Raw genomic sequence first — 42,567 nt, 5'->3', positions numbered from 1 at the left:
CCTGCCGAATATCTGTCGCTGATCTCCAACGCCATCCGCATCTCCCTCGTCGCATCTAGTACGAAGGAATCACGGTCGCCGAAGCCACGCAAATCACGCCAGAGTCAGATCATCCGCTCAGCGGTATTATTTCGATATATAGGGTGACAATATGTCTTATCAGGACATAAGGAGGGTGACAATCCCTTCGCGGACGGGGCCGGCAGGGGTGTTTTCGCTTCTGGCGCGGCTGGCGAGGGCCGGGCGCCGGTCCTTTTGGCAGCGCTCCGTTCTGAGGCGCAGTCGTCGGCATCTTCTCGATCTGACCGACGAGCAGCTTCGCGACGTCGGGATCACGCGGCGGCAGGCTTTAGACGAAGGGCGGCGGTCCTTCTATCTCGATTGAACTTTTGTATGGCCGGCATCGGCTCGCCAACGTGTCGGACGATGTCACCACTGACGCCGATCAAATTACGATTGTTCGCTTATCAACCATCTTCGACAGCGAATTGACAGCCAGGATGATGATGCTTGGACCTCGCGTTGTAACGGAGGCCCACGATGCGAATCCGATTGTCCGGTTGGCGCAAGACAGCCGCCCGTCTGTCCCTGGCTGCCGCCATCGCCCTTGGCGGGTATCTGGCTGTCCTGCAGCTCACCGGCAACGTGCACGAGGTGCTGCCGGGCCGGCTCTACCGTTCGGCAACGTTGTCGCCGGAGCGTCTTGCAAGGCTCGTGGATGACAAGGGCATTCGCACGATCGTCAACCTGCGAGGCGAGCATCCGGACAGCGCATGGTTTCAAGAGGAGCAGCGCGTCGCGCGGATGAAGCACGTGCGTTTGGTCAGTCTGTCCTGGTCGGCATCGCGTCCGCTGTCCGATTCCAAGGTTCAACGGTTCTTTCGCGTCGTCGGCGGCCTGGAAGAACCGATCCTGATCCACTGCCGCTCCGGGTCCGATCGAACCGGCCTGGCCTCGGCGCTCTATCTGGCGCGAGCGGCCGGCGCCGACGAAGAAACGGCCGAAAGCCAACTGTCGATCTTTTACGGGCATGTCGGACTGCCGTTCTTTCCGGCCTTTCCGATGGACCAGACGTTCGAGCGTCTCGAACCGGCGCTGGGCTATCCCAACTCCTGACGTCCGGCAGCGGCCAGTCGGCCTTGAAGCGCGATCGGCGGGACCGCACTTCGGACCGCTCTCGATGATGGCCGACCGAACTTGTCCGGCGCTTTGGTCTCAGTGGCCGAGGCCCTTGCCGGCCCACGGGCCGTGCAGCCCGGTGCCAGCCTGGTCCAGCCGTTCGAAGCCGTGCGCGCCGAAGAAGTCACGTTGCGCCTGAATCATGTTCGCCGTCGAGCGCGCCGTGCGCATGATGTCGAAGGCGAACAATCCGGCCGACAAGGCGGGCAGGGGCTGCCCGAAGGTCGCGCCGGCCGCCACCACCTTGCGCAGGCTGGGAAGCCCCTTTTCGATGGAGTCGCTGAAGATCGGCGCCAGCGTCAGGTCGCGCGTCGGGTCCTCGCGCAGCGCCGCCGACATGTCGTTCAGCATGCTGGAGCGGATGATGCATCCGGCTCGCCAGACTTCCGCGATCGCGGGCATCGGCAGGCTCCATTCGAACGCGGTCGAGGCGGCCGACAGCAGCCCGAAGCCCTGCGAGTAGCACAGGATCTTGCCGGCGATCAGCGCCATTTCCAGATCCTCGGTGCTCAGCACGTCGGGAGCCAGACGTTGCGGCGCGGGTCCGAAGGCGCGCTCGGCGGTCCGGCGGGATTCAAGCTTGGCCGACATGTTGCGCGCGGCGACCGCCGCCTCGATCACCGGGATCGGGGCGCCGAGATGCTGCGCCTCGATGACGGTCCAGCGGCCGGTGCCCTTCTGGCCGGCCTTGTCCAGAATCACGTCGAGCATCGGCTTGTCGCTGCCCGGATCGCGGGCGCGCGCCACGGCCGCCGAAATCTCGATCAGATAGGATTGGAGCGGACCTTCGTTCCAGCGTGCAAACACGTCGGCGATCGCGTCGCTATCGAGCCCGAGCCCGTCGCGCATGACGCCGTAGACCTCGGCGATCATTTGCATGTCGGCGTATTCGATGCCGTTGTGGACCGCCTTGACGAAATGGCCGGCGCCGCGTTCGCCCATCAGCGTGGCGCAGGCTTGTCCTTCATATTGAGCCGCGATGACCGTCAGGACAGGCGCGACGCGATCCCAATTCTCCTTGGCGCCGCCGCCCATGATCGACGGTCCGTGCCTCGCTCCTTCCTCGCCGCCCGACACGCCGATGCCGAGAAAATGAGGGATCTCGCCGTCGGCCGCCGCCTTGGCGCGACGTTCCGTGTCGTGGAAATTCGCATTGCCGGCGTCGATGATGAGATCGTCCATGTCGAGAAGCGGGGTCAGCGCCGCGATCTGCTGGTCGACCACGGGGCCGGCCGGCACCATCAGGATGATCGAGCGGGGCCGCTCGATCGCGGCCACGAACGCTTCGAGGGTTTCCGTCGGGACGATGCGGTCGGCGAGCGGCCCGGCCTCGGCGGCAAACGTTCGGGTCACCTCGGTCGTGCGGTTGAACACGGCGATGGGGAAACCCTTCTCGGCGATGTTGAGGGCCAGCGCGGCGCCCATGGTCCCGAGGCCGATCAGGCCGATTTTCGCTTCACTCATGACCATTGTCCTTTGGGTGTGGGTCTGCGCCGTAGATATGTTCGCGATGATGCAATGAACAGTTCTCGCCGCCTTCGCCGATCGGCGCGATCTGATCGGGCGTTCGCCAGCGGCGACGTGGTCGGCCGCGCGGCGATGGCGTGGGCCCGCAGGCCCCGGTCGAGAATTCGGTCTGGTCGGCGAGCCTGGGCTATGGCCGGGGCAGTGCCCGGACCCATTCAGCGATCCGTCGGGCCACCTCGTCGGTCGTACCCGGCGAGAGGATGTCGCCGGCCAGAACGTGGCCGGCGGGGTCGCCGCTGTCGGTGACCTCCGTCATGTCCGTCGGTGCGCCCCAGCGCAGGGCAGCCGCCCGGACCGTCGCGGGGTCGATCACCTGATCGTTCGGCGAGACGACGAACAGCGTCGGAATGCGGATCGAGCCGAGATCGGCCTCGCGCGCGGCCTTCATGAGCGCGGCCATGGGCAGCAAGGCGGCGGTCGGATAATGCGTGGTCCAATGCTTGGCCATCGCCGCGTTTACGGGTTCGAAGCCTGTTTCCGGTCCGCCGATCAAGAGAGCGAGGTCCCTGGCGAACGGATAGGTCAGAAGCGATGCCCGCCAGTCGCGAAGCTCGTAGTTGGGGGACATCAGAACCAGCCCGTCGACGCCCTTCATCAGGCCGGGCCTGGTCGCGCCGAGGGTGGCGAGCGTGGCTCCGGTGGAGTTGGCGACGATCACCACCCGCTCGCCGATTCTGCGTCCGATCTGAATCGCTTCGGCCAGATCGTTCATCCAATCGTTGACGCTTGCCATTTCCATGGCGACGCCGTCGCGGCCATGGCCGGTGAGGCGGGTCAGGAACAGATTGGCGTGCAGCGCCTGCGCCAGCCGGTCGGGGAGAGGGCGGACCTCGGCCTTGTCGGCGGAAAAGCCGTGCACGTAGACGATCGCCAGCGGCGTCTTGGCGCGCGAGTTGGGATAGGCCCAGACGATCTCCTTGGCGGCGTTGCCCCGCAGATTGGGGATATCGGCTTCCTCCCGCGCCAGATAGGCGGCTGGGTCGTCACCGATCGAATCGGGATCGAACGTCACCCGCAAGTCCACCGGCTCGCGCGGACCGAACAGCCAGATGCCCAGTCCGGCAACAACGAGCAGGACCAGAAGACCGAGACCAAGTCGAAGCTTCAATGAAAACACCCCGCGGGAGACGCACTCTGCCCGCGAGGGATAGGGATTTTGGCGGCACGATCAAGGCGAACAGGCCGAACGCGGCGTTTGGTCGTCGTCTTCAACGAGAGCAGCGCCGCCGTCAGACCGGGCGGCGCCGCGCCGGTGCCGGCCCGGACTGCCCGGACGCGGCAGGCTAGATCGTCAGGTGATAGAGCTTGAAGCCGTCCGGGCCGTCGCCGGCCGGCTCGATCTTCACGCCCTTGACCTCGTTGGCATAGTCGACCCCGCCGGGACCGGTCTCGAACACCACCACCGTGCCGTCCGCCGACGCGAAGGTCCAGTTGGCGTCCGCCGACGGATTGATCGTGCCCTGCTCGTGGATGTAGCGCACGATCACATCGCGATTGGCGTCGGGTGCCACGTAGATGATCTTCTCGCCGTTGATGCCCGGGAAGTTGCCGCCGCCGCCGGCGCGATAGTTGTTGGTGGCCACCACGAACTCCTGATCGAGATCGATCGGCTTGCTCTCGAACTGCAGGTTGACGATGCGCTCGGCGCCCTCGTTGGCGATCTCGCCCTTGGCCGTGTATTTCGGCGGCTGGGTGACGTCGATCTGATAGGTAACGCCGTCGATCACGTCGAAATTGTAGGAGGGGAAATCGTCGGCGAGCAGCGGCTGGTCTGGTTTGCCCGCCTCGATCTGGCGGAACATGCCGGCCGACATCTCCAGCCATTCCTTGACGTCCGAGCCCTTGATCTTCACCGCGCGCACGGTGTTCGGGTAGAGGTAGAGATCGGCGACGTTCTTGATCGCCACCGGGCCGGCCTTGACGTCCGTGTAGTACTCGGGACCACCGCGGCCGCCGGCCTTGAACGGCGCCGCCGCCGACAAGAGCGGCAGGTCCTTGTATTCGGTCGCCTTGAGAATGTCCTTCATGTACCAGGTCTGGGCTTGGTTCACGATCTGAACGGATGGATCGTCGGCCACGAGCGCGAAATAGGAATAGAGCGGCGCGGCCGTCTCGCCGACCGGCGTGCGGACATAGGCCAGCGTCGCCTCGTGGTCCGCCTCGACCGGAGCGAGCACCTTGTCGTCGCTCTCCACGGTCGGAACGATCTCCTTTTCGATGCGATCGTAGATGGGACGCAGCTCGACCATATGGTCGGCGATCTTCCACTCGCCGCCGTCATGCTCCAGCATCAGGTCGACGAGACCCATATGCGATCCCCAGAAGCCGGCCATGACCGCCGGCTTGCCATTGAGCGTGCCCTTGTCGTTGTCGGCGCCCGGAATGTCGACGAAGTCCTCGCCGGGGAACTGAAGATGCTGGTGGCCGGTCATCACCACATCGATGCCGTCGACCGAGGCGAGCTGCAGCGAAGCGTTCTCGGCCATCTCGCCGCCCTCGGCCGAAATGCCCGAATGCGACAGCGCGACGATGATGTCGGCGCCGTCCTCCTTCATCTGCGGCACCCAGGCCTTGGCGGTCTCGACGATGTCGCGGGTCGCGGCCTTGCCTTCCAGGTTGGCCGAATCCCAGATCATGATCTGCGGCGGAACGAAGCCGATGACGCCGATCTTGAGCGGCTGCTTGTCGCCGCTGCCGAGCTCGATCTCCTTCTCCAGCATGAGATAGGGCTTCATGAAGAGCTCGTCGTCGCGCGGATTTTCCGCCAGCGTTTCGCCCTTGATGAGGTTGGCGCAGCAATACGGGAAGTTGGCACCGTTCAAGACCTTGAACATGAAGTCCAGGCCGTAGTTGAACTCGTGATTGCCCAGCGTACCGGCGTCGTAGGAGAGCGTGTTCATGCCGGCGATCACCGGATGGACGTCGCCGTCCTTCATGCCCTTTTCGTAGGCGATGTAATCGCCGAGCGGGTTGCCCTGCAGGAAGTCGCCATTGTCGAGCAGCATCGAGTTCTTCGCTTCGGCGCGGATCGCTTCGATGATCGTCGCCGTGCGCGCCAAGCCCACCGTGTCGGACGGCTTGTCGGCATAGTAGTCGTAGGGAAAGACGTGGACGTGGATGTCGGTCGTCTCCATCAGGCGCAGATGCGCCTGATTCGGCGCGGCGCGCAGCGAATAGGGATGCAGCAGGATGAAGCTGCCGGCGGCAGCGGTACCAAGCAGGAAGCGGCGCCGGGATACCGGCAGGACGAGAGCGGAACGCATGGCCATGGAATGCCTCCTGGAGTTCGACGGTTCGATCAGCTTATGAAACGCCGGCGCATGACGCCAGTGTGTCGGTGGCGCTGGGACCCGATGGATCGTCTTCAGTCCTTGAGCGCCGGGGTGAGCACCTCGCGGGTGCCGACCGGTTCGAAGCCGCCTTTGATGTAGAGGGGCAGGGCGGCCGGATGATCGAGATTGTTGGTCTCGAGCGAGAGAACCGTCGGGTTGCTTTCGAACCCGGCCTGCACCGCCTGGGAAAGCAGCGGCGCAGCCAGGCGCCGGCCGCGAAAGTCCGGCAGGATCGCAAAATGGACGATGCGCGTTTCGCGGACCTCGGGGTGGACGTCGAGCTCGAACCAACCGGCCGGCGCGCCATTGCCGTAGAGCACATGGATCCGCACGGGATCGGCGTGGATTTCCCGAGACAACCGGTCGTCCGGCATATGCCGCGACGTCCAATGATGGGGGCGGCCCACGGCGTCGTAGAGATAGCGGTAGTAGTCGAGCGGGATCGCCTCGACGCGGACAAGATCGTACCGGCAGCCATCGTCCGGCCACGGCAACGGCCCGCGAGGCGGCTGCCGCATGATCAGCTGTGTCACGGTGGCTTTGAGCAGCGTCATCGAACTCAAGACGCTAGCTCGGAGAGCCGGACGGTGGACCGGTGACGACCGGCGTGTCGGGCTGCGATCCCCATTCCGTCCAGGAGCCGTCGTAGAGGCGGGTGCCGTTGGCGCCGAGCGCGGCCAGCGCGAGGTTGATCACCGCTGCTGTGACGCCCGAGCCGCAGGAGGTGACGATCGGCCGCTGCGGATCGAGCCCCGCCTCGGCGAAGGCGGCAGCGAGCTGTTCGGGCGGCTTCAGGCGGCCGTCCTCGGCGAGCAGCGAAAAGGGCAGATTGCGGGCGCCCGGCATATGGCCGCCGCGCACGCCCTGCCGGGGCTCCGGCACGGCCCCGGCGAAGCGCTCGGCCGGCCGAGCGTCGGCCACCTGCATCGCGCCGTCGGCCACCAGCCGGCGCATTTCTTCCAGCGACACCGCCGCCTCGGCGTTGAAAACGGCGTGGAACTCTGCCGGTTTGGGCGATGCGGCACCGGCCTCGATCGGCAGCCCGGCGGCCTTCCACGCGGCAAAACCACCGTCGAGAACCCGCACGTCCCGCGCGCCGAAGGTGCGGAACAGCCACCAGGCGCGCGGAGCACTGAACAGGCCCATGCCGTCATAGACAACGATCGTGTCGGTCGCGGACAGACCGAGCGCGCCGGCCGCCTCGGCGAAATTGGAGGCCGGCGGCAGCGTATGCGGCAGCGACGATCTGGGATCAACCACGGCGTCGTGATCGAAGAAGACGGCGCCCGGAATGTGCCCCGCCGCGAATTCTTCGGAGGCGATGCGGCCTTGTGCGGGCAGGTACCAGGAGGCGTCGACGATCGACAGCCCGCGTCCCACCTGGCTCAGATGAGCGGCGAGATCGTCCGGTGTGATGAGAAGGTCTTTTCGGTACATGATGGGATGCTTCTAGGAAGGCAACGCGCCGAAGCGGATGCGGAAGCGCCGGTTGCTGCGGCCCTTCTTTTCGATCTTGCCGATATGGATGCTTCCGACCTCGGCCGTGCTTCTGACGTGGGTGCCGCCGCAGGGCTGCGCGTCGATGCTCGATTCCTCGCCGATGCAGACCAGGCGGATACGACCGGTTCCACGCGGCGGCTTGACGTTTGCCGATTTCACCAGCCCTGGGTTGGCGTCCAGATCCTCGTCGGTGATCCAGCGCGTGAACACCGGATGGTCGGCCTCGACGAGCTGCATCAGCTGCTCCGTCACCGTGAACTTGTTGGCCGATGCCTCGGGACTGTCGAAATCGATGCGGCTTTCGTCCTCGCCGACGGACGCGCCGGTGATCGGGAAGGGATAGACGACGGACAGAAGATGGCAGGCGGTGTGCATGCGCATCAGCTTGTGCCGGCGCTGCCAGTCGATCGCGAGGTTGAAGGTGCCGCCAACGGCCAACGCGGTGACCGGCTCGTCGGCCATCAGGACCACGGCTTTCCGATCGGCGGAACGAACCGTATCGACGATGCGGATCGCCTGTCCGGCAGGGCTCTCGACCGACCCTGTGTCGCCTGGTTGACCGCCGCCGGTGGCGAAGAAGTTGGAACGGTCGAAGATCAGGCCGTTCTCGCCGTCGAAGCCCAACAGCCGGGCCTCGATACGATCGCAATACGCATCGTCCTGGTAGATCGTCTCGGTCTCGAACGCGGTCATTCCACCGCCTCGAACGGCAGGTCGAAACTGGAGCGATGGTCGAGCCAGTCCGGTGTCGGCAAATTTTTCGACCGCAGGAAGTCCGGATTGAAGATCTTGGACTGATAGCGCGCGCCGATATCGCACAGAATCGTCACGATGGTGTGGCCCGGTCCCATCTGCTTGGCCATACGGATGGCGCCGGCGATGTTGATGCCCGACGATCCGCCCAGACAAAGGCCTTCCTCCTTGACCAGATCGAACAGGATCGGCAGGGCCTCGCCATCGGGGATGCGATAGGCGAAGTCGGGCTCGAAGCCTTCCAGGTTGGCGGTGATGCGCCCCTGGCCGATCCCCTCGGTGACCGAGGACCCTTCGGATTTCAGTTCGCCGGAGGTGTAGAAGCTGAAGAGCGCCGCACCCTCGGGATCGGCCAGGCCGGCCTTGATGTGGCCGGAGTGGCGCTTGAGGCCCATGGCGGTGCCGGCCAGCGTTCCGCCGCTGCCCACCGCGCAAATGAAGCCGTCGATCTGACCGCCGGTCTGCGACCAGATCTCCTCCGCGGTGGTGACGACATGGGCCTCGCGATTGGCGACGTTGTCGAACTGGTTGGCCCAGATCGCGCCGGCCGGATGGGTCTCGTTCAGATGCTCCGCCAACCGGCCCGACAACTTCACGTAGTTGTTGGGATTGCGGTAGGGCACGGCCGGAACCTCGACCAACTCGGCGCCGAACAGCCGCAGCGCGGCCTTCTTTTCCTCGCTCTGGGTCTCGGGAATGACGATGACCGTGCGATAGCCGAGGGCATTGGCGACCATGGCAAGGCCGATGCCGGTGTTGCCGGCCGTGCCCTCGACGATGATGCCGCCCGGATGGAGCCGGCCCTCCTTCTCGGCGCCGCGAATGATGGCGAGCGCGGCACGGTCCTTGACCGATTGGCCGGGGTTCATGAACTCGGCCTTGCCGTAGATTTCGCATCCCGTGAGTTCGGACGCCCGTTTCAAGCGGATGAGCGGCGTATTACCGATCGCGTCGATGACGTTGTTATGCCTGGACATGGAATTTGCCGCGCGTGGTCTGGATCATGGCAAACCTATGGCTCAGGGCGCGGCAAGGCAAGCAGCGGCGCCGCCATAAGTCCATCAATCCTTGCACCGGCCAGGTCATGCGAAAAGGGATCGTTCGGCCGCCACACAATCGCGGATGAACTCGGCGACGACGCGGATGCGGCGCAGATGCCGGCCGCTTTCGTGAAAGACCATCCAGTAGCTGCGCCGAACCTCGCGGCCGGGCAGGATGCGTTCCAGCCCGGGGCACGAATTGGCGATGAAGGCGTGCAGGATGCCGATGCCGGCGCCCGCGGTCACCGCCTCGGTCTGGCCGAGCGCGCCGGAGATCTCGAAGCGGGAAGGCCAGTTTCGGACGATCTCCCCGGCATAGTTCAGAACCGGACTGTAGATCAGATCGTCGACATGGCCGATCAGGCCATGCCGAAGAAGCGCCTCTTCGCTGTCCGGCCGGCCATGGCGGTCGAGATAGGACGTGGCGGCATAGAGGCCGAGCGAATAGTCGACCAGCTTCTGCACGACCAAACGGCCCTCGACGGGCCGGTCGATGGTGATGGCGAGGTCCGCTTCGCGGCGCGATATGGAAAAGGCGCGCGGCACCGGTACGAGTTGCAATGTCAGCGCGGGATGGCGCTCTAGGAGGGCACCGAGACGCGGCGCCAGGAACGCCGTGCCGAAGCCGTCGGGCGCGCCGATGCGTACGGTGCCGGACAGGTCCGCATCCATGCTGCCGACGGCCTGGCGCGCCGCCGTCATCTCTTCTTCCATGCGCTCCGCTGCCTGGAAGAAGGCCTCGCCGTCCGGGGTCAATGCGCAGCCCTGGGGATGCCGGTCCAGCAGGCGGGCGCCGAGGTCGGCCTCGAGTGCTGAGACGCGACGGCCGACGGTGGCGTGATTGAGGCCAAGACGCCGCGAGGCGGCGAGGATCTGGCCGGTTCGTGCAACGGCCAGGAAGACGCGCACGTCATCCCAGTCCATGCAGTTGCTCCTGTCCGGACATCCGCATCTTGATTTTCCTTCTGGTTCGTGTCGCCTCGTTCGCCGCTTGGACGGCGGCGGGAAAGCATTCCGGATCATAAGGTTGCGGGATTCTCTTCATGACGATTCGGTTTTGTCCCTGCGGAGAAATCGAAGCCTGTCTCGTGCTATTGCCGGTTCGGGACTTTATTTTTTGCACAACGGTTTGGCGTTTGCACCTCTTGTATGGCTACTCGATCCTGCCATCCTTTAGGCAACGACACCGGAGGATCCGCATGACCGACATTGGACACTTCATCGACGGCGCGCGCGTGCCGGGTTCAGGGCGCACGGCCGACGTCTTCAATCCCGCCACCGGCCAGGTTGCCTGCAAGGTCGCGCTGGCCTCTGCCGACGACCTTCAGCGGGCGGTCGATGCGGCGAAGGCGGCGCAGCCTGCCTGGGCCGCGGTCAATCCGCAGCGTCGGGCGCGCGTTTTCATGCAGTTCGTGCAGCTCTTGAACGACAACATGCAGGAGCTGGCCGAACTTCTCTCGGCCGAACACGGCAAAACCGTCGAGGATTCCAAGGGCGACCTGCAGCGGGGGCTTGAGGTCTGCGAATTCGTGCTCGGTATTCCCCATTTGCAGAAGGGCGAGTTCTCCGAAGGGGCGGGCCCCGGCATCGACATGTATTCGCTGCGCCAGCCGGTCGGCATCGGCGCCGGCATCACGCCGTTCAACTTTCCGGCGATGATCCCGATGTGGATGTTCGCGCCGGCCATCGCCACCGGCAACGCCTTCATTCTGAAGCCGTCGGAGCGCGACCCGTCGGTGCCGATGCGGCTCGCCGAGCTGATGATGGAAGCCGGCCTGCCCAAGGGCATCCTGCAGGTCGTCAACGGCGACAAGGAGACGGTGGACGCCATCCTGCAGCATCCCGAGATCGGCGCCGTCAGCTTCGTCGGCTCGACCCCGATCGCGGCTCATGTCTATGCCGAGGCCGCGCGCCACGGCAAGCGCGCCCAGTGCTTCGGCGGCGCCAAGAACCATATGATCATCATGCCCGACGCCGACATGGAGCAGGCGGCCAACGCCTTGATCGGCGCCGGATACGGCTCGGCCGGCGAACGCTGCATGGCGATCTCCGTTGCGGTGCCGGTGGGCGAGGCGACGGCCGATGCGCTGATCGCCAAGCTGGCGCCGAAGATCGAGGGATTGAGGATCGGGCCCTCCACCGACCCGAATGCCGATTTCGGCCCGCTGATCACCCGGCAGGCGCAGGAGAAGGTGCTCGGCCTGATCGACAAGGGCATCGAGGAGGGCGCAAAGCTCGTCGTCGACGGACGCGGCTTCAAGATGCAGGGCTACGAGGACGGCTTCTTCGTCGGCGGCTGCCTGTTCGACCAGGTGACGCCGGAGATGGCGATCTATCGCCAGGAAATCTTCGGGCCGGTGCTCTCGGTGGTGCGGGCCAAGGACTACGAAAGCGCGCTGGATCTGCCGATGAAGCACGAATACGGCAACGGCGTCGCCATCTACACCCGCGACGGAGACGCCGCTCGCGATTTCGCGACCCGCGTCAATGTCGGCATGGTCGGCGTCAACGTGCCGATCCCGGTGCCGCTCGCTTACCACTCCTTCGGCGGTTGGAAGCGCTCGGCCTTCGGCGACCTCAACCAACACGGACCGGATTCGATCAAGTTCTGGACCCGCACCAAGACCGTGACCTCGCGCTGGCCCTCGGGCATCAAGGACGGCGCCGAGTTCGTCATGCCGGTGATGAAGTAGCCGCCCGCCGATCAAGGCGATCGACAATTGAAAAGGCCGGATCTGCGCTCGCGGGTCCGGCCTTTTCGCTTCAGACAGGGCGGTCAGCGTCGCTCCTATTTTCGGGCGAGCTTGATCCCGTGTTCGGCGAGCAGCGCGTCGACATGGACCGTTTCGCCGGTCGCCATCGAGGCGTTGGCGGCGATGCCGGTCAGGATCGACCAGGCGCCGTCGACATGGGTGGAGGACCGCGCATAGCGGTCGGGCTCCGCCGTCGACGGGCTGAACAGGTAGCCCAGCATCACCGGGTCGGCGCCGCCGTGGTCGCCTTCGCCCTGCCAGACCTCGACCTGTTCCGGCCGCTGGCCGGCGACGTGCAGCGTGGTCGTCATCGCCTCCAAGCCGGCCGCCTTGTCGCGCTTGCCGCCGAAGACGCCATGGACCTCGACATGGCGGTGCGAAAGATCGCCCTTGGTGCCGTGGAACTTTACCTCCAGCCCCTCCCACGGGCTGTAGGCGCAAAGCGTGTAGTTGAGCATGGCGCCGCTCTGGTAGGCGGCGTGCACCTGCATGGTGTCCTCGATGGTGATGTCGTCGGCGAACACGCAGCGGTCGCGGTAATAGCCGTCGATGTCCTCGGCTTCGAGGTAGAGCTCGCGCAGCGCCTCGTCGGTCTCGAGATCCATGCGGAAGTCGCAGCGCTCGGCGACGGGGCAGGTGTGGCAGCGTTCGCCGTGGTCGGCCAGGCCGAGCGCGGCCGCCATCTCCGGCGTATAGAAGGCACGCCGTCCATGCGCGGTGATGGAGACCGGAGAAGAATCCAGCCACCAGTTGACGAGGTCGAAGTGGTGCGTCGACTTGTGCACGAGCAGCCCGCCGGACTTGTCCTTGTAGCGGTGCCAGCGGCGGAAATAGTCGGCGCCGTGCACGCGGTCGAGATACCAGCAGAAGTCGACGGCGACGATCTCGCCGATCGCGCCCGAGAGCAGGATATCCTTCAACTGGGTGCGGGCGGGCGTGTAGCGGTAGTTGAAGGTGACGGCGATGGAGCGGCCGGTCTCGGCCTGCACGTCGAGAATCGCCCTGAGCTTGTCCAGATCGATGGTCATCGGCTTTTCGGTCATCACGTTGCAGCCGGCGCGCATGGCGGCGGCAATGTACTCGTGATGCAGGTAGTCGGGCACGGTGACGACGACGGTGTCGGGCTTCTGCTCGGCCAGCATCTGGGGGAAGTGCTCGGCCTTGTAGGTGGCGATCCCGTTGCCGCTCTGGACCGGTACGGAGGCGGCCGACAGCGCCAGTCGCTTGTCGTTGACGTCGCACAGACCGACCAGATCGTTCTCGATCCCGTAGGTCTCGGTGATCGCGCGCCGGAACATCTGGTGCCGCGCTCCAGTGCCAACGATCGCATACTTCATGGTTTCATCTCCATCGAACAGAAGCGGGCGAAGGGTCTCCGCCCGCCGACAATCGGCTTCCGCCCACGCCGGCGAGTGGCGGCACGGACAATAGCTCGCTCGTGAACTGACACATTCGCTCGCTTCGCCTCGAATGCGTGGCGAGGCGAATGAAGGCCTCGAAAGCGCATCGGCAATGTTTTGATTCCAATGCCGCTTTCGGAACCGCTGCCAGATTGACCGTCTGCCGAGGCGGGAATCGAGTGGCGGCGTTCCTCAACACTAGCGTCGGATCGCGCACCGATCGGTGCGACTTAGTGCGTCAGGGCCGCCCCCTCGGCATCGAAGACATGGCAGACGGCCGGATCGACGCGCAGCGGTACGACCGCGCCGCTTTGCACGGTCAGCTGGCCGGGCGTCGTGACCGTCAAATTGGCGCCGTCCGGCGTGCTGGCATAGAGCACCGTCGTTCCGCCCAGATGTTCGACAAGGTGCACGCGCGCGTTGCCAAGAGATTCTCCGGCCTCGCCGCCGATGACGATGTGCTCGGGCCGGACGCCGAAGGTCAGGGCTTGTCCGTTGCCGACCGGAGCCCCCACCTGCACGGTCTGCCCGGCGACGGTGACGGCGTTGCCGGAGGTTGCCGCCTGGGCTTGCAGGAAATTCATTTTGGGCGACCCGATGAAGCCGGCCACGAACAGATTGTTCGGCGAATTGTAAAGATCGAGCGGCGAGCCGACCTGCATGACGCGGCCGTCGCGCAGCACCACGATCTTGTCGGCCATGGTCATCGCCTCGACCTGGTCGTGGGTGACGTAGATCATCGTGTTGCCGAGATCCTGATGGAGCTTCGAGATCTCCACCCGCATCTGGACGCGCAGCTCGGCGTCGAGGTTGGACAAGGGCTCGTCGAACAGGAAGATCTTCGGCTCGCGCACGATCGAGCGGCCAATCGCCACGCGCTGGCGCTGGCCGCCCGATAGCGCCTTGGGCCGGCGCTGCAGATAGTCATCGATCTTCAGGATGCCGGCCACGTGGCGAACGCGGCGGTCAATCTCGGCCTTCTTGTAGCCGGCCGTCTCCAGCCCGAAGGCAAGGTTCTTGTAGACCGTCATGTGGGGGTAGAGCGCATAGGACTGGAACACCATGGCGATGCCGCGCTTGGCGGCCGCCACGTCGTTCATGCGCTGTCCGTCGATCAGCAGCTCGCCGCCTGAGATCGTTTCGAGCCCGGCGATCATGCGCAGCAGAGTGGACTTGCCGCAGCCGGACGGGCCGACGAAGACGGTGAACTCGCCGGGATCGATGAAGAGGTCGATGCCGCGGATAACCTCCACCGAGCCAAAGCGCTTCACCACACCGTTCAACTGGATACTCGTTGCCATTCCTGCCTCGTTACTCGGGTCTCGCCTGCGGACGGTGCTGCCGGCCGGCGTCGTTGTCGCGTGGTGCGTTCATGGGGGCGGTCTCCTCAGCGCTTCATGCCCGTCGTGGCGATGCCCTCGATGAGCAGTCGCTGGAAGAACAGGAACACCAGGAAGATCGGGATCAGAGAGAGGATCGACATGGCGAACAGCTCCGTCCAGTTCGACACGCCGCTGGAGTCGATGAAGCTGCGCAGCCCGAGCTGGACCGTGTAGAGGTCCATGTCGTTCAGGTAGATGAGGGGGCCGAAGAAGTCCTCCCACGTCCAGATGAACGAGAAGATCGCAGCCGTGGCGAGCACCGGCAGCGACAGCGGGATCATGATCTTCCAATAGATCCGCCATGCACTGCAGCCGTCCATCATCGCCGCCTCGTCCAGCTCGCGCGGGATGCCCCGGAAGAACTGCACCATCAGGAAGATGAAGAAGGCGTCGACCGCGAAATACTTCGGCAGGATCAGCGGCAGCCAGGTGTTGACCCAGCCGAGGTTGAGAAAGAGCACGTATTGCGGGATCAGAGTCACGTGATAAGGCAGCATCAGGGTGCCGAGCATCAGCGCGAACCAGATGCCCTTGCCGACGAAGCGCAGCCGGGCGAAGGCGTAGGCCGCCAGCGAGGCGGCGATGACGTTGCCGGCGGTCGCCAGCGTCGAGATCAGCAGCGAGTTGAGGAAGAACTTGCCGAAGCTCACCTGCAGGCCGAACCAGCCGTCCTCATAGGCCCTGAACGTGACCTGGGACGGAATGAGCGAGGCCTGTCCGCCGAACAGGTCGTCGGCCGGCCGGAGCGAGCCGGCCAGCATCCACAGCAGCGGGTAGAGCATGACGAAGGAGGCGGCAATCAGCAGCGAATGCAGCAGCGCCTGCCGCAGATAGGGGTGATCGCCGCCGCGGCCGGGAATGTCGCGCGCCGTGTCAGTCATCGTAGTGCACCCAGTAGCGGGTCGACAGGAACGAGAAGGCGGTGAAGATCGCGATGATGACGACGAGCACCCAGGCCAGCGCCGAGGCGTAGCCCATGCGGAAATACCCGAAGGCCTCCTGGTAGAGGTAGAGCGTGTAGAAGAGGGTGGAGTTGATCGGCCCGCCCGTACCGCCCGAGATGATGAAGGCCGGAGTGAACGCCTTGAAGGCCTCGATGGTCTGGATCACCAGATTGAAGAAGACCACCGGCGAGAGCAGCGGCACGGTGATCTTGAAGAACTGCCGCAGCTTGGACGCGCCGTCGAGGCTGGCGGCCTCGTACATGTCGGTGGGGATCTGCCGGAGACCCGCCAGGAAGATGATCATCGGCGAGCCGAACTGCCACACCGACAGGACCACCAGCGTGTAGAGCGAATATTTCGGGTTGGAGATCCAGCTCGGGCCGTCGACCCCGAAGACCGAGAGCAGGGCGTTGACCAGGCCGTCGGCGGCGAACAACTGGCGCCACAGAACCGAGATGGCGACCGATGCACCGAGCAGCGAGGGCAGATAGAACAGGGCGCGATAGACCGTCAGTCCGCGCACGCCGCGGTTGAGCGCCATGGCGACGGCCAGCGCGAAGGCGAGCTTGAGCGGCACCGACAGGATCACATAGGTGAACGTCACCCGCATGGCGGCCGAAAACTTGGCGTCGGCGGTGACCATCCGCACATAGTTCGAGGCCCCGACGAAGTTCGGGCTCTGCAACAGGTCGTAGTCGGTGAACGACAGATAGAGGGAGACGAGGGCAGGACCGATCGTCAGGCACAGGAACCCGATCAGCCAGGGCGCCAGGAACATGTAGCCGGCTGCGCTGTCGCGCATGGCGCCCCAGAATGGGCTGGAAGGCGCAAGGCGCCCTCCAGCCGCAACCACGGCATCGGCGTGGTCGGTGGTGGCCATCGACGATCAGCCCCGCGCGATGATGTCGTTGGCCTGGGCGACGAAGCTGTCCGCCGCGTCTTCCGGCGAAGACGACTCGAAGGAGACCTCCTGGCTCACCTGCTTGAGCAGCACGCTGAGTTCGCCGGCGCCCGGGGGCGGAGCGGGCGGCAGCGGCCCGGCATAGGGCTCGAGCTTGGAGATGAACTCCACGGCGACCTGGCTGACCTCATCCAATTCCGGCGTGAGCAGGTCGCGGATCTTGGCCGAGGCGGGCACGCCGCGCTCGACACCGAGGATCTTCGTGCCTTCCGGTTCGGCCACCAGGAAGTTGGCGAGTTTCAGCGCCGTTTCCGTGTCGCCGGCCGTCGAGATGATCGACAGCATCTGCGAGGGCTTCAGGTAGTGCCCGGGCTCGCCACCCTCCAGCACCGGATAGGCCGTCATTCCCAGCTTCTGCTTGGCGAGTTGCTGGAAGGCGACGAACTGGTTGGAGTGGGCGACGTCGACGGCGGCATAGCCGAGGGTCACCGGCGAGGTCTCGATGGTGTCCTTGTAGAGCGCCTGGATGTCGGGCGGCACGGCGGCGCCGGCAGCGCGGATCTCGCCCCAGAACTTGAACCAGTCGGCGAGATCGGCCGGCTCGTATCCCAGCCCTCCGTCCTCGGTGTAGAGCGACTTGCCATGCTGGCGAAGCCACAATTCGAAGCCCGGCTCGGAGCCGCTCGCATCGGCAGTTGCGTAGAACTTGGAGCGCTTGTTGCCTTTCATGAAGGCATCCGCCTTGTCCGCGAACTCCTCCCAGGTCGTGCCGTAGGTCGGCGGCTCGACGCCGGTTTCCTGCCATGCGTCGAGATCGAGAATCACGCAGGACGAGTTGACGCCGAGATTGATGCCGTAGAGCTTGCCGTCGACGCGGCAGGAGGCGAGGTTGGCCTGGCCGAAATCCTCGATCTGGAGCAGGCCGCCGAGATATTCGTCGAGCGGCTTGATGGCGCCACGCCGCGCGTACTCGAACATGTAGCGGTAGTCCATCTGGATCAGGTCCGGCGCGTTGCGGCCGGCGACCTGAGTAGCCAAACGGGTCCAGTAGTCGTCCCAGCCGGTGAACTCGGTTTCGACCTGAACGCCCGAATTGGCGGCCTCGAACGCGTCGACGGCTTCGTTGGTGCGCCGAGCCCGTTCCTCCGAGCCCCACCAGAACATGCGGATCTTGCCGTCGGCCGCCAGCGCCGGGGCGAAACCCAAGAAAGACGACACCGCAAGCCCGGCGCTGCCGCCGAGAAACAGTCGCCGGTTCACTGCAAGCTGACCCATGTGTTTCCTCCCAGGATCGATGTGGTTCGGGTTATGCGTCTGCCGCCGCGCTCGGCCCGGCCTGAAACGGCTCGCGTCGAGGCGGCTGATGATGTCGTGAGGGCGAAAGGTCGGATCGACCGGAGTATACAGACCCTGGCTGTAGGGGCTGGCTAACCACCAACGGCTTGACCGGCGCGATTTTGCGTCCGAGGTTCATCGTTGCTATAGTGAAAGTCGGCGAAACAGGCGGGCGGGCGGCCAGGAGCGGCGCGACCACGCGATGATCGAACCGCGTCGCTGCGATCGGATCGGAATTCGTCGACGAGCCTGTGGCCATTCCCCCTATGCTCCTCCCAAAGCCTTGCCGAAGATCATACGCTAATATACTAATGTGTAAAGAGCGACCAAATGCCGTATCGGACGAGCCGGGGGGATGAAGAAGTCAAACAATGCAGCGACGGCGACTACAATGAGCCGCGTCGATTCTGGTATCCCGCAAATTCCCGTTCGTCGTGTAACTACGGCGACTGCAATCTACGAGCAGTTGCATCAAGCGATTGTCGGTATGGCCTTGCGGCCCGGCGAATCACTTCATGAAAAAACTTTGACGCAACGCTTCGGCGTCAGTCGAACGCCAGTGCGTGAAGCGTTGCTGACGCTTGCCAAGGACGGCCTGGTCGACCTGATCCCGCAGTCTGGCACCTTCGTCGCGCGGATTCCCGTCGGTGCGCTGGCCGAGGCCTCGGTCATCCGCGTCTCGCTGGAGCGCACCACGGTCGAGCGAACCGCCGCCGTCGCCGTGCCGGACGACATCGCCCGCATCGACGGCATCCTGGGGCGCCAGCGGCTGGCTGCCGACCACGGCGAGACCAGCGGCTTTCACAAGGCGGACGAGGCGTTTCACGAGGCGATCGCGCTGATCGCAGGCTATCCCAACATCTGGCGGCTGCTGCGCCAGGTGAAGGTGCAGATCGACCGGGCGCGGCTTCTGACCTTGCCGGTCGAGGGCCGCATGCATCAGGTGATCGAGGAGCACGAGCGGATCCGCGAAGCCATCGCCCGCAACGACATCGACGGGTCGCGCACCGCCATGGAAAGCCATCTGAACGCGCTGGCGCCGAACGTCGATCGTCTTCGCACCCAGTATCCGGACTATTTTATCTAGGCTCAGCCGATCTGGCGTCATGCAGGATTGCGAAGTCCGGATGCGGGGTGCGTGCACCTGTCCGGGCGAGGGCCGCGCTTGCGGCGATTTGGTCGATCCTATCCCGACAGGCCGATTGGCCCGTTTTTGCTCCCAAGCATCCTCGCGCACGCCATCGGCCGTCGGATGGCCACGAGTTGGAATTCCAATATATTTCATCGGGTTGAAGGGGAAGCTTGTGGTGGGCGGTGAGAGACTCGAACTCCCGACATCCTCGGTGTAAACGAGGCGCTCTACCAACTGAGCTAACCGCCCGCCCGCGTCGTCGATTAGTCGTTTCCGGCCTTCGGCGCAACCATTCGTCGCCATTGTGGGGCGCGCGTCCGCAAACGCCTGTGAGGCGCTGGCTTTTTTCGGTTTTCTATCGCTTGACACCGTCCGGGCGCTTCCGTAAATGACCGCCACACACCGCTTCGGCGGTGGGAAGCGCGGGTGTAGCTCAGTTGGTTAGAGTGCCGGCCTGTCACGCCGGAGGTCGCGGGTTCGAGCCCCGTCACTCGCGCCACCGCTTTTCAGCGGTGGCTGTCTGATCGGAGGAATGATCCGGTCTTTGATGTCCTTACATCTCGATGGATCGGATTTCGAGCGGACCAGGGTTCGTCGTCGACGGTTTGTCTTATGCCGCCCGCGGACTTCGGATCGCTCGATCCTGTACCGGCTGGGCGCGGGACCCGATTCGCGAATGGGCTTGCCAAGGCGGACCTGGCGCGCATTGGATCGACCCGCGGCGAATCCGACCCATCTTGGCCGGTGTCAGTCCTTCCACGTGCGACAGAGTAGCGGATGATCATTCTCGAGCGTTATGTGTTCCGGCGTGTCCTCGGCTTCAGCTTCGGAGCGTTTCTGTCGCTGATTCTGATCATCTGGATCACCCAGGCGCTGCAGCGCATCAACATCGTCACCACAACGGTGGCCGCTGCCGGCAACCTGATCTGGCTGGCGATGCTGTTGATTCCCAACCTGGTGTCGGGGGTGCTGCCCTTCGCGCTGCTGATCGGCGTGATCCAGGCGCTGAACAGTCTCAACTCCGATTCGGAACGCGCGGCGATCGCCGCCTCCGGCGCCTCGATCTCGGTATTGGCGCGGCCGATCCTGGCGCTGGCGGCGATCGTCTCGGTGATCATGATGATCAACGCCCACGTCGTGGCCCCGGCGGCCTATCGCGGCTTCCACAACGGCATGCGCTCGCTCAACGCCGACATCATCACGCTGTTTCTGAAGGAGGGCCGATTCGAGGAGGTGCAGGACAATCTGTTCCTGAGCGTCAGTTCCGTGCGCGGCTCGGTCGTTCGGGGGCTTTTTCTGTCGGATCGTCGCGATCCGTCGATGGAACTGACCTATCTGGCGGAGGAGGGGCGTATCGAGGACAAGGGCGATTCGGCCTTTCTGCTGCTCTACAACGGGCAGCTGCACCGCCGCAAAGCCGGCGAGGCCGGCGTTTCCATCGTCCAGTTCGAAACCTACGCCTTCGACCTGTCCGACCTGCGGCCCGACAATTCCGGCGACTGGGTCCGAAGCTCCGAACGTTCGACGGCGGAGCTGCTGTTTCCGGATCCGAACTGGCCGGAATATCAGCGCGATCCCAATTCGTTCACCCAGGAGCTGAACGGACGGCTATCCGAATGGCTCTATGCGATTGCCTTCGCCTTGTGGGCGCTGGTTGTGGCGGGGCGTCCGCGCACCAACCGGCAGCAGACCGGCCAGGCCGTCGTCCTGGGTCTCGGCGGTGCCATCGGACTGCGAGCCATGGGATTCATCGCGTCCTCGTTCGTCGATCACGACGCCAATTTCAAATATCTGCTCTATGCCGTGCCCCTGGCCTCGATCCTGTCGAGCGCATGGATGATCAGGGCGCGCACGGATGTCAGCGAATTGACGGTCGTTCGCTCGACCCAGGACGGCGTGGAGAAGCTGGCTCACCTCGTGGGGCGTCTGCCGCGGATCGGCTTGCGGTCGCGCCGCGGGCGAACCGCCTCCAAACGATGACCGCCGAAGCGGCCGATGACGACCGGACGAAGCCTTGCGCGGTGCCGCACGAGGGGGTAGTTGTCGCCGACGATCGACCGCTTGCCGCCGCTCGGCGCCGCAAGCTGCGCCAGACAGCGGGCGGCCGGAGACCGATGTCGAATGCTCGGCTCGGGAGCGCCGTTTTTTCCGACGCCCGGGCCGCTACCAAACGGGAAAACGCCTGATGGCTGAACTCCTTGCGTCCTATCTCCCCATCGTCCTCTTCATTGCCGTCGCTCTTGTCGTCGGTCTTGGACTGATGGTCGCGCCGTTCATGGTGGCCTTCAAGGCGCCGGACGACGAGAAGCTGTCGGCTTACGAATGCGGCTTCAACGCCTTCGACGATTCGCGGATGAAGTTCGACGTCCGCTTCTATCTCGTTTCCATCCTCTTCATCATTTTCGATCTCGAGGTGGCGTTTCTCTTTCCATGGGCGGCGAGCTTCGGCACGCTGGGCTGGTTTGGCTTCTGGTCGATGGTGGTCTTCCTGGGCGTCCTGACGGTCGGCTTCGTCTACGAATGGAAGAAAGGCGCCCTCGAATGGCAGTGAGCCCGAATATGAGCACCACGATCGAGGCCCGTCCGGGCACCCCGCCTGCCAAGCAGGATCCCTTCGTCACCGAAATCAACAACGAGCTGGCCGACAAAGGCTTTCTGGTCACCGCCTCGTCGGAGCTGATCCACTGGGCGCGCACCGGCTCGCTGATGTGGATGCAGTTCGGCCTGGCATGCTGCGCCATCGAGATGATCCACATGTCGATGCCGCGCTACGACTGCGAGCGCTTCGGCTTCGCGCCGCGCGCCAGCCCGCGCCAGTCCGATGTGATGATCGTGGCCGGCACGCTCACCAACAAGATGGCGCCGGCGCTGCGCAAGGTCTACGACCAGATGCCGGAGCCGCGTTACGTCATCTCCATGGGCTCGTGCGCCAATGGCGGCGGCTATTATCACTATTCCTATTCGGTCGTCCGCGGCTGCGACCGCGTCGTACCCGTGGACATCTACGTGCCGGGCTGTCCGCCGACCGCCGAGGCGCTGCTTTATGGCGTGCTGCTGTTGCAGAAAAAAATCCGCCGCACCGGCACCATCGAGCGCTAGGACGGGGAGGGCGATCCGATGGAAGAGCTGGCCGAATATCTGAAGGGCGCGCTGGGCGACAAGATCGAAGAGACGGTTGTCGCCAATGGCGAACTGACCATCCACGTCGGCGCCTCGGACATCGTGTCCGTGGTGACCCTGCTGCGCGACGATCCGCAGACGCAGTTCATCAGTTTCGTCGATCTGTGCGGCGTCGACTATCCGGAGCGCGAAGAGCGCTTCGACGTCGTCTACCATCTGCTGTCGCCGCGGCAGAACCAGCGCATCCGCATCAAGGTGCGGACCAACGAGGACGATCCGGTTCCCTCGATCACCGACGTCTTTCCGGGCGCCAACTGGTTCGAGCGTGAAGCCTACGACATGTACGGCATCCTGTTCTCGGGGCACCCGGACCTCCGGCGCATCCTCACCGATTACGGCTTCGAGGGATATCCGCTGCGCAAGGACTTCCCGCTGACCGGCTATGTCGAAGTCCGCTACGACGAAGAGTTGAAGCGGGTGGTCTACGAGCCGGTGGCACTGCGCCAGGAATTCCGCAATTTCGATTTCCTGTCGCCTTGGGAGGGGCCCGAATACGTTCTTCCCGGAGACGAGAAGGCCAAGCAGTGAAGGGGGGCGGTGCATGACGGCAAGGCATCTGAGTGCCAAGTGCCTCTGCGGCGCGGTGCGGCTGGAGGGCGATGTCGACCAATGCGAGGTCGGCGCCTGCCATTGCGACATCTGCCGGCGATGGACCGGCGGGCCTTTCATCGGCGTCGGCGGGATCAAGGACACGGTGCTGTCGGGCATCGATTCGCTCAGCGTCTATCAGTCGTCGGCCTGGGGCGAGCGCGGGTTCTGCAAGGCGTGCGGCAGCGCGCTGTTCTGGCGCACGCGCGATGAGCGCGATTACGTCTTTGCGGTCGGCGCGATCGAGGATCTCGGCGACGTGACCTTCACCAGCGAGATCTTCATCGATTCGAAGCCGTCCTGGTACGAATTCGCGAACGATACGAAGAAGATGACCGGCGCCGAGGTCTTCGCCGCGTTCGGGGCCGAGCAAGGAAAGCCCAATGGCTGAAGTCAACGTCCGCAATTTCAACATCAATTTCGGGCCGCAGCATCCCTCGGCCCACGGCGTTCTGCGGCTGGTTCTCGAACTCGACGGCGAGATCGTCGAGCGCGTCGATCCGCATATCGGCCTGCTGCATCGCGGCACCGAGAAGCTGATCGAGCACAAGACCTATCTGCAGGGCATGCCGTATTTCGATCGGCTGGATTATTGCGCGCCGATGAGCCAGGAGCATCCGTTCTGCCTGGCGATCGAGCGTCTCGCCGGCATCGAGGTGCCGAAGCGCGGCCAGTTGATCCGGGTTCTGTATTCGGAACTCACCCGCATCGCCTCGCATCTTCTCAACGTCACCACGCAGGTCATGGACGTCGGCGCGCTGACGCCGCCGCTGTGGGGCTTCGAGGAGCGCGAGAAGCTGATGGTCTTCTACGAGCGGGCTTCGGGCGCGCGCATGCATGCGGCCTATTTCCGGCCGGGCGGCGTGCATCAGGACCTGCCGCCGCAGCTGATCGACGATATCGGCGAATTCTGCGATCCGTTTCTCGCGCGGCTCGACGATCTCGACGCGCTGGTGACGGGCAACCGCATCTACAAGCAGCGCAACGTCGACATCGGCATCCTGACGGCCGACGAGGGCTGGGCGCGGGGCATGAGCGGACCGATGATCCGCAGCGCCGGCGTGCCGTGGGATCTGCGCAAGGCGCAGCCTTACGACGGATACGAGGAGTTCGACTTCGATATCCCGATCGGCAAGAACGGCGACTGCTACGATCGCTACCTGATCCGCATGGAGGAGATGCGGCAGTCGACCTACATCATGAAGCAGTGCGTGGAGAAGCTGAAGAGCGCTCAATACGGCGGACCGGTGCTGTCCACCGACGGCAAGTTCGCGCCGCCGCGCCGTGCCGAGATGAAGCGCTCGATGGAAGCGCTGATTCACCACTTCAAGCTCTATACCGAAGGCTTCCACGTGCCGGAGGGCGAGATCTATGCGGCCGTCGAGGCGCCGAAGGGCGAATTCGGCGTCTATCTCGTCTCGGACGGCAGCAACAAGCCTTATCGCGTGAAGATCCGTCCGCCGGGCTATGTGCACCTGCAGGGAATGGACCATCTTGGCCGCAAGCACATGCTGGCGGACATGGCCGCGCTCGTCGGCTCGATCGACGTGGTGTTCGGCGAGGTGGATCGGTAATGCGCGGGAACGGCGAACCGGCGTCCTCCGCCTTCGCCGGCCCCTTGCGTTCTCATTCAGGCCTCGGTTTTCAGATCCGATCGGGTGCGACCACAAGCCCGGCCCGATCGCGGGCCGGCACCTTCTTCCGTCATGCTCATGGCGGCCCCGTCATGCAAGCCCGATCGCCTCTCTCTCCACCCTCGAAACGGCTCGCCGCAACGGCAAGCTCAGTGGTGGCAAGGTGCTGGCGTTTTCCGACTCGTGTGATAGAACGCGCCGCGACGCAGCTATTTAAAATAATTCCAGCCAGTCGAGTCGAGGTCCGATGTCTGTAAGACGTCTTGCCGAAGACCGGGTCCAGCCCGACCACTTCGCTTTTTCCGAAGATAACGCCCGCTGGGCTGAGCAGACCATTCGCAGATATCCGGAAGGCCGCCAGCACTCTGCGGTGATCCCGCTGCTGATGCGGGCGCAGGAGCAGGAGGGCTGGGTCACCAAGGCGGCCATCGAGTCGGTCGCCGACATGCTGCACATGCCGTTGATTCGGGTGCTCGAGGTCGCGACCTTCTATACCCAGTTCCAGCTCAAGCCGGTGGGCACGCGCGCGCATATCCAGGTGTGCGGCACGACGCCTTGCATGCTGCGCGGGGCAGACGAGCTGAAGGCGGTCTGCCGCAAGAAGATCCACGAGGAACAGTTCCACCTCAGCGAGGACGGTACGCTCTCCTGGGAAGAGGTCGAATGCCTGGGGGCGTGCGTTAACGCGCCGATGGTGATGATCTTCAAGGATACCTACGAGGATCTGACGCCGGAACGGCTCGAGGAGATCATCGATCTGTTCGAGAAGGGCGAGGGGGGCAGCGTCCCCGTCGGCCCGCAGATCGACCGGCATCTTTCGGCGCCGGTGGGAGGCGCGACGACGCTGACGTCGCTCGACGGCAAGGCGCCGCGCGACGGTGGACCGGCCGGCAGGTCGGCGCCGCCGCAAGGCGCCGGTGCCGGCGAATCAGGGGCCCCGTCGAAGGCAGCCCGCCCGGACACCCATGCGGTCGAGACCGATCCGTCGGTCAAGGGCCCCGACGGCAAGGCCGCCGCCCCCGAAGCGGACCAGCAGCGTGTCGACGATAAGGCGAGCGTGGATCCCGCGGCCGGTGCCGAAAAGGTGACTTCCGGTCAGAGTAGCGGAAGCCGGCAGGGCGAAACCGATGCCGATGCCAAGGAAACCGACGAGGAAAAGGCGGCACTCGGCCACCAAAGCCCGTCGAGCACCGGGCGTGGGCTGAAGGAACTCGCCGCAGAAGATGCGACGGTTCCGCCGGTCAGCCAAGTGAGTGCTCCGAAGGCCCCGGACGCCGGATCGACCGTCGAGCGCGCCGATTTGAGCGGCACGGATCAGAGCGGTGTCCACGTTGTGGAAGGGCAGCGCGCGGATACTTCCGATACCCGTTCAGGGCCGCCGCCTGCGGCGGGCGATACGTTCGAAACCGCAAGCGACGACCGGGCGGATGGTGTCTCCGAGGACAGTGGGCTGGAGCGCACGGCGCCCGGACCGATTGGCGAGCGGCCGAGCACGCTGCTCGATGCGCCTCGCGGTGAGAAGGACGACCTCCAGCAGATCAAGGGCGTCGGCAAGGTTCTCGAAGACCGGCTGAACGAGCTGGGCGTGTTCCATTTCTGGCAGATCGCTGGATGGAGCGACGAGGAGCTGGTCTGGATCGACGATCACCTGAATTTCCGGGGGCGGGCCATCCGCGACCGTTGGATCGACCAGGCCAAGGAGCTTTCCGGCTCCAGCGGCGGTGCGGCGTAGGGTGCGGGCTAGGAGACGCTAGATGCTTCAGGACAAAGACCGCATCTTCACCAACATCTACGGCCTCACTGACAAGAGCCTGAAAGGCGCGCAGAAGCGCGGCCTGTGGGACGGTACGGCCGACATCATCACCAAGGGGCGCGACTGGATCATCAACGAGATGAAGGCCTCGGGCCTGCGCGGACGAGGCGGGGCAGGCTTCCCGACCGGCCTCAAGTGGTCCTTTATGCCGAAGGAATCCGACGGCCGTCCGCATTATCTGGTGGTCAACGCCGACGAATCCGAGCCCGGCACCTGCAAGGATCGCGACATTCTGCGCAATGATCCGCACACTCTCATCGAGGGCTGCGTGATCGCCGGTTTTGCGATGGGCGCGCACACCGCCTACATCTATGTGCGCGGCGAGTTCATTCGCGAGCGCGAGGCGCTGCAGCGCGCTATCGACGAATGCTATGACGCCGGGCTGCTCGGACGCGACAACAAGTGCGGCTGGGACTTCGACGTCATCGTCCATCACGGCGCCGGTGCGTATATCTGCGGTGAGGAAACGGCACTCCTCGAAAGCCTGGAAGGCCGCAAGGGTCAGCCGCGTCTGAAGCCGCCGTTTCCGGCCAATGTCGGCCTCTACGGTTGCCCGACCACGGTCAACAACGTCGAATCGATTGCCGTCGCGCCGACCATTCTGCGCCGCGGCGGGGCATGGTTCGCGGGCATCGGCCGTCAGAACAACACCGGCACCAAGCTGTTCATGATTTCCGGCCATGTCGAGCGTCCCTGCACGGTCGAAGAGGCGATGGGCATCACCTTTCGCGAACTGATCGAGCGTCATGCCGGCGGCATTCGCGGCGGATGGGACAACCTTCTGGCGGTGATCCCCGGCGGCGCGTCCTGTCCGGTCGTTCCGGGCGAGGACATCAAGGACTGTATCATGGACTTCGACGGGCTGAGGGAGATCAAGTCGTCCTTCGGCACCGGCGGCGCCATCGTCATGGACAAGTCGACCGACATCGTCCGGGCGATCGCGCGCATCTCTTATTTCTTCAAGCACGAAAGCTGCGGCCAGTGCACGCCGTGCCGCGAAGGCACCGGCTGGATGTGGCGCGTGCTGGAGCGCATGGCAGTGGGCAACGCGCAGAAGCGCGAGATCGACATGCTGCTCGACGTCACCAAGCAGGTCGAGGGCCACACGATCTGCGCGCTGGGCGATGCGGCGGCCTGGCCGGTGCAGGGCCTGATCCGGCATTTCCGCGCGGAGATCGAGCGCCGCATCGACGACTATTCGCGCAACGCCGACAACGACCGTCCCGCTCTCGTGGCGGCGGAGTAAGACATTTTCTGCCTCGTCCATCGGGGCTGCGACTGAGATGAAGCTATGGCGAAACTGAAAGTCGACGGCAAAGAGGTTGAGGTTCCCGACCACTACACGCTGCTGCAGGCGGCGGAGGAGGCGGGTGCCGAGATTCCGCGCTTCTGCTTCCACGAGCGGCTGTCGATCGCCGGCAATTGCCGCATGTGCCTGGTCGAGGTGAAGGGCGGACCGCCGAAGCCGGCGGCCTCCTGCGCCATGGGCGTGCGCGATCTGCGTCCGGGCCCGGAAGGCCAGCCGCCGGAGATCTTCACCAACACGCCGATGGTGAAGAAAGCGCGCGAAGGGGTGATGGAGTTCCTGCTCATCAATCACCCGCTCGATTGCCCGATCTGCGATCAGGGCGGCGAGTGCGACCTGCAGGACCAGGCGATGGCCTTCGGCGTCGATTCCTCGCGCTATCGCGAGAACAAGCGCGCCGTCGAAGACAAGTATATCGGCCCGCTGGTGAAGACCATCATGACGCGCTGCATCCATTGCACGCGCTGTGTGCGCTTCACCACCGAGGTGGCCGGCATTTCCGAGTTGGGCCTGATCGGCCGCGGCGAGGACGCCGAGATCACCACCTATCTCGAACAGGCGATGACCTCGGAGCTTCAGGGCAACGTCATCGACCTTTGCCCGGTCGGCGCGCTGACCTCGCGCCCCTACGCCTTCCAGGCGCGGCCGTGGGAACTGACCAAGACCGAAAGCTTCGACGTCATGGATGCCGTCGGTTCGGCGATCCGCGTCGACACGCGCGGCCGTGAGGTCATGCGCATCCTGCCGCGCACCAACGAGGCGGTGAACGAGGAGTGGATCTCCGACAAGACCCGATTCGTCTGGGACGGCCTGCGCACGCAGCGCCTCGACCGGCCTTACGTGCGCCGCGATGGTCGCCTGGTGCCGGCGAGCTGGCAGGAAGCTTTTGCCGCGATTGCCAACAAGGTCGGCACGACGCCCGCCAACAAGATCGGGGCCCTGGCCGGCGATCTCGCCGCCGTCGAGGACATGTGGGCGCTGAAGCGCCTGATGGAGGCGCTGGGGTCGACCCATCTCGATTGCCGGCAGGACGGCGCCTTGCTCGACCCCGCCGACGGGCGAGCGGCCTACCTCTTCAATTCCACCATCGCCGGCATCGAGGATGCCGACGCGCTGCTGATCATCGGCGCCAATCCACGCTTCGAGGCGCCGGTGCTGAATTCGCGTATCCGCAAGCGTTGGCGGATGGGCGGCTTCCCGATCGGCGTCATCGGCGAAAACGCCGATCTGCGATACGACTATACGTATCTCGGCGCCGGGCCGGAGACGCTCGCCGACGTCAAGCGGGCGAGCGAGGGCTTCTTCGATGCCCTGAAGACGGCCGAGCGGCCCATGGTCATCGTCGGCGGTGCGGCGCTGACGGGCGAAGGCGCCGCCGCGGTGCTGGCATCGGCCGCCGCGCTGGCGCGCGAGATCGGCGCGATCGCCGAGGGCTGGAACGGCTTCAACGTGCTGCATACGGCGGCTTCGCGCGTCGGCGGCCTCGATATCGGCTTCGTGCCGGGCGAGGGCGGTCTGACGGTTGCCGAGATGGCGACGGGCGGTGTCGACGTGCTGTTCAACCTCGGAGGCGACGAGATCGACGTCGCGGCTGGGCCGTTCGTCGTCTATATCGGCACCCATGGCGATCGCGGCGCGCACCGCGCCGACGTGATTTTGCCGGCCGCTGCCTATACCGAAAAGAGCGGCACCTGGGTCAATCTCGAAGGCCGGGCGCAGACCGGCAGTCGCGCCGCCTTCCCGCCGGGAGAGGCGCGCGAGGATTGGGCGATCTTCCGGGCCTTGTCGGCGGTGCTCGGCAAGACCTTGCCGTTCGATTCGCTGGCCCAGTTGCGGGCCGAGATCTACGCGGCCCATCCGTTCATGGCGTCTGGCGCCATGGTCGCGGCCGACGCCTCGGCGATCGGCGCTCTGGCCGGCCGTGTGACGGATCTCAAGGGAGCGTCCTTCGGAGCGGGGATCGGCGACTTCTATCTCACCAATCCGATCGCCAGGGCTTCCAAGGTGATGGCCGAATGCTCGCGCCTCGCCCAGGGCCTGCATCTGGAAGCGGCGGAATAGGGACGAGCGATCATGATCGATTTCTTCTGGACCTATCTCTGGCCGGCCATCATCATCCTCGCGGAGAGCCTGCTCTTCCTCGTCCTGTTGATGGTGCTGATCGCCTACATCCTGCTCGCCGATCGCAAGATCTGGGCGGCCGTGCAGATCCGTCGCGGCCCCAACGTCGTCGGTCCCTGGGGACTGTTCCAGTCCTTCGCCGACCTGTTGAAGTTCGTCTTCAAGGAGCCGGTGATCCCGGCCAGCGCCGACAAGGTGGTGTTCCTGCTGGCGCCGCTGCTGTCGGTGACCCTGGCGCTGTCCACCTTCGCGGTCATTCCGGTCGCGGCGGGCTGGGTGGTCGCCGACATCAACATCGGCGTTCTCTACATCTTCGCGATCTCCTCGCTGGAGGTCTATGGCGTCCTGATGGGCGGCTGGGCGTCCAATTCCAAATACGCCTTCCTGGGGTCGCTGCGTTCGGCCGCGCAGATGGTGTCCTACGAGGTGTCGATCGGCTTCGTCATCGTCACGGTGCTTCTGTGCGTCGGTTCGCTCAACATGACCGATATCGTGGTGGCGCAGACGACGGGTCTCGGCACCATGCTCGGCCTACCGAACACCTTCCTCGACTGGCACTGGCTGCCGCTGTTCCCGATGTTCATCGTGTTCTTCATCTCCGGTCTCGCCGAGACGAACCGGCCGCCCTTCGATCTTCCGGAGGCGGAGTCGGAGCTGGTCGCCGGCTACATGGTCGAATACGGCTCGACCCCGTACATGATGTTCATGCTGGGCGAGTACGCGGCGATCTCGCTGATGTGCTCGCTGACCACGATCCTGTTCCTGGGCGGCTGGCTGCCCCCGTTCAATTTCGTGCCGTTCACCTGGATTCCCGGCGTCATCTGGTTCCTGATCAAGGCGCTTCTGGTGTTCTTCATGTTCGGGCTGGTGAAGGCCTTCGTGCCTCGCTACCGCTACGACCAGTTGATGCAGCTCGGTTGGAAGGTGTTCCTGCCGTTGTCGCTGGCGATGGTGATCATCGTGGCGTTCGTCCTGCAGCTCACCGGATGGAGCGACATGCTATGAGCCCGCGAGCGATCACGACCGTCGTCCCAGCCAAGCCGCACGGGTTTTTTCCATGAGCCTATCTCAGACCGTTCAGCAGCTGTTTCTGAAGGAGTTCTTCCAGGCCGTCGGCCTGACGATGCGCTACTTCTTCAAACCTAAGAACACCATCAACTATCCCTTTGAAAAAGGGCCGATTTCGCCTCGCTTCCGTGGCGAGCACGCGCTGCGCCGTTATCCCAACGGCGAGGAGCGGTGCATCGCCTGCAAGCTGTGCGAGGCGATCTGCCCGGCGCAGGCCATCACCATCGAGGCGGGGCCGCGACGCAACGACGGCACCCGCCGCACGGTGCGCTACGACATCGACATGGTGAAGTGCATCTACTGCGGCTTCTGCCAGGAAGCCTGCCCGGTCGACGCCATCGTCGAGGGGCCGAATTTCGAGTTCTCGACGGAAACCCGCGAGGAACTCTACTACGACAAGGAAAAGCTGTTGGCGAACGGCGACCGCTGGGAGCGGGAGATCGCTGCCAGCATTGCGCTCGACGCGCCCTACCGTTAATCGAGGCCGGGCGGCGTTTCTCGCTGACGTCGCCGCCCGCCGCCCCGGACCGAATGCCAGCCCGAAAGGCCGTCAGGCTCGGGCGGGTCGAACAAGGAGCCAGGTATGCTGGGCCTGCAGGCACTGTTCTTCTACATCTTCGCCTTCGTGACGATCGGCGCGGCGCTCATGGTGGTGTTCTCGCGCAATCCCGTCCACTCGGTTCTCTTTCTCATCCTCGCCTTCGTCAGCGGCGCGGGGCTCTTTCTGCTGGCGGGGGCCGAGTTCCTGGCTCTGATCCTGATCGTGGTCTATGTCGGCGCGGTGGCGATCCTGTTCCTGTTCGTGGTGATGATGCTGGACATCGACTTCGTCCAGATCCGCCAGAGGGTGCTCGACTATGCGCCGATCGGGGCGCTGGTCGGGCTGGTGCTGCTCGCCGAGATCATCATTGCGGTGACCGGCAGCTACTACGATCCGGTGACGGCCACCGCCACGTCGCAGCCGATACCGCCGCTCGATCAGGTCTCCAACATCGAGGCGCTCGGCGCGGTGCTCTACACCCGCTACATCTTCTTCTTCCAGGTGGCCGGGCTCATTCTGTTCGTCGCGATGATCGGTGCCATCGTGCTGACGCTGCGCCACCGCGAGGGGATCAAGCGGCAATCGATCGCGGCGCAGGTCGCGCGCTCGCCGGCGACCGCGATGGAAATTCGCAAGGTCGAGAGCGGCAAAGGTATCTGAGGGGACGGAAACCATGGAAATCGGCCTCGGCCACTATCTCACCGTGGGCGCCATCCTGTTCGTGATCGGCGTCTTCGGCATCTTCCTCAACCGGAAGAACATCATCATCATCCTGATGTCGGTCGAGCTCATCCTGCTCGCCGTCAACGTCAACTTCGTCGCCTTCTCGGCCTTCCTGAACGATCTGATCGGGCAGGTGTTCGCGCTGTTCGTGCTCACCGTCGCGGCCGCCGAGGCTGCAATCGGTCTGGCGATCCTGGTGGTCTTCTTCCGCAATCGCGGCTCCATCGCCGTCGATGACGTCAACGCGATGAAAGGCTGAGACCGGCGATGTATACCGCGATCGTCCTGCTTCCCCTGCTCGGCTTCCTGATCGCCGGCCTGTTCGGCCGGTCGATCGGCGTGAAGGCGTCGGAATACGTCACCACCAGCTTTTTGCTCATTGCGATGGTCCTATCGTGGATCGCCTTCTTCAGCTTCGACGGTGAAACCACGCGCGTGACCCTGCTGCACTGGATGCAGTCGGGTGGCATCGACGTCGAGTGGTCGCTTCGGATCGACCGGCTGACGCTGGTCATGCTGGTGGTGGTCAACACCGTCTCGGCGCTCGTGCATGTCTACTCGATCGGCTACATGCACCACGATCCGCATCGGCCGCGCTTCTTCGCCTATCTGTCGTTCTTCACCTTCGCCATGCTGATGCTGGTGACGGCGAACAATCTGGTTCAGATGTTCTTCGGCTGGGAGGGCGTCGGTCTGGCCTCCTACCTGCTGATTGGCTTCTGGTACACGCGGCCGTCGGCCTGTGCGGCGGCGATGAAGGCATTCATCGTCAACCGCGTCGGCGACTTCGGCTTCATCCTCGGCATCTTCGGGGTGTTCGTCCTCTTCGGTTCGATCAACTTCGATACGATCTTCGCCGGTGCCGCCGGCATGGCGGCCGAACTCGGCGGCGAGGCGGGGGAGGCGGCGAACGCGGCCGAGCCGATCTTCACCTTTGCCGGATACGCCTTCACCACAGCCGGCGCGCTGACCGTCATCTGCCTGCTGCTCTTCATGGGCGCCATGGGCAAGTCGGCCCAGATCGGCCTGCACACCTGGTTGCCGGACGCGATGGAAGGCCCGACCCCGGTCTCCGCTCTCATCCATGCCGCGACCATGGTGACCGCCGGCGTCTTTATGCTGGCGCGCATGTCGCCGTTGTTCGAACTGTCGCCGGGCGCGCTCGGCTTCGTCACCTTCATCGGCGGAACGACGGCGCTGTTTGCGGCGACCATCGGTCTGGTGCAGAACGACATCAAGCGGGTGATCGCCTATTCGACCTGCTCGCAGCTCGGCTACATGTTCGTGGCGCTAGGCGTCGGCGCCTACGGGCCGGCGATCTTCCACCTGTTCACGCATGCCTTCTTCAAGGCGCTCTTGTTCCTGGGTGCCGGCTCGGTGATCCACGCCGTGTCCGACGAGCAGGACATGCGCAAGATGGGCGGGCTGATGAAGCACATCCCGTGGACCTACGCGATGATGATCGTGGGGACCCTGGCGCTCACCGGTTTTCCGCTCACGGCCGGCTACTATTCCAAGGACGCGATCATCGAGAGCGCCTTCGTCAGCCACAATCACTTCGCCATGTACGGCTTCATCATGACGGTGGTGGCCGCGCTGCTGACCAGCTTCTATTCCTGGCGCCTGATCTTCATGACATTCCACGGCAAGCCGCGCGCCTCGGCCGACGTCATGCACCATGTGCACGAGTCGCCCTGGGTGATGCTGGTGCCGCTCATGGTGCTGGCGCTGGGCGCGATCTTCGCCGGCTTGGTCTTTTCCGGTACTTTCATCGGCGAAGGCTACCAGGAGTTCTGGCAGGCGGCCCTCTACACCGGACCGGAGAACGAGGTTCTGCACGAGATGCACGAGATCCCGTTCCTGATCGCCATCCTGCCCTTCGTCATGATGGTGATCGGGCTGGTGACGGCCTGGTTCTTCTACATTCGCTCGCCGTCCACGCCCAAGGCGCTCGCAGAGCGTCACCGCGGCCTCTATAAGTTCCTGCTCAACAAGTGGTACTTCGACGAACTCTATGACCGGCTGTTCGTGCAGTCCGCCAAGCGGGTCGGCCGCTTCCTCTGGAAGTCGGGCGACGGCACGGTCATCGACGGGCTCGGGCCCGACGGCGTGTCCGCCCGGGTGGTCGACATCGCCGGGCGCGTCGTCCGCCTGCAGAGCGGATACATCTACCATTATGCCTTTGCCATGCTGATCGGCGTCGTGCTGCTGATCACGTGGATGTCGGTGGCGGGAGCAAACTGATGACCGACTGGCCGATCCTTTCTGCCGTCACCTTCCTGCCGCTGGTCGGCGCGGTGTTGATCCTGTTCATCCGCGAGGACAACGAGCAGGCTCGGCAAAACGTGCGCACCGTGGCGCTGCTGACGACGATCTTCACCTTCCTCCTGTCGCTCGGGATCTGGCTGTCCTTCGACGAGAGCAATCCCGGCTTTCAGATGGTCGAGCAGGCGAGCTGGTTCGGCAGCGCCGGCATCAGCTACCACATGGGCGTCGACGGCATCTCCATGCTGTTCGTCATCCTGACGACCTTCCTGATGCCGCTCTGCATCCTGGCCAGCCGGGAATCGGTGACGAGCCGCGTCAAGGAATACATGATCGCCTTCCTTGTGCTGGAAACGCTGGTGATCGGCGTGTTCTGCGCGCTCGACATCGTGCTCTTCTACATCTTCTTCGAAGGCGGCCTCATTCCGATGTTCCTGATCATCGGCGTGTGGGGCGGCAAGCGGCGCATCTACGCGAGCTACAAGTTCTTCATCTACACCTTCCTCGGCTCGGTCCTGATGCTCGTCGCCATCATGACGATGTACTGGACCGCCGGTACGAGCTCGATTCCGGAGCTGCTCGAATACCAGTTCCCGGCGTCGATGCAGGGTTGGCTGTGGTTTGCTTTCCTGGCCTCGTTCGCGGTGAAGATGCCGATGTGGCCCGTGCACACCTGGCTGCCCGACGCGCACGTGGAGGCGCCGACGGCGGGGTCGGTCATCCTGGCCGGCATCCTGTTGAAGCTCGGTGGCTACGGCCTCATTCGCTTCTCGCTGCCGATGTTCCCGGTCGCCTCTGCCGAGTTCGCGCCGCTGATCTATACGCTGTCGGTGGTGGCGATCATCTACACCTCGCTGGTCGCGCTGATGCAGGAGGACATCAAGAAGCTGATCGCCTATTCGTCGATCGCCCATATGGGCTTCGTGACGATGGGCATCTTCGCGGCCAATGCGCAGGGCGTGCAGGGAGCGATCTTCCAGATGCTATCGCACGGTCTGGTCTCGGGGGCGCTGTTCCTCTGCGTCGGCGTCGTCTACGACCGGATGCACACCCGCGACATCGCCGCTTATGGAGGTCTGGTGAACCGCATGCCGGTCTATGCGGCCGTGTTCATGATCTTCACCATGGCCAATGTCGGCCTGCCGGGGACCAGCGGTTTCGTCGGCGAGTTCATGACGCTGCTCGGCGTCTATCAGGCCAACAGCTGGGTGGCGATCTTCGCGGCCACCGGCGTGATCCTGTCGGCGGCCTACGCACTGTGGCTCTATCGCCGCGTGATCTTCGGCGCGCTGGAAAAGGAAAGCCTGCGCTCGATTCTGGATCTGTCGCGGCGCGAGAAGATGCTGCTCTATCCGCTGGTGGTGCTGGTCATCTTCTTCGGCGTCTATCCGATGCCGGTTTTCGACGTGACGGCGGCCTCGGTAGACTCGCTTATCAGCAGCTACTCGGCGGCGCTTGAGGCGGCCCAGTCCGTCGCGATGGTTCGGTAGGGGGAACCAAGAATGCAACCTGATTTCCTTGCCTCGAGCCTGTCGGTCGTCGGCCCGGAGCTGATCATGGCGGTGGGCGCCATGGTCCTTCTGATGATCGGCGTCTTCGTCGGCGAGAAAAGCGTTCAGACGGTGACCGGCCTGGCGGTGGCTCTGCTTATCATGGCGGGGCTCTGGCTGCTGCTGGTGGCGCCGGAAGGGCCGGCCTTCGGCGGCTCGATCGTGCTTGATCCGTTCGCCCGCTTCATGAAGGTGCTGGTGCTGATCGGTTCGGCCGTGGCGCTGATCATGTCGGTGGGCTTTGCCGAGCGCGAGCGCTTCAACCGCTTCGAGTTTCCGGTGCTGATCGTCCTGTCGACGCTCGGCATGATGCTGATGGTCTCGGCGGGCGATCTGCTCTGCCTCTATCTCGGTCTCGAACTGCAGTCGCTCGCCATCTACGTGGTCGTCTCCATCAATCGGGATTCGATCCGCTCCACCGAGGCCGGTGTCAAGTATTTCGTGCTCGGCGCGCTGTCCTCGGGCATGCTGCTCTACGGCGCCTCGCTGATCTACGGCTTTACCGGGCAGATCGATTTTCGCGCCATCGCCGGGGTGCTCTCCACCGAGCCCTCGCTCGGCCTGATCATCGGCATGGTGTTCCTGCTCGCCGGTCTCGCCTTCAAGATCTCGGCGGTGCCGTTCCACATGTGGACGCCCGACGTCTACGAAGGCGCGCCGACGCCGGTGACGGCCTTCCTGGCCGCCGCCCCGAAAATCGCGGCGATGTCGCTGATGCTGCGCTTCACCGTCCAGGCCTTCGGCCCGCTGCACGACGATTGGCGTCAGGTCATCATCTTCATCTCGCTCGCCTCGATGCTGTTCGGCTCGTTCGCCGCGATCGGCCAGCACAACATCAAGCGCCTGATGGCCTATTCCTCGATCGCACATATGGGCTTCGCCCTGGTGGGCCTGTCGGCGGGCAGCGTCGAGGGTGTCTACGGCGTCATCATGTACATGACCATCTACATGGCGATGACGCTCGGCACCTTCGCGGTCATTCTGTCGATGCGCCGTCGCGACGGCATGGTCGAGGAGATCAACGATCTGGCCGGCCTGTCCAAGACCGACCCCGTGACCGCTCTGTTCCTGACCATTCTGATGTTCTCGCTGGCCGGTGTGCCGCCGCTGGCGGGCTTCTTCGCCAAGTGGTTCGCCTTCGCCGCCGCGGTGAAGGCCGGCTACTGGGAAGTGGCCGTGGTCGGCGTTCTCGCCAGTGCCGTGGGCCTCTACTACTACCTTCGGATCGTCAAGGTGATGTGGTTCGACGAAGCTGCTGAAGAGTTCGTGCCGGCGGCGACCGAGCTGCGCTTGGTGCTCGGCGCGGCGGCGCTGTTCATCTTCCCGGTTTATATCTTCGTCGCCGGTCCCATCTCGTCCGCGGCGGAAGCAGCCGCGCGTACGCTGTTTTGAATTGGCAGCCCACTTTCAATTGTCGCCGATAGCGGCGCAGGCCGGCTACCGGCTGGAAGCCTTTTCCGAGGTCGGGTCCACCAATGCGGTGGCGCTTCAGCGTGCCGCCGCGGGGGATCCGGGACGGCTATGGATCGTCACCGATCATCAGACCAATGGTCGTGGCCGGCGTGGCCGGCGCTGGGAAGGCAGCCGGGGCAATCTGGCCGCCAGCCTGCTGTTGCGGCCGCCGGTCGATCTCGCGGTGTCGGCGTCGTTGGGCTTCGTCGCGGCTCTGGCGCTAGGTGAGGCGCTGGAAGCCGTCGTGTCCGGGCCGACCCTGGCGATTGCGCCTGACGGCGGGTCCGCCCAAGGTGGCGGACGCTGGGCCCTCAAATGGCCGAACGACGTGCTCGTCGGTGGCGCCAAGCTGGCCGGCATCCTGCTGGAGACCGTGGCTTTGGGCCAGCAATCCTTCGCGGTGGCGATCGGCATCGGCGTCAACGTCGTCGACCATCCGGAGAACGCGCCGTTTCCCGCGACCGATCTGACGGCGCTCGGAGGGCGATGCGACGCCAGCCGCCTGTTTCTGGCGCTCAGCGATGCCTGGACCTCGAACGTGCAGTTGTGGCAAGACGGCCGTGGGCTCGACGCGATCCGGTCCAAGTGGTTGAAACATGCCGCAGGCCTGGGCTCGGAAGTGGCCGTCAGACTGGACAATCGGATCGTGCGAGGCACATTCGAAACCATTGACGCCGATTGCCGCTTTGTCATTCGGGAGGATAATGGGCGCCGGACGACGGTGACTGCGGGCGATGTTCACTTCGGCGCGGTCGCGTCGGCGCACGCAGATTGAGTAATAGACGTTTTATGACCACGAATAGTCAAAACCAGCTCGTCTTCTGCCCTTTGGGCGGTGTCGGCGAGATCGGCATGAATCTCGCCCTTTACGGGTACGGCCCGGCCGGCGATCGCGAATGGATCCTGGTCGATTGCGGTGTGTCCTTCGCCGGTCCGGAGCTGCCGGGCATCGACTTGGTCTTTCCCGACATCAGCTTTATCGAGAGCGAACGTCATGCGCTGAAAGCGATCATCATCACCCATGCGCACGAGGATCACTACGGCGCTTTGCTCGACCTCTGGCCGCAATTGAAGGCGCCGGTCTATGCCACGGCCTTCACTGCCGGCCTGCTTCAGGCCAAGCGCGAAGGCGAGCCGGGGGCGCCGAAGATCCCGGTCACGCTGTTCAAGGCCGGCGAACGCTTCGATTGCGGACCCTTCTCGATCGAGGCGATCAACGTCACCCATTCCATCCCCGAGCCGGTGTCCCTGGCGATCCGCACGCCGGCCGGCACCGTGCTGCACACCGGCGACTGGAAGATCGATCCGGAGCCGACGCTCGGCGAGCCGACGGACGAGGCGCGGCTGCGCCAACTCGGCGACGAAGGCGTGCTCGCCATGATCTGCGATTCCACCAACGCGCTGCGCGACGGGGAATCGCCGAGCGAAACGCAGGTCGCGGTTTCGCTCGCCCAGATCATCGCGGAAGCGAAGGGTCGGGTCGCGGTCACAGCCTTTTCCTCCAATGTCGGGCGCATCCGATCGATCGCCGAGGCCGCGCGCGATGCCGGCCGCCAGGTCATGCTGATGGGTCGCTCGATGAAGCGCGTCGTCGATGTGGCCGACGAGCTCGGCTACATGGAGGGCCTGCCGCCCTTCGTCACCGAGGAAGACTACGGCTATATTCCGCGCGACAAGATCGTGGTCATCCTGACCGGCAGCCAGGGCGAGCCGCGCGCCGCGCTGGCCAAACTGGCGCGCGACGAGCACCCCAGCGTCGCGCTGGCCAAGGGCGACATGGTGATCTTTTCGTCGCGCACCATCCCAGGCAACGAGCGCGGCATCATCGACATCAAGAACGCCCTGATCGATCGCGGCATCGTGGTGATGGAGGATGGCGACCGCCTGGTCCACGTCTCCGGCCACCCGCGGCGATCCGAGCTCAAGCGGATGTATGAATGGGTGCGCCCGCAGATCGCCGTCCCTGTCCATGGCGAGGCGGCCCATCTGGTGGCGCATGCGGAATTGGCGCGCGCAATGGGCGTTCCGACCGTCGTTCCGGTGCGCAACGGCCGGATGGTCCGGCTGGCGCCGGGTCCCGCCGACGTGATCGACGAGGTGCCGACCGGTCGCATCTACAAGGATGGCCGTCTGATCGGCACGGCGCAGGAGCTCGGCGTTCCGGACCGCCGCAAGCTGTCTTTCGTCGGCCATGTCTCGGTGCTGGTGGAGCTCGACGGACGACTGGAACTCGATGTCGACCCCGACGTGGTGGCGCTGGGCCTGCCGGCGGTCGACGGCGAGGGCGAGGATATGGAGGATCTTCTGATCGACGCGGCGGCCGGTGCGGTGGAAAGCATTCCGCGATCGCGGCGCAAGGATCTCGGTACGGTGCGCGAGGCGGTGCGGCGGTCGGTTCGCTCCGCCGCCGCCGATGCCTGGGGCAAGAAGCCGGTCGTCACGGTTTTCGTCACGCGCGGATCGTGACGCGGGCCGGCCGAAACCGGGCACGCGACGGGGAAGGGGCATGCCATGGGGTGGATTTCCGGGCTCGCGGTGTTCTTCATCATCTGGTGGACGGTGCTCTTCATCATCCTGCCCATCGGCATCCGCTCCCAGGCGGAGGAAGGCGAGGTGACGCTGGGCACGGAGCACGGCGCGCCCAACAGCGTGCCGCTCTTGCGCAAGGCCGTGCAGACGACGATCGTGACGATCATTATCTTCGGCGCCTATTACCTTGTGACGCAGGTGTTCGGGCTCGGTCCGAACACCATTCCCCAGTTCATTCCGAGCCACCTGGCCGGCTCCTGACCGGGTGGGCGATCGATCCGACGGCTTCGGCGTCGGCATGAGCACAGGCAGGCGCGGCGCTCCGTCACGGTTGATCGCGAAAAGCCTTCGGCACTGCATTCTCCTGCGTTCAACCGGATCGTGATCCTCTGGCCGTTTCGCTGCCGCAAAGCGCTGGCGTCATCGGTTGCGCCGCACCGGCGCCAAAGGAGCTTTGTCATGTCCCCGCTGCCCCTCGATCGTCGCCAATTGCTCGCCCGATTGGCGGCGCTCGGCACCGTCTCCGTTGTGCCGACGGCTGTGGTGGCCGCCGCAGCCGACGAAAATCCGATGTCGAAGGAGGCGGTCTTCTACGATCCACGGATACCGGTTCAGGGCAATCCGAACGGCGACACGACGATGGTCGTGTTCTTCGACTACCAATGTCCCTACTGCAAGGCCTCCCAGCCTGACGTCGAGAAACTGGTCGAGACGGACGGCCGGATCCGTCTAGTGATGAAGGATTGGCCGATCTTCGGTCCGCCGTCGCTCTATGCCTCGCGGCTGACACTGGCCGCGGGAGACGGCTATGTGGAGGCCCAGGCTGCTCTGATGGCGACCCCCGATCACTTGACGCCCGATGCAATCGAGGCAGTGCTGCGCGAAGCCGGCTTCGATCCGAACGCTCTGAATGCGGCCTACGATCAGGACAAGGCGCGCATCAACGGCCTTCTGCAACGCAACAGCACCCAGGCCGAGGCCTTCGGTCTGGCAGGCACGCCCGCCTATGTCATCGGCACGACCCTCTATCCCGGCGTGCTCGACTTCGATGCAATGAAGCAGGCGGTCGTAACGGCGAGAAAGAGCTAAGCGCCTTCGTCGACACTGAAATGCCGCCTTGGCCCGATGCGGCCTCGGCCACAGCGCAAATCGAGAACGGAAGGTATCGGGCGAAATGCGCCGTCGATGCATGCCGTCCATGGTCGGGTGCCGATGGTTTCGGGCGTGAAAAATTGGTGTCGCAGTGCGAAAAGTAGATCAGCCACGACCGGTCGTGGCTGACTTTTAGCCGCAATTGCCGGTTTTCGTGGCATCTGCGTTAAATTGAAGTGTCGCAGCTCCTCATGGAGCTTCGTCGTAAGTAGATCAAGCAACTGGTATGGTAGATTTCGTTAGGTCAAAAAAAATGCAAGGCATTTGCCTTGCATTTTTAGTGTGCAGGTCTCGACTTCTCTCCGAGAAATACTCGGGGCTGCGGCTTTCACCGCGCCGGAAATCACGTCCTCCCAAGACTAGACCGATCGCCGGAAGATTTTCACTTCCGTTATGGTAAGGCATGTTAGCGAGTGTTCATCGCGTTGTCACGCAAAATTTCATGGTTGTGACAATCTTTTTGCCAATTTGATCTTGGATTGGGCAGGGGATGCCGCTCATGCGGGCACGATGAGGCGCTTTTCAAGAGGTGCCTGAACGTCTATGAACCCGGCCAAGGCTCTTCAGCCGTTTCGTCGGCTCCACCGAAAGTGCGATTTCAGCATGCGCCTGTCGCGATTTTTTCTCCCCATTCTCAAGGAAACGCCCAAGGAAGCCGAGATCGTCTCGCATCGCCTGATGCTGCGCGCCGGAATGGTTCGCCAGCAGGCGGCCGGCATCTATTCCTGGCTGCCGCTGGGCAAGCGTGTGCTCGACAAGGTCTGCCGGATCGTTCGCGAGGAGCAGGACCGCTCGGGTGCGCTGGAATTGTGGATGCCGACCATCCAGTCGGCCGATCTCTGGCGCGAGAGCGGCCGCTATGACGACTACGGCAAGGAGATGCTGCGCATCACCGACCGGCATGAGCGCGATCTCCTCTATGGTCCGACCAACGAGGAGATGATCACCGAGATCTTCCGCTCCTATGTGCGGTCCTACAAGGACCTGCCGCTCAATCTCTACCATATCCAGTGGAAGTTCCGTGACGAGGTGCGGCCGCGCTTCGGTGTGATGCGCTCGCGCGAGTTCCTGATGAAGGACGCCTATTCCTTCGATCTCGATTTCGAGTCCTCGCAGACCGCCTATCACCGGATGTTCGTGGCCTATCTGCGGACCTTCGCGCGATTGGGCCTTCAGGCCATCCCGATGCGCGCCGACACCGGCCCGATCGGTGGCAAGCTCAGCCACGAGTTCATCATTCTCGCCTCGACCGGCGAGAGCGAGGTGTTCTGCCATCGCGATTATCTGGGTCTTGCGGTGCCGGGCGACGACGTCGACTTCAACAATGCCGCGGAACTGGCCTCGATCGTCAAAACCTGGACGACGCCCTATGCGGCGACGGACGAGATGCACGACGAGGCCGAATGGGCGACTCTCGCCGAAGGCGACAAGCTGGCTGCCCGGGGGATCGAGGTCGGCCACATCTTC

The 42,567-nt window shown here is 64.4% G+C and carries 38 protein-coding genes and 2 tRNA genes (1 of these 40 only partly in view); 26 read left to right on the top strand and 14 right to left on the bottom strand.

The window, feature by feature from the left end:
- Positions 1-151: 151 nt before the first annotated feature.
- Together SMD10_RS12410 and SMD10_RS12405 are read left to right on the top strand one after the other, a co-directional pair.
- Positions 152-385 carry a DUF1127 domain-containing protein gene (locus SMD10_RS12410; protein WP_331686011.1) on the top strand — a complete coding sequence of 78 codons (234 nt, stop codon included), beginning with the start codon at positions 152-154 and terminating at the stop codon, positions 383-385.
- Positions 386-540: 155 nt separating this feature from the next.
- Entirely contained in the window at positions 541-1,116 is a 576-nt protein-coding gene (locus SMD10_RS12405; RefSeq protein ID WP_331686010.1) for a tyrosine-protein phosphatase, read from the top strand.
- 99 nt (positions 1,117-1,215) lie between these two features.
- On the opposite strand, the gene gndA is transcribed toward SMD10_RS12405, so the two are convergent.
- The 8 genes from gndA to SMD10_RS12365 all read right to left on the bottom strand — a co-directional run bounded on the left by gndA (position 1,216) and on the right by SMD10_RS12365 (position 10,255).
- Positions 1,216-2,643: an NADP-dependent phosphogluconate dehydrogenase gene (gene gndA / locus SMD10_RS12400; protein ID WP_331686009.1), complete on the bottom strand. Its 1,428-nt coding sequence runs from the start codon at positions 2,641-2,643 to the stop codon at positions 1,216-1,218.
- Positions 2,644-2,833: 190 nt separating this feature from the next.
- Positions 2,834-3,814 (bottom strand): alpha/beta hydrolase, encoded by a 981-nt coding sequence (locus tag SMD10_RS12395; protein WP_331686008.1) that lies wholly within the window; start codon positions 3,812-3,814, stop codon positions 2,834-2,836.
- 175 nt (positions 3,815-3,989) lie between these two features.
- The gene (locus tag SMD10_RS12390) at positions 3,990-5,969 is read right to left on the bottom strand and encodes a bifunctional 2',3'-cyclic-nucleotide 2'-phosphodiesterase/3'-nucleotidase (protein ID WP_331686015.1); all 1,980 of its coding nucleotides are present in this window, start codon (positions 5,967-5,969) and stop codon (positions 3,990-3,992) included.
- Positions 5,970-6,070: 101 nt separating this feature from the next.
- Positions 6,071-6,592, bottom strand: a complete 522-nt coding sequence (locus SMD10_RS12385; RefSeq protein ID WP_331686007.1) for a GNAT family N-acetyltransferase — start codon at positions 6,590-6,592, stop codon at positions 6,071-6,073.
- Positions 6,593-6,605: 13 nt separating this feature from the next.
- On the bottom strand, positions 6,606-7,475 hold the full coding sequence (sseA, locus tag SMD10_RS12380; protein WP_331686006.1) for a 3-mercaptopyruvate sulfurtransferase: 870 nt from the start codon (positions 7,473-7,475) through the stop codon (positions 6,606-6,608).
- Positions 7,476-7,487: 12 nt separating this feature from the next.
- Entirely contained in the window at positions 7,488-8,231 is a 744-nt protein-coding gene (locus tag SMD10_RS12375; RefSeq protein WP_331686005.1) for an alanyl-tRNA editing protein, read from the bottom strand.
- Positions 8,228-9,268 (bottom strand): cysteine synthase A, encoded by a 1,041-nt coding sequence (locus SMD10_RS12370; RefSeq protein WP_331686004.1) that lies wholly within the window; start codon positions 9,266-9,268, stop codon positions 8,228-8,230. Before SMD10_RS12370 ends, SMD10_RS12375 begins: the two co-directional genes overlap by 4 nt.
- 105 nt (positions 9,269-9,373) lie before the next feature.
- Positions 9,374-10,255: a LysR family transcriptional regulator gene (locus SMD10_RS12365; protein WP_331686003.1), complete on the bottom strand. Its 882-nt coding sequence runs from the start codon at positions 10,253-10,255 to the stop codon at positions 9,374-9,376.
- 275 nt (positions 10,256-10,530) lie between these two features.
- Between SMD10_RS12365 and SMD10_RS12360 the strand changes: the two genes are divergently transcribed.
- On the top strand, positions 10,531-12,024 hold the full coding sequence (locus SMD10_RS12360) for a CoA-acylating methylmalonate-semialdehyde dehydrogenase (protein ID WP_331686002.1): 1,494 nt from the start codon (positions 10,531-10,533) through the stop codon (positions 12,022-12,024).
- Between the two features lie 95 nt (positions 12,025-12,119).
- Here the strand turns inward: SMD10_RS12360 and SMD10_RS12355 are convergent, their stop codons facing one another.
- The 5 genes from SMD10_RS12355 to SMD10_RS12335 all read right to left on the bottom strand — a co-directional run bounded on the left by SMD10_RS12355 (position 12,120) and on the right by SMD10_RS12335 (position 17,986).
- Entirely contained in the window at positions 12,120-13,421 is a 1,302-nt protein-coding gene (locus SMD10_RS12355; protein WP_331686001.1) for a Gfo/Idh/MocA family protein, read from the bottom strand.
- 293 nt (positions 13,422-13,714) lie between these two features.
- Positions 13,715-14,785, bottom strand: coding sequence for an ABC transporter ATP-binding protein (locus SMD10_RS12350; protein WP_331686000.1), 1,071 nt, complete (start codon positions 14,783-14,785; stop codon positions 13,715-13,717).
- Positions 14,786-14,871: 86 nt separating this feature from the next.
- A complete protein-coding gene (locus SMD10_RS12345; protein ID WP_331686014.1) occupies positions 14,872-15,648 on the bottom strand; it encodes a carbohydrate ABC transporter permease in 777 nt (258 codons plus the stop codon).
- A 91-nt stretch (positions 15,649-15,739) separates the two neighbouring features.
- The gene (locus SMD10_RS12340) at positions 15,740-16,612 is read right to left on the bottom strand and encodes a carbohydrate ABC transporter permease (protein WP_432757232.1); all 873 of its coding nucleotides are present in this window, start codon (positions 16,610-16,612) and stop codon (positions 15,740-15,742) included.
- A gap of 84 nt (positions 16,613-16,696) precedes the next feature.
- Positions 16,697-17,986 (bottom strand): ABC transporter substrate-binding protein, encoded by a 1,290-nt coding sequence (locus tag SMD10_RS12335; RefSeq protein WP_331685999.1) that lies wholly within the window; start codon positions 17,984-17,986, stop codon positions 16,697-16,699.
- A gap of 451 nt (positions 17,987-18,437) precedes the next feature.
- Between SMD10_RS12335 and SMD10_RS12330 the strand changes: the two genes are divergently transcribed.
- Positions 18,438-19,133 carry a GntR family transcriptional regulator gene (locus SMD10_RS12330; protein ID WP_331685998.1) on the top strand — a complete coding sequence of 232 codons (696 nt, stop codon included), beginning with the start codon at positions 18,438-18,440 and terminating at the stop codon, positions 19,131-19,133.
- Positions 19,134-19,351: 218 nt separating this feature from the next.
- Here the strand turns inward: SMD10_RS12330 and SMD10_RS12325 are convergent.
- A tRNA-Val gene (locus tag SMD10_RS12325) sits at positions 19,352-19,427 on the bottom strand.
- A 173-nt stretch (positions 19,428-19,600) separates the two neighbouring features.
- Here SMD10_RS12325 and SMD10_RS12320 point away from each other — a divergent pair.
- The 22 genes from SMD10_RS12320 to proS all read left to right on the top strand — a co-directional run.
- A tRNA-Asp gene (locus SMD10_RS12320) sits at positions 19,601-19,677 on the top strand.
- A gap of 278 nt (positions 19,678-19,955) precedes the next feature.
- A complete protein-coding gene (locus SMD10_RS12315; RefSeq protein ID WP_331685997.1) occupies positions 19,956-21,158 on the top strand; it encodes an LptF/LptG family permease in 1,203 nt (400 codons plus the stop codon).
- A gap of 205 nt (positions 21,159-21,363) precedes the next feature.
- Positions 21,364-21,729 (top strand): NADH-quinone oxidoreductase subunit A, encoded by a 366-nt coding sequence (locus SMD10_RS12310; protein ID WP_331685996.1) that lies wholly within the window; start codon positions 21,364-21,366, stop codon positions 21,727-21,729.
- A gap of 8 nt (positions 21,730-21,737) precedes the next feature.
- Positions 21,738-22,277 (top strand): NuoB/complex I 20 kDa subunit family protein, encoded by a 540-nt coding sequence (locus SMD10_RS12305; RefSeq protein ID WP_432757230.1) that lies wholly within the window; start codon positions 21,738-21,740, stop codon positions 22,275-22,277.
- A gap of 18 nt (positions 22,278-22,295) precedes the next feature.
- Positions 22,296-22,886: an NADH-quinone oxidoreductase subunit C gene (locus tag SMD10_RS12300; protein ID WP_331685994.1), complete on the top strand. Its 591-nt coding sequence runs from the start codon at positions 22,296-22,298 to the stop codon at positions 22,884-22,886.
- A gap of 13 nt (positions 22,887-22,899) precedes the next feature.
- Positions 22,900-23,337: a GFA family protein gene (locus SMD10_RS12295; protein ID WP_331685993.1), complete on the top strand. Its 438-nt coding sequence runs from the start codon at positions 22,900-22,902 to the stop codon at positions 23,335-23,337.
- Positions 23,330-24,520, top strand: a complete 1,191-nt coding sequence (locus SMD10_RS12290; protein WP_331685992.1) for an NADH-quinone oxidoreductase subunit D — start codon at positions 23,330-23,332, stop codon at positions 24,518-24,520. The genes SMD10_RS12295 and SMD10_RS12290 overlap by 8 nt, the downstream gene beginning before the upstream one ends.
- A 307-nt stretch (positions 24,521-24,827) precedes the next feature.
- A complete protein-coding gene (gene nuoE, locus SMD10_RS12285) occupies positions 24,828-26,312 on the top strand; it encodes an NADH-quinone oxidoreductase subunit NuoE (RefSeq protein ID WP_331685991.1) in 1,485 nt (494 codons plus the stop codon).
- A gap of 22 nt (positions 26,313-26,334) precedes the next feature.
- The gene (gene nuoF, locus SMD10_RS12280; protein ID WP_331685990.1) at positions 26,335-27,639 is read left to right on the top strand and encodes an NADH-quinone oxidoreductase subunit NuoF; all 1,305 of its coding nucleotides are present in this window, start codon (positions 26,335-26,337) and stop codon (positions 27,637-27,639) included.
- 45 nt (positions 27,640-27,684) lie between these two features.
- Entirely contained in the window at positions 27,685-29,760 is a 2,076-nt protein-coding gene (gene nuoG / locus SMD10_RS12275; RefSeq protein ID WP_331685989.1) for an NADH-quinone oxidoreductase subunit NuoG, read from the top strand.
- 12 nt (positions 29,761-29,772) lie between these two features.
- On the top strand, positions 29,773-30,825 hold the full coding sequence (nuoH, locus tag SMD10_RS12270; protein ID WP_331685988.1) for an NADH-quinone oxidoreductase subunit NuoH: 1,053 nt from the start codon (positions 29,773-29,775) through the stop codon (positions 30,823-30,825).
- Positions 30,826-30,877: 52 nt separating this feature from the next.
- Positions 30,878-31,366, top strand: a complete 489-nt coding sequence (gene nuoI, locus SMD10_RS12265; protein ID WP_331685987.1) for an NADH-quinone oxidoreductase subunit NuoI — start codon at positions 30,878-30,880, stop codon at positions 31,364-31,366.
- Between the two features lie 108 nt (positions 31,367-31,474).
- Positions 31,475-32,089: an NADH-quinone oxidoreductase subunit J gene (locus SMD10_RS12260; protein ID WP_331686013.1), complete on the top strand. Its 615-nt coding sequence runs from the start codon at positions 31,475-31,477 to the stop codon at positions 32,087-32,089.
- A gap of 13 nt (positions 32,090-32,102) precedes the next feature.
- On the top strand, positions 32,103-32,411 hold the full coding sequence (gene nuoK, locus SMD10_RS12255) for an NADH-quinone oxidoreductase subunit NuoK (RefSeq protein WP_331685986.1): 309 nt from the start codon (positions 32,103-32,105) through the stop codon (positions 32,409-32,411).
- Positions 32,412-32,419: 8 nt separating this feature from the next.
- Positions 32,420-34,396 carry an NADH-quinone oxidoreductase subunit L gene (gene nuoL, locus SMD10_RS12250; protein ID WP_331685985.1) on the top strand — a complete coding sequence of 659 codons (1,977 nt, stop codon included), beginning with the start codon at positions 32,420-32,422 and terminating at the stop codon, positions 34,394-34,396.
- Complete coding sequence (locus SMD10_RS12245; RefSeq protein ID WP_331685984.1) at positions 34,396-35,907, top strand: NADH-quinone oxidoreductase subunit M; 1,512 nt, start codon at positions 34,396-34,398, stop codon at positions 35,905-35,907. The genes nuoL and SMD10_RS12245 overlap by 1 nt, the downstream gene beginning before the upstream one ends.
- 12 nt (positions 35,908-35,919) lie before the next feature.
- On the top strand, positions 35,920-37,359 hold the full coding sequence (nuoN, locus tag SMD10_RS12240) for an NADH-quinone oxidoreductase subunit NuoN (protein ID WP_331685983.1): 1,440 nt from the start codon (positions 35,920-35,922) through the stop codon (positions 37,357-37,359).
- A 1-nt stretch (position 37,360) separates the two neighbouring features.
- Positions 37,361-38,194 (top strand): biotin--[acetyl-CoA-carboxylase] ligase, encoded by an 834-nt coding sequence (locus SMD10_RS12235; RefSeq protein WP_331685982.1) that lies wholly within the window; start codon positions 37,361-37,363, stop codon positions 38,192-38,194.
- Between the two features lie 14 nt (positions 38,195-38,208).
- Complete coding sequence (locus SMD10_RS12230) at positions 38,209-39,885, top strand: ribonuclease J (RefSeq protein WP_331685981.1); 1,677 nt, start codon at positions 38,209-38,211, stop codon at positions 39,883-39,885.
- Between the two features lie 45 nt (positions 39,886-39,930).
- Positions 39,931-40,209, top strand: a complete 279-nt coding sequence (locus tag SMD10_RS12225) for a DUF1467 family protein (protein ID WP_331685980.1) — start codon at positions 39,931-39,933, stop codon at positions 40,207-40,209.
- Between the two features lie 198 nt (positions 40,210-40,407).
- Positions 40,408-41,037, top strand: a complete 630-nt coding sequence (locus SMD10_RS12220; RefSeq protein ID WP_331685979.1) for a DsbA family protein — start codon at positions 40,408-40,410, stop codon at positions 41,035-41,037.
- Between the two features lie 666 nt (positions 41,038-41,703).
- A protein-coding gene (gene proS / locus SMD10_RS12215) for a proline--tRNA ligase (RefSeq protein ID WP_331685978.1) crosses the window boundary here: on the top strand, positions 41,704-42,567 show its 5' portion. It continues 465 nt past the right edge of the window; only the first 864 of its 1,329 coding nucleotides appear in the window; the start codon lies at positions 41,704-41,706; its stop codon lies off the right edge, out of view.

The organism is Consotaella aegiceratis (genome assembly GCF_036541425.1).
Taxonomy (GTDB): Bacteria; Pseudomonadota; Alphaproteobacteria; order Rhizobiales; family Rhizobiaceae; genus Consotaella; species Consotaella aegiceratis.
The sequence above is the reverse complement of the archived record's forward strand: the minus strand, read 5'-3'. Positions and strand labels throughout refer to the sequence as shown.

Excerpts from the sequence above, each read along its gene's own strand:
- nuoK (WP_331685986.1), top strand. The coding sequence starts at position 32,103 with ATGGAAATCGGCCTCGGCCACTATCTCACCGTGGGCGCCATCCTGTTC.
- SMD10_RS12340 (WP_432757232.1), bottom strand. The coding sequence starts at position 16,612 with ATGCGCGACAGCGCAGCCGGCTACATGTTCCTGGCGCCCTGGCTGATC.
- SMD10_RS12375 (WP_331686005.1), bottom strand. The coding sequence starts at position 8,231 with ATGACCGCGTTCGAGACCGAGACGATCTACCAGGACGATGCGTATTGC.
- SMD10_RS12220 (WP_331685979.1), top strand. The coding sequence starts at position 40,408 with ATGTCCCCGCTGCCCCTCGATCGTCGCCAATTGCTCGCCCGATTGGCG.
- SMD10_RS12245 (WP_331685984.1), top strand. The coding sequence starts at position 34,396 with ATGACCGACTGGCCGATCCTTTCTGCCGTCACCTTCCTGCCGCTGGTC.
- nuoE (WP_331685991.1), top strand. The coding sequence starts at position 24,828 with ATGTCTGTAAGACGTCTTGCCGAAGACCGGGTCCAGCCCGACCACTTC.
- SMD10_RS12295 (WP_331685993.1), top strand. The coding sequence starts at position 22,900 with ATGACGGCAAGGCATCTGAGTGCCAAGTGCCTCTGCGGCGCGGTGCGG.
- sseA (WP_331686006.1), bottom strand. The coding sequence starts at position 7,475 with ATGTACCGAAAAGACCTTCTCATCACACCGGACGATCTCGCCGCTCAT.
- nuoL (WP_331685985.1), top strand. The coding sequence starts at position 32,420 with ATGTATACCGCGATCGTCCTGCTTCCCCTGCTCGGCTTCCTGATCGCC.
- SMD10_RS12355 (WP_331686001.1), bottom strand. The coding sequence starts at position 13,421 with ATGAAGTATGCGATCGTTGGCACTGGAGCGCGGCACCAGATGTTCCGG.
- SMD10_RS12345 (WP_331686014.1), bottom strand. The coding sequence starts at position 15,648 with ATGCTCTACCCGCTGCTGTGGATGCTGGCCGGCTCGCTCCGGCCGGCC.
- nuoG (WP_331685989.1), top strand. The coding sequence starts at position 27,685 with ATGGCGAAACTGAAAGTCGACGGCAAAGAGGTTGAGGTTCCCGACCAC.
- SMD10_RS12315 (WP_331685997.1), top strand. The coding sequence starts at position 19,956 with ATGATCATTCTCGAGCGTTATGTGTTCCGGCGTGTCCTCGGCTTCAGC.
- SMD10_RS12370 (WP_331686004.1), bottom strand. The coding sequence starts at position 9,268 with ATGTCCAGGCATAACAACGTCATCGACGCGATCGGTAATACGCCGCTC.
- SMD10_RS12365 (WP_331686003.1), bottom strand. The coding sequence starts at position 10,255 with ATGGACTGGGATGACGTGCGCGTCTTCCTGGCCGTTGCACGAACCGGC.
- SMD10_RS12405 (WP_331686010.1), top strand. The coding sequence starts at position 541 with ATGCGAATCCGATTGTCCGGTTGGCGCAAGACAGCCGCCCGTCTGTCC.
- nuoF (WP_331685990.1), top strand. The coding sequence starts at position 26,335 with ATGCTTCAGGACAAAGACCGCATCTTCACCAACATCTACGGCCTCACT.
- SMD10_RS12330 (WP_331685998.1), top strand. The coding sequence starts at position 18,438 with ATGAGCCGCGTCGATTCTGGTATCCCGCAAATTCCCGTTCGTCGTGTA.
- SMD10_RS12385 (WP_331686007.1), bottom strand. The coding sequence starts at position 6,592 with ATGACGCTGCTCAAAGCCACCGTGACACAGCTGATCATGCGGCAGCCG.
- nuoH (WP_331685988.1), top strand. The coding sequence starts at position 29,773 with ATGATCGATTTCTTCTGGACCTATCTCTGGCCGGCCATCATCATCCTC.
- SMD10_RS12225 (WP_331685980.1), top strand. The coding sequence starts at position 39,931 with ATGGGGTGGATTTCCGGGCTCGCGGTGTTCTTCATCATCTGGTGGACG.
- SMD10_RS12230 (WP_331685981.1), top strand. The coding sequence starts at position 38,209 with ATGACCACGAATAGTCAAAACCAGCTCGTCTTCTGCCCTTTGGGCGGT.
- nuoI (WP_331685987.1), top strand. The coding sequence starts at position 30,878 with ATGAGCCTATCTCAGACCGTTCAGCAGCTGTTTCTGAAGGAGTTCTTC.
- SMD10_RS12350 (WP_331686000.1), bottom strand. The coding sequence starts at position 14,785 with ATGGCAACGAGTATCCAGTTGAACGGTGTGGTGAAGCGCTTTGGCTCG.
- SMD10_RS12290 (WP_331685992.1), top strand. The coding sequence starts at position 23,330 with ATGGCTGAAGTCAACGTCCGCAATTTCAACATCAATTTCGGGCCGCAG.
- SMD10_RS12390 (WP_331686015.1), bottom strand. The coding sequence starts at position 5,969 with ATGCGTTCCGCTCTCGTCCTGCCGGTATCCCGGCGCCGCTTCCTGCTT.
- SMD10_RS12360 (WP_331686002.1), top strand. The coding sequence starts at position 10,531 with ATGACCGACATTGGACACTTCATCGACGGCGCGCGCGTGCCGGGTTCA.
- SMD10_RS12335 (WP_331685999.1), bottom strand. The coding sequence starts at position 17,986 with ATGGGTCAGCTTGCAGTGAACCGGCGACTGTTTCTCGGCGGCAGCGCC.
- nuoN (WP_331685983.1), top strand. The coding sequence starts at position 35,920 with ATGCAACCTGATTTCCTTGCCTCGAGCCTGTCGGTCGTCGGCCCGGAG.
- SMD10_RS12310 (WP_331685996.1), top strand. The coding sequence starts at position 21,364 with ATGGCTGAACTCCTTGCGTCCTATCTCCCCATCGTCCTCTTCATTGCC.
- SMD10_RS12300 (WP_331685994.1), top strand. The coding sequence starts at position 22,296 with ATGGAAGAGCTGGCCGAATATCTGAAGGGCGCGCTGGGCGACAAGATC.
- SMD10_RS12410 (WP_331686011.1), top strand. The coding sequence starts at position 152 with ATGTCTTATCAGGACATAAGGAGGGTGACAATCCCTTCGCGGACGGGG.
- gndA (WP_331686009.1), bottom strand. The coding sequence starts at position 2,643 with ATGAGTGAAGCGAAAATCGGCCTGATCGGCCTCGGGACCATGGGCGCC.
- SMD10_RS12305 (WP_432757230.1), top strand. The coding sequence starts at position 21,738 with ATGAGCACCACGATCGAGGCCCGTCCGGGCACCCCGCCTGCCAAGCAG.